Source organism: Candidatus Avelusimicrobium sp. (assembly GCF_056976295.1).
This window is the reverse complement of the sequence record NZ_DBMCTG010000007.1, coordinates 1-56,262: the sequence shown is the minus strand read 5'-3', so window position 1 is coordinate 56,262 and position 56,262 is coordinate 1. Positions and strand designations below refer to the sequence as shown.

53 protein-coding genes and 5 tRNA genes (1 of these 58 only partly in view) are annotated in these 56,262 nt (G+C 48.6%); 37 read left to right on the top strand and 21 right to left on the bottom strand.

Annotated features, from left to right (window positions below; translation table 11 throughout):
• Window positions 1-250 carry the final stretch of a hypothetical protein gene (locus ACZOTW_RS04315; protein ID WP_428041004.1) on the top strand. 494 nt of this gene lie to the left of the window's left edge, so the window shows 250 of its 744 coding nt (coding positions 495-744); its start codon lies beyond the left edge, outside the window; its stop codon occupies window positions 248-250.
• Window positions 251-332: 82 nt separating this feature from the next.
• Here ACZOTW_RS04315 and ACZOTW_RS04310 read toward each other — a convergent pair whose 3' ends face one another.
• Complete coding sequence (locus tag ACZOTW_RS04310; protein ID WP_483997583.1) at window positions 333-989, bottom strand: M48 family metallopeptidase; 657 nt, start codon at window positions 987-989, stop codon at window positions 333-335.
• A gap of 61 nt (window positions 990-1,050) precedes the next feature.
• Between ACZOTW_RS04310 and gcvT the strand changes: the two genes are divergently transcribed.
• The 10 genes from gcvT to ACZOTW_RS04260 all read left to right on the top strand — a co-directional run bounded on the left by gcvT (window position 1,051) and on the right by ACZOTW_RS04260 (window position 11,671).
• Window positions 1,051-2,130, top strand: coding sequence for a glycine cleavage system aminomethyltransferase GcvT (gcvT, locus tag ACZOTW_RS04305; protein ID WP_428037881.1), 1,080 nt, complete (start codon window positions 1,051-1,053; stop codon window positions 2,128-2,130).
• Between the two features lie 18 nt (window positions 2,131-2,148).
• Window positions 2,149-2,529, top strand: coding sequence for a glycine cleavage system protein GcvH (gene gcvH, locus ACZOTW_RS04300; protein WP_483997582.1), 381 nt, complete (start codon window positions 2,149-2,151; stop codon window positions 2,527-2,529).
• A gap of 61 nt (window positions 2,530-2,590) precedes the next feature.
• Window positions 2,591-3,916 (top strand): aminomethyl-transferring glycine dehydrogenase subunit GcvPA, encoded by a 1,326-nt coding sequence (gcvPA, locus tag ACZOTW_RS04295; protein WP_483997581.1) that lies wholly within the window; start codon window positions 2,591-2,593, stop codon window positions 3,914-3,916.
• A 1-nt stretch (window position 3,917) separates the two neighbouring features.
• Entirely contained in the window at window positions 3,918-5,366 is a 1,449-nt protein-coding gene (gene gcvPB, locus ACZOTW_RS04290; protein ID WP_483997580.1) for an aminomethyl-transferring glycine dehydrogenase subunit GcvPB, read from the top strand.
• Window positions 5,367-5,511: 145 nt separating this feature from the next.
• Complete coding sequence (locus tag ACZOTW_RS04285; protein ID WP_483997579.1) at window positions 5,512-6,210, top strand: lipoyl protein ligase domain-containing protein; 699 nt, start codon at window positions 5,512-5,514, stop codon at window positions 6,208-6,210.
• Window positions 6,210-6,902, top strand: coding sequence for a M50 family metallopeptidase (locus ACZOTW_RS04280; RefSeq protein ID WP_483997578.1), 693 nt, complete (start codon window positions 6,210-6,212; stop codon window positions 6,900-6,902). The genes ACZOTW_RS04285 and ACZOTW_RS04280 overlap by 1 nt, the downstream gene beginning before the upstream one ends.
• A 1-nt stretch (window position 6,903) precedes the next feature.
• On the top strand, window positions 6,904-9,201 hold the full coding sequence (locus tag ACZOTW_RS04275) for a DUF748 domain-containing protein (RefSeq protein WP_483997577.1): 2,298 nt from the start codon (window positions 6,904-6,906) through the stop codon (window positions 9,199-9,201).
• Window positions 9,188-9,769, top strand: coding sequence for a phosphoribosyltransferase family protein (locus ACZOTW_RS04270; RefSeq protein ID WP_428037875.1), 582 nt, complete (start codon window positions 9,188-9,190; stop codon window positions 9,767-9,769). The genes ACZOTW_RS04275 and ACZOTW_RS04270 overlap by 14 nt, the downstream gene beginning before the upstream one ends.
• Window position 9,770: 1 nt before the next feature.
• Window positions 9,771-10,943, top strand: coding sequence for a class I SAM-dependent rRNA methyltransferase (locus ACZOTW_RS04265; RefSeq protein ID WP_428049022.1), 1,173 nt, complete (start codon window positions 9,771-9,773; stop codon window positions 10,941-10,943).
• A gap of 266 nt (window positions 10,944-11,209) precedes the next feature.
• Window positions 11,210-11,671, top strand: coding sequence for a type IV pilin protein (locus ACZOTW_RS04260; protein WP_483997576.1), 462 nt, complete (start codon window positions 11,210-11,212; stop codon window positions 11,669-11,671).
• Between the two features lie 41 nt (window positions 11,672-11,712).
• On the opposite strand, the gene ACZOTW_RS04255 is transcribed toward ACZOTW_RS04260, so the two are convergent.
• Both ACZOTW_RS04255 and ACZOTW_RS04250 read right to left on the bottom strand, forming a co-directional pair.
• Window positions 11,713-11,784, bottom strand: a tRNA-Phe gene (locus ACZOTW_RS04255).
• A gap of 81 nt (window positions 11,785-11,865) precedes the next feature.
• Window positions 11,866-12,315, bottom strand: coding sequence for a GAF domain-containing protein (locus tag ACZOTW_RS04250; RefSeq protein ID WP_483997575.1), 450 nt, complete (start codon window positions 12,313-12,315; stop codon window positions 11,866-11,868).
• A gap of 109 nt (window positions 12,316-12,424) precedes the next feature.
• Here ACZOTW_RS04250 and ACZOTW_RS04245 point away from each other — a divergent pair, with 109 nt between their 5' ends.
• From ACZOTW_RS04245 to ACZOTW_RS04230, 4 genes are read left to right on the top strand one after another with little or no spacing between them, the layout of a single operon-like run.
• Window positions 12,425-12,631: a 4Fe-4S dicluster domain-containing protein gene (locus ACZOTW_RS04245; protein WP_177746131.1), complete on the top strand. Its 207-nt coding sequence runs from the start codon at window positions 12,425-12,427 to the stop codon at window positions 12,629-12,631.
• A gap of 21 nt (window positions 12,632-12,652) precedes the next feature.
• Entirely contained in the window at window positions 12,653-13,816 is a 1,164-nt protein-coding gene (gene vorB, locus ACZOTW_RS04240) for a 3-methyl-2-oxobutanoate dehydrogenase subunit VorB (RefSeq protein ID WP_483997574.1), read from the top strand.
• A gap of 4 nt (window positions 13,817-13,820) precedes the next feature.
• The gene (locus ACZOTW_RS04235) at window positions 13,821-14,564 is read left to right on the top strand and encodes a thiamine pyrophosphate-dependent enzyme (protein WP_428042082.1); all 744 of its coding nucleotides are present in this window, start codon (window positions 13,821-13,823) and stop codon (window positions 14,562-14,564) included.
• Window positions 14,564-15,100, top strand: a complete 537-nt coding sequence (locus ACZOTW_RS04230) for a 2-oxoacid:ferredoxin oxidoreductase subunit gamma family protein (RefSeq protein WP_428039931.1) — start codon at window positions 14,564-14,566, stop codon at window positions 15,098-15,100. The genes ACZOTW_RS04235 and ACZOTW_RS04230 overlap by 1 nt, the downstream gene beginning before the upstream one ends.
• 226 nt (window positions 15,101-15,326) lie before the next feature.
• Here the strand turns inward: ACZOTW_RS04230 and ACZOTW_RS04225 are convergent, their stop codons facing one another.
• Window positions 15,327-16,529, bottom strand: coding sequence for a spinster family MFS transporter (locus ACZOTW_RS04225; RefSeq protein ID WP_483997573.1), 1,203 nt, complete (start codon window positions 16,527-16,529; stop codon window positions 15,327-15,329).
• Between the two features lie 87 nt (window positions 16,530-16,616).
• Here ACZOTW_RS04225 and ACZOTW_RS04220 point away from each other — a divergent pair, with 87 nt between their 5' ends.
• Complete coding sequence (locus tag ACZOTW_RS04220; RefSeq protein WP_428046900.1) at window positions 16,617-17,060, top strand: type IV pilin protein; 444 nt, start codon at window positions 16,617-16,619, stop codon at window positions 17,058-17,060.
• 56 nt (window positions 17,061-17,116) lie between these two features.
• Here the strand turns inward: ACZOTW_RS04220 and ACZOTW_RS04215 are convergent, their stop codons facing one another.
• The 3 genes from ACZOTW_RS04215 to ACZOTW_RS04205 all read right to left on the bottom strand — a co-directional run bounded on the left by ACZOTW_RS04215 (window position 17,117) and on the right by ACZOTW_RS04205 (window position 21,392).
• Entirely contained in the window at window positions 17,117-17,575 is a 459-nt protein-coding gene (locus tag ACZOTW_RS04215; RefSeq protein ID WP_483997572.1) for a tRNA (cytidine(34)-2'-O)-methyltransferase, read from the bottom strand.
• Between the two features lie 91 nt (window positions 17,576-17,666).
• Window positions 17,667-20,222 (bottom strand): alpha-glucan family phosphorylase, encoded by a 2,556-nt coding sequence (gene glgP / locus ACZOTW_RS04210; RefSeq protein ID WP_428037866.1) that lies wholly within the window; start codon window positions 20,220-20,222, stop codon window positions 17,667-17,669.
• Window positions 20,223-20,327: 105 nt separating this feature from the next.
• Complete coding sequence (locus ACZOTW_RS04205) at window positions 20,328-21,392, bottom strand: DUF1646 family protein (RefSeq protein WP_483997571.1); 1,065 nt, start codon at window positions 21,390-21,392, stop codon at window positions 20,328-20,330.
• A 103-nt stretch (window positions 21,393-21,495) separates the two neighbouring features.
• Here ACZOTW_RS04205 and ACZOTW_RS04200 point away from each other — a divergent pair.
• The 5 genes from ACZOTW_RS04200 to ACZOTW_RS04180 all read left to right on the top strand — a co-directional run bounded on the left by ACZOTW_RS04200 (window position 21,496) and on the right by ACZOTW_RS04180 (window position 27,778).
• Window positions 21,496-21,569: transfer RNA gene (locus ACZOTW_RS04200), tRNA-Glu, on the top strand.
• 116 nt (window positions 21,570-21,685) lie between these two features.
• A complete protein-coding gene (gene ychF / locus ACZOTW_RS04195) occupies window positions 21,686-22,759 on the top strand; it encodes a redox-regulated ATPase YchF (RefSeq protein WP_177746151.1) in 1,074 nt (357 codons plus the stop codon).
• Window positions 22,731-23,972, top strand: a complete 1,242-nt coding sequence (gene rlmD / locus ACZOTW_RS04190) for a 23S rRNA (uracil(1939)-C(5))-methyltransferase RlmD (RefSeq protein ID WP_483997570.1) — start codon at window positions 22,731-22,733, stop codon at window positions 23,970-23,972. The genes ychF and rlmD overlap by 29 nt, the downstream gene beginning before the upstream one ends.
• A 15-nt stretch (window positions 23,973-23,987) precedes the next feature.
• Window positions 23,988-26,498 carry an ATP-dependent helicase gene (locus ACZOTW_RS04185; RefSeq protein WP_483997569.1) on the top strand — a complete coding sequence of 837 codons (2,511 nt, stop codon included), beginning with the start codon at window positions 23,988-23,990 and terminating at the stop codon, window positions 26,496-26,498.
• Between the two features lie 203 nt (window positions 26,499-26,701).
• The gene (locus ACZOTW_RS04180; protein ID WP_483997568.1) at window positions 26,702-27,778 is read left to right on the top strand and encodes a hypothetical protein; all 1,077 of its coding nucleotides are present in this window, start codon (window positions 26,702-26,704) and stop codon (window positions 27,776-27,778) included.
• A 110-nt stretch (window positions 27,779-27,888) separates the two neighbouring features.
• Here ACZOTW_RS04180 and ACZOTW_RS04175 read toward each other — a convergent pair whose 3' ends face one another.
• Window positions 27,889-29,064 carry a S8 family serine peptidase gene (locus ACZOTW_RS04175; RefSeq protein ID WP_483997567.1) on the bottom strand — a complete coding sequence of 392 codons (1,176 nt, stop codon included), beginning with the start codon at window positions 29,062-29,064 and terminating at the stop codon, window positions 27,889-27,891.
• A gap of 37 nt (window positions 29,065-29,101) precedes the next feature.
• A complete protein-coding gene (locus ACZOTW_RS04170) occupies window positions 29,102-29,470 on the bottom strand; it encodes a hypothetical protein (RefSeq protein WP_428049048.1) in 369 nt (122 codons plus the stop codon).
• A 90-nt stretch (window positions 29,471-29,560) separates the two neighbouring features.
• Here ACZOTW_RS04170 and gatC point away from each other — a divergent pair, with 90 nt between their 5' ends.
• From gatC to ACZOTW_RS04155, 3 genes are read left to right on the top strand one after another with little or no spacing between them, the layout of a single operon-like run.
• Window positions 29,561-29,842 (top strand): Asp-tRNA(Asn)/Glu-tRNA(Gln) amidotransferase subunit GatC, encoded by a 282-nt coding sequence (gene gatC / locus ACZOTW_RS04165; protein ID WP_177748437.1) that lies wholly within the window; start codon window positions 29,561-29,563, stop codon window positions 29,840-29,842.
• A gap of 4 nt (window positions 29,843-29,846) precedes the next feature.
• Window positions 29,847-31,259 carry an Asp-tRNA(Asn)/Glu-tRNA(Gln) amidotransferase subunit GatA gene (gatA, locus tag ACZOTW_RS04160; protein ID WP_483997594.1) on the top strand — a complete coding sequence of 471 codons (1,413 nt, stop codon included), beginning with the start codon at window positions 29,847-29,849 and terminating at the stop codon, window positions 31,257-31,259.
• Window positions 31,256-31,699, top strand: coding sequence for an NUDIX hydrolase (locus ACZOTW_RS04155; protein ID WP_177748439.1), 444 nt, complete (start codon window positions 31,256-31,258; stop codon window positions 31,697-31,699). Before gatA ends, ACZOTW_RS04155 begins: the two co-directional genes overlap by 4 nt.
• 119 nt (window positions 31,700-31,818) lie before the next feature.
• On the opposite strand, the gene ACZOTW_RS04150 is transcribed toward ACZOTW_RS04155, so the two are convergent.
• The 5 genes from ACZOTW_RS04150 to ACZOTW_RS04130 form a co-directional block, all read right to left on the bottom strand.
• A complete protein-coding gene (locus tag ACZOTW_RS04150) occupies window positions 31,819-33,204 on the bottom strand; it encodes a peptide MFS transporter (RefSeq protein ID WP_428038117.1) in 1,386 nt (461 codons plus the stop codon).
• A 72-nt stretch (window positions 33,205-33,276) separates the two neighbouring features.
• Window positions 33,277-33,600: a zinc-ribbon domain-containing protein gene (locus ACZOTW_RS04145; RefSeq protein ID WP_428077052.1), complete on the bottom strand. Its 324-nt coding sequence runs from the start codon at window positions 33,598-33,600 to the stop codon at window positions 33,277-33,279.
• On the bottom strand, window positions 33,597-35,051 hold the full coding sequence (locus tag ACZOTW_RS04140; RefSeq protein ID WP_428040550.1) for a RelA/SpoT family protein: 1,455 nt from the start codon (window positions 35,049-35,051) through the stop codon (window positions 33,597-33,599). Before ACZOTW_RS04140 ends, ACZOTW_RS04145 begins: the two co-directional genes overlap by 4 nt.
• A gap of 4 nt (window positions 35,052-35,055) precedes the next feature.
• Window positions 35,056-36,210 (bottom strand): lipid-A-disaccharide synthase, encoded by a 1,155-nt coding sequence (gene lpxB, locus ACZOTW_RS04135; protein ID WP_483997566.1) that lies wholly within the window; start codon window positions 36,208-36,210, stop codon window positions 35,056-35,058.
• Window positions 36,210-37,274, bottom strand: a complete 1,065-nt coding sequence (locus ACZOTW_RS04130; protein ID WP_177748449.1) for a Gfo/Idh/MocA family oxidoreductase — start codon at window positions 37,272-37,274, stop codon at window positions 36,210-36,212. The genes lpxB and ACZOTW_RS04130 overlap by 1 nt, the downstream gene beginning before the upstream one ends.
• A gap of 111 nt (window positions 37,275-37,385) precedes the next feature.
• On the opposite strand from ACZOTW_RS04130, the gene ACZOTW_RS04125 reads away from it, so the two are divergent.
• The 3 genes from ACZOTW_RS04125 to ACZOTW_RS04115 are packed head-to-tail and all read left to right on the top strand — an operon-like array spanning window position 37,386 to window position 39,657.
• Entirely contained in the window at window positions 37,386-37,844 is a 459-nt protein-coding gene (locus ACZOTW_RS04125; protein ID WP_087289197.1) for a nucleoside-diphosphate kinase, read from the top strand.
• Complete coding sequence (locus ACZOTW_RS04120; RefSeq protein ID WP_483997565.1) at window positions 37,845-38,696, top strand: alpha/beta hydrolase; 852 nt, start codon at window positions 37,845-37,847, stop codon at window positions 38,694-38,696.
• A gap of 13 nt (window positions 38,697-38,709) precedes the next feature.
• Window positions 38,710-39,657, top strand: coding sequence for a glycoside hydrolase family 3 N-terminal domain-containing protein (locus ACZOTW_RS04115; RefSeq protein WP_177748453.1), 948 nt, complete (start codon window positions 38,710-38,712; stop codon window positions 39,655-39,657).
• A gap of 67 nt (window positions 39,658-39,724) precedes the next feature.
• Here the strand turns inward: ACZOTW_RS04115 and ACZOTW_RS04110 are convergent, their stop codons facing one another.
• Window positions 39,725-40,075, bottom strand: coding sequence for a YtxH domain-containing protein (locus ACZOTW_RS04110; protein ID WP_177748455.1), 351 nt, complete (start codon window positions 40,073-40,075; stop codon window positions 39,725-39,727).
• 136 nt (window positions 40,076-40,211) lie between these two features.
• Between ACZOTW_RS04110 and gltA the strand changes: the two genes are divergently transcribed.
• Both gltA and ACZOTW_RS04100 read left to right on the top strand, forming a co-directional pair.
• Window positions 40,212-41,600, top strand: a complete 1,389-nt coding sequence (gene gltA / locus ACZOTW_RS04105) for an NADPH-dependent glutamate synthase (RefSeq protein WP_483997564.1) — start codon at window positions 40,212-40,214, stop codon at window positions 41,598-41,600.
• Between the two features lies 1 nt (window position 41,601).
• Window positions 41,602-42,456: a sulfide/dihydroorotate dehydrogenase-like FAD/NAD-binding protein gene (locus tag ACZOTW_RS04100; RefSeq protein ID WP_483997563.1), complete on the top strand. Its 855-nt coding sequence runs from the start codon at window positions 41,602-41,604 to the stop codon at window positions 42,454-42,456.
• Between the two features lie 112 nt (window positions 42,457-42,568).
• On the opposite strand, the gene ACZOTW_RS04095 is transcribed toward ACZOTW_RS04100, so the two are convergent.
• Window positions 42,569-43,894: a PhoH family protein gene (locus ACZOTW_RS04095; RefSeq protein ID WP_177748461.1), complete on the bottom strand. Its 1,326-nt coding sequence runs from the start codon at window positions 43,892-43,894 to the stop codon at window positions 42,569-42,571.
• A 124-nt stretch (window positions 43,895-44,018) separates the two neighbouring features.
• Here ACZOTW_RS04095 and ACZOTW_RS04090 point away from each other — a divergent pair, with 124 nt between their 5' ends.
• Window positions 44,019-46,388: a DUF3536 domain-containing protein gene (locus tag ACZOTW_RS04090; protein ID WP_483997562.1), complete on the top strand. Its 2,370-nt coding sequence runs from the start codon at window positions 44,019-44,021 to the stop codon at window positions 46,386-46,388.
• A gap of 64 nt (window positions 46,389-46,452) precedes the next feature.
• On the opposite strand, the gene ACZOTW_RS04085 is transcribed toward ACZOTW_RS04090, so the two are convergent.
• The 4 genes from ACZOTW_RS04085 to lysS form a co-directional block, all read right to left on the bottom strand.
• Window positions 46,453-47,073, bottom strand: coding sequence for a tetratricopeptide repeat protein (locus ACZOTW_RS04085; protein WP_428042603.1), 621 nt, complete (start codon window positions 47,071-47,073; stop codon window positions 46,453-46,455).
• 7 nt (window positions 47,074-47,080) lie between these two features.
• Entirely contained in the window at window positions 47,081-47,749 is a 669-nt protein-coding gene (locus tag ACZOTW_RS04080) for an ABC transporter ATP-binding protein (protein WP_483997561.1), read from the bottom strand.
• A 1-nt stretch (window position 47,750) separates the two neighbouring features.
• Window positions 47,751-48,968 carry an ABC transporter permease gene (locus ACZOTW_RS04075; protein WP_428037632.1) on the bottom strand — a complete coding sequence of 406 codons (1,218 nt, stop codon included), beginning with the start codon at window positions 48,966-48,968 and terminating at the stop codon, window positions 47,751-47,753.
• Window positions 48,969-49,197: 229 nt separating this feature from the next.
• Window positions 49,198-50,739 (bottom strand): lysine--tRNA ligase, encoded by a 1,542-nt coding sequence (lysS, locus tag ACZOTW_RS04070; protein ID WP_428037633.1) that lies wholly within the window; start codon window positions 50,737-50,739, stop codon window positions 49,198-49,200.
• A 95-nt stretch (window positions 50,740-50,834) separates the two neighbouring features.
• Between lysS and ACZOTW_RS04065 the strand changes: the two genes are divergently transcribed.
• On the top strand, window positions 50,835-51,455 hold the full coding sequence (locus ACZOTW_RS04065; protein ID WP_483997560.1) for an ankyrin repeat domain-containing protein: 621 nt from the start codon (window positions 50,835-50,837) through the stop codon (window positions 51,453-51,455).
• Window positions 51,456-51,497: 42 nt separating this feature from the next.
• Here the strand turns inward: ACZOTW_RS04065 and ACZOTW_RS04060 are convergent.
• Window positions 51,498-51,571: transfer RNA gene (locus ACZOTW_RS04060), tRNA-Ile, on the bottom strand.
• A gap of 96 nt (window positions 51,572-51,667) precedes the next feature.
• Between ACZOTW_RS04060 and ACZOTW_RS04055 the strand changes: the two genes are divergently transcribed.
• The 6 genes from ACZOTW_RS04055 to ACZOTW_RS04030 all read left to right on the top strand — a co-directional run.
• Window positions 51,668-51,741, top strand: a tRNA-Gln gene (locus ACZOTW_RS04055).
• 352 nt (window positions 51,742-52,093) lie between these two features.
• The gene (locus tag ACZOTW_RS04050; protein ID WP_483997559.1) at window positions 52,094-53,128 is read left to right on the top strand and encodes a hypothetical protein; all 1,035 of its coding nucleotides are present in this window, start codon (window positions 52,094-52,096) and stop codon (window positions 53,126-53,128) included.
• A gap of 45 nt (window positions 53,129-53,173) precedes the next feature.
• Window positions 53,174-53,246, top strand: a tRNA-Pro gene (locus ACZOTW_RS04045).
• Between the two features lie 13 nt (window positions 53,247-53,259).
• Window positions 53,260-54,210 carry a C39 family peptidase gene (locus tag ACZOTW_RS04040; protein ID WP_483997558.1) on the top strand — a complete coding sequence of 317 codons (951 nt, stop codon included), beginning with the start codon at window positions 53,260-53,262 and terminating at the stop codon, window positions 54,208-54,210.
• Window positions 54,207-55,937, top strand: a complete 1,731-nt coding sequence (locus ACZOTW_RS04035; protein ID WP_483997557.1) for an ABC transporter substrate-binding protein — start codon at window positions 54,207-54,209, stop codon at window positions 55,935-55,937. The genes ACZOTW_RS04040 and ACZOTW_RS04035 overlap by 4 nt, the downstream gene beginning before the upstream one ends.
• A gap of 17 nt (window positions 55,938-55,954) precedes the next feature.
• A partial coding sequence (locus tag ACZOTW_RS04030) for a hypothetical protein (protein ID WP_483997556.1) occupies window positions 55,955-56,262 on the top strand: 308 nt, incomplete at its 3' end.

The window sequence follows — 56,262 nt, the reverse complement described above, 5'->3', positions numbered from 1 at the left end:
TTCTAATGACGGTGCGGCGATGCTTGCGCAGTTCTTTACGAATCGGGGGGTAATTTCTCCGCGTGCCCGCCGGGCTATGGGTATGAAACCGTCTCTTAAAATCGGTACGCCTGTGTTCTTCCGCGGCAAACTGGTAGCGTTTGCAAACTCGGTTCCAAACAAATTCCCCGTGTCGCTCTTTGGCGGCGTAAGCGAGGATTCTTTGACGGTTGTCCGCCCCGATAACGGGTCTGCCATACTCTTTAAGTAACCATTACTTCCCAGCCCACAAGCCAGGGGCGGGAGGTCTCCTATAAAAACCGCCGGAAATTCGCACCGGCGGTTTTTACTGTCTAATTTTGCGGATTGTTTTCTTGTTGGTCGTCTGTCGGCGGCTCGCGGTAAGCCAGTTCTACCTCGGCAAAGATGGAGCCTTTGTTGTCGTTTAACCAACGGCGGTGGCTTTTGTAGTCGGGGCAAAATTGCGCCACTAATTGCCAGTATTCCTGCCCGTGGTTCATATGCACCAGGTGGCACAGTTCGTGTACGATTAGGTAGTCTTGTACCGCCAGGGGCATTTTGATAATACGGTAAGAATAGTTAATGTTTTTTTTGCCCGAACAACTGGCCCAGCAGGTGCGTTGGTCTTTAATAACGATATTGTTGTATTCCACTCCGATTTTTTCCGCCCACTCTTTTGTTTTATCTTTTAAGGTTTCGTTGGCTTTTTCGCGCAGCCAAACCGTAACCAACGCGGACGGGTCGGATTCTTTGGTGTGTAAATAGACGTGGAAAATTTCCCCATCAAACGCTACGCCTTCCTCTTGGTCGGGCGTTAGGTACATACGGGCCTCGTAAAAATTGCCGTTGTAAAGCACCTTGTTTTCGCCCGCGGGAGCGGTTTGCTCCGCGGCGGACGAATCCTGCTTGCCGAACACTTCGGGCAATTCTTTTTTCAGCCGTTCAATAAATAGTTTTACGTCGCTTACGACACTCTGCGTATCTGCCATATTTATATTGTATAAAAAACGATTAAATTTTATACAATGAACATATACTTTTGGAGGCGTAATGACTCATACCGATTTAAAGACTACTCCGCTCTGCGCCGCTTGCGAAGCCGCCGGCGGAAAAATGGTGGACTTTCACGGTTGGTTGCTACCGGTGCAGTTTAAGGGCATCTTGGCCGAGCATAAAGCCGTGCGCGAAGCCGCCGGGATGTTTGATGTTTCCCATATGGGGCAGTTTTTTGTAGAAGGCAAAGACGCTTGGCCCTTTTTGCAATACATTAACTGCAACAATATAAAAAATACCCCCGGGGTGGGTACTTATTCCCATATTTTAACGGAAAAAGGCACTATTATTGATGATGCCATTTCCTTTTGCTTAACACCCGAAAAATTTTTAGTGGTGGTAAATGCCGCCTGTATTGACGGCGATTTCGCTTGGTTTACTAAGCAGGCCAAAAACTTTAATGTTACGGTGCGCAACGAAAGCGCTGACTGGGCAATGATTGCTTTGCAAGGCCCCAAAGCCGTAGAAACGGCGGACAAAGTTGTGGCCGGAGCCTCCGATTTGCCGCGCTTTCACATTAAAGAAATTGAACTTTTTGGCGCACGCGGTTATATGACCCGCACCGGATACACCGGGGAAGACGGCGTGGAAATTATGCTTCCCAACAATAAAATTGTAGAACTGTGGGCCGCCTTGCTCGCGCACGGGGTTACTCCGTGCGGTTTGGGGGCGCGTGATGTGCTGCGCTTGGAAGCCGGGTACTTGCTTAACGGGGCAGATGCGGACCAAACCCGCACACCGTACGAAGCCAACTGCGGTTGGGTGGTAAAATTAGCCAAAGAAAATTTTGTAGGAAAAGAGGCTCTTGCCGCGCAGAAGGCGCAAGGGCTTAAAGAAAAACTGACGGCCTTTGTGTTAAAGTCTGCCGGAGTGCCCCGCGCCGGATGCAAAATATTTGTGGGAGCGGAGGAAAAAGGCACGCTGACCAGCGGGACATATTCGCCCTTATTTAAAGGCATTGCCGTCGGTTATGCGGCCCTGGACGTAACGGCCGGGACGGAAGTGGAAATTGAAATTCACGGTAAACGGGTAAAAGCCGATACCGTCAAAACACCCTTTTATAAAAACCGGGTTTAAATTAAGGAGAAATTAGTTATGCATACCGAAGAAAATTGCCGCTTTGCTAAAACGCACGAGTGGGCCTGTGCCGCAGACGGCGTAGCCACTGTGGGTATCAGCAACCATGCGCAGGAAGAAATCAGCGATATCGTATTTGTAGATTTGCCCAAGGTGGGCCAAAAGGTTACGGCCGGACAAAATTGCTGTGTGATTGAATCTGTTAAATCTGCCAGCGAAATTTATGCGCCTGTCAGCGGGGAAATTGTAGAAGTTAATTCTGCCTTGGAAGGCGACCCGGCTCTTGTAAACCGCGAACCGCACGGAAACGGCTGGCTGTTCAAAATTAAAATGAGCAATCCCTCCGAATACGACAACTTACTTGACGTAAACGCTTACAAAGCCACCCTCGCCAAATAACAGTTGCCCGGACTATTTATCCCCCGCAATAAGCGGGGGATTTTACCAAGAGGACTTATCAATGTTTATCCCAAATACTCCATTGGACCAAAAAGAAATGCTGGCTAAAATCGGCGTTTCGTCCGTAAAAGAGTTGCTGGCGCAAATTCCGCAAGATTTGCTGTACCCCGTCTTAAATTTGCCCCAAGCCCTTACGGAGCAAGAACTTACCGCGCATATACACGCGTTGGCGGAGAAAAATAAACCGCTCAAAAATTTTATTGGCGCCGGTATTTATGAACATTTTATTCCCGCCGCAGTTAATGCCCTTTCTTCGCGCGGGGAATTTTTAACCGCTTATACGCCTTATCAGGCCGAGGCCAGCCAAGGTACTTTGCAGACGATTTATGAATTTCAAAGTTGCCTTTGCGCCTTAATGGATATGGATGTAGCCACCGCGTCCCATTACGACGGCGCTACCGCCGCGGCAGAGGCCGTTTTGGCGTGCCTTCGTATTACGGGCCGTCAGGAAATTATTGTTTCTTCTGCGTTGCATCCGCACTATAAACAGGTGCTTGATACTTATGTGCGCCACTTGCCGGGTGTGCACATAACCGAAGCCCCCCTGGCGGAGAACGGCACGTTGGATTTGGCGGCTTTAAAGGCTAAACTAACGGATAAAACGGCCGTGTTTTTATTGCCTACGCCCAACTTTTTCGGCTGTTTGGAACGTGCCGGGGAAATTTCCAACTTGGTTCATAATGCGGGGGCGCTGTTGGTCGCGCTTGTAAACCCGGTATCGCTCGGTGTGGTGCAAACTCCCGGCTCTTATAATGCTGATTTTGCCGTAGCCGAGGGACAGCCTTTGGGCAACGCGGTTAATTTCGGCGGGCCGGGGCTGGGCATTATGACGGCAAAAAAAATATATATGCGCCAACTGCCGGGGCGCATTGTAGGTATTGCCAAAGATAAAGACGGCCGCCGCTCTTTCGTGCTGACCTTACAGGCGCGTGAACAGCATATCCGCCGCGAAAAGGCATCTTCTAATATTTGCTCCAACGAGGCTCTGTGCGCGTTAAACGCGGTCATTTATTTGACACTGCTTGGCCCCAAGGGCTTGCAGGAAGTGGCCGAACTGAACTTGGAGCGCGCACACGAATTAGCCGCCCTCATTAGCGAAGTGCCCGGCTTTAAACTGAAATATTCCGCCCCGTTCTTTAACGAGTTTGTGGTGGAGTGCCCGGTTCCTGCCCAAGATATTATTAACAACTTGGAGCAGAAGGGGTTTGGCGCGGGCTATGCGCTTGCCGGACTGAAAGGGATGGAAAATTGCCTTTTGGTGTGTGCTACGGAAACCAAAACTGAGGCAGATTTAAAAGCCTATCAAGCGGCTTTAAAGGGGATTTAATATGGAAGAAATTTTACAACATAGCCAGTTATCTATTGAAAAATCCCAGCCGGGCCGCCGCGGGGTGCGCTTTGCCGCTGTTACAAAGCGCGCGGCTGATTATTTGCCGGCGGAATATTTGCGTAAAAGTGCGCCCAAATTGCCCGAAATAAGCGAATTTGAAACTGTGCGCCACTTTACGCGCCTGTCGGAACTGAACTATTGCTTGGACGGCGAGTTTTATCCGCTTGGCTCCTGCACAATGAAATATAACCCCAAGGCTTACGATGTGCTTTCCGCCCTGCCGGCCTTTGCGTCGGCCCACCCGTTTGCGCCGGAAAGTGCGGTGCAGGGTACCTTGGAAATGATGTACAACTTGCAGGAACTTTTAAAGGAAATTACGGGGCTTGTCTCGTTCACCTTGCAGCCGGCGGCCGGCGCGCACGGGGAACTCACGGGCATTATGACGGCCCGCGCTTATCACGACGCCCGCAAAGATTTTAAACGCACCGAAGTCATCGTGCCCGATACCGCCCACGGCACGAATCCTGCTACGGCACATATGGCGGGATACACGGTGGTGAACATTAAATCCGGCCCCGACGGCTGTGTGGATAAAGAGGCCTTAAAGGCTGCCCTGTCCGACAAAACCGCCGCTGTAATGCTGACCGTTCCCAACACGGTGGGTCTCTTTGAAAAAGACGTGCGCGAAATTGCCGATATGGTACATAAGGCGGGTGCGCTTTTCTATATGGACGGGGCGAATTTTAACGCCTTAATCGGTTTAGCCAAGCCCGCTGATTTCGGCGTAGATATTATGCACTTAAACTTGCATAAAACCTTTGCCGCTCCGCACGGCGGCGGTGGCCCGGGTTCCGGCCCTGTGGGCGCGGCGGCGCATGTGGCGCCGTTCTTGCCTAAACCAATGGTGGAACTTAAAGACGGAAAATACACTTTATCCGGCAAAATGCCTCAAAGTTTGGGTAAAATGAAAGCCTTTTACGGGAACATTGCTGTATGTTTGCGCGGATATTGCTACTTGCGCCAGTTTGACGGCAAAACGCTTAAAGAAATTGCCGAAAATGCCGTATTGAACGCGAATTATATCCGCGTGGCATTAAAGGGCAAGTTCAATGCGTTTTTTGACAGTCCTTGTATGCACGAGTGTGTGCTGACGCAGAACCCGGCGGAAATGAACGGTGTCCATACTTCCGATATCGCCAAGCGTTTGTTGGATTACGGCTTTTACGCGCCGACTATCTACTTCCCGCTTATTGTGCCGGAAGCAATGATGATAGAGCCGACGGAAACCGAAAGTAAACAAATGTTGGATGCGTTTGTGGCTGCAATGGATAAAATATACGACGAGATTAAGACCGATCCGCAAGTCGTAAAAGATGCCCCGCACACTCAATGTGTGAAACGTATTGATGAGGTGTCTGCCGCGCGTGAACCCAACCTGCATTGGTAAGGTCGGTTGGCAAAGTATTAGCAAAGTAAATAGTTGTTTTTAGTAAACAGGCCGCTCTGGGTGAGCGGCCTGTTTGCTGTATGCGGCGGACTTATGTTTTTTTGTCCGCGCCAAAGGAAGCCTCGGAACTGGTAAAATATATCATATGAATTTACTTTTGTCCGCCCCGTCATTAAACGTGTATGAGCAAATGGCTTTGGACGAGTGCCTGGTGCGCACCCGCCCGGATGACATTACGCTGCGCTTTTACCGCTGGACGGACAGCCCCGCTGTTACTTTTGGTTATTCCCAATTCGCGCACGAAGTGAAAAAAACACTTGCGGCGCGTGCCTTTTGGGGTCCGTATGCCCGCCGCCCCACGGGGGGAGGAGTGGTTTTTCACCAAAGCGATTTGACCTTTTCCTTGGTGTTTGTATCAGCCGAACGTCCAAGCGATATTTATAAAAAGTTTCATCATTTTATTTTGGCGGAACTTGCCGCGCGCGGGATAAACAGTATGTCATTTAATAAGGTGTTGCCCGCTTCCGCCTATGCTCCCAGCGTAAACCATACGGCTAGTGCCTGCTTTATAAATCCGGTGGAAAATGATTTACTGTCGGCGGACGGACATAAGATTTTGGGCGGGGCTATCCGCCGTTTTGGCCAAACCGTGTTGTACCAAGGTTCCTTGCAAGTGCCGGACGGGAGAGATAATCCCCTGTATAAAAATGCCGTTATCGGTGCCGTGCGGAATTTTTTAGGTACAGATTTGCGCCCGTGCGGTGCAAGTGCCGCCTTGATTTCCTCGGCGCGCCGCTTGGCTGATGAGCAATACAAAACCCTTTCCTGGACGGAGAAATTTTAATGCTTTGGCGCCCGATAAAATTTTTATTTGCACTTATTTTGCTCCCTACGGCTTTTTTTACACTCTTGGAGACAGGTAAAATCTTGTGTGCGGTATTGGGCAATTTGGGTGCGGCACTCAGTTTTGTTTTAGGGGTTCTTATTTACTGCGGTATTCATTACGGATATTATAATTTTTCCCGCTTGTATGTTTTCGGGCACGAAATGACTCACGCGCTCGCCGCGCTTGTGTGCGGGTACCGTATTAAAGATGTATCCGTCGGCCAGGATAGCGGATATGTAAAAATGGATAATTGTAATGCGTTTGTGGTGCTGGCTCCGTATTTTGTGCCGCTGTATGTGATTGCGGCGGCCCTGCTGTATGCCGTAACCGATTTGTTTGTAGATTTAACTCCTTACCGGCAGGTGTTTTTATTTGTCATCGGTTTTTTGACCGCGTTTCACTTTGTGCAAACTTTTAAAACCTTGTTTGAAGCCGACCAGCCCGATTTAAAAATTGCAGGCGGGAAAATTTTTTCCGGTGTAATGATTACACTTGCCAATTTGGTAGTATTGGCGGTGGTATTAAAGGTCTTGTTCCCGGAAACGGTTTCTTTGGTATCGGCCGGGAAAAATATCTTGGCGGGAACCGTCAATATCTGGCGAATTATAGTAAACTATATAGTAGAGAGAATGGTCAACTCCGGCAAATAATATGGGTAAGCAACATAAAAAGAAAGGATTTTTTCGTTGGTTGTGGCGGTTTTTCAAATCGTGCTGCATTTTAAGTTTGCGCACGGTTTTGTTTACTGCTATGTTTTTTATGCTTATCTGTGCGGGGCTATGGCTATTGTTTTTAAAAACCTTTAATGCCCAGCATATTAGCGAAATTATTACAGACGAATTACAGCGCCGCTTGGACCGTCCTGTTGTTATTTCTTCGCTTGATTTAAAATTTATAAATACGCTTGAATTAAAGGGGTTTGCCGTGTTGGATACAGACGGTGAACCCGGCAAGGCTTTTGTTTCGGCCGAGTCCGTAACGCTTCGTTTTAATATGCTCCCGCTTTTAAACCAGCAATTAGTAATTGACGAGGTGTCCTTAAACGCGCCCCGTTTTAATGTGGTGCGTAAGGCGGACGGCACTTATAATATGCCGCAAATCCGCGTGCCGGAGGAACGCTCCGTCTATACCAGCGAACTGACAGGTAAAAAATTTACCGTCAGCGTAGAGGATTGGACAGTCAAAAACGGCGTGGTAAGTTACAAGGATTTGGGCGCCGGCCTTTCCCACGCAGTATATGGGCTTAATGTTCATTTTGAGCGGCTCCGGTTTAATGAACTGTCGCGCTTTTCGGCGGAAATGGTGCTCCGCAATAAGTGGGGGGATAACATTTCGGATATGGAAATTAAAGGCGCGGGGCACGTTAATTTTGCAGATTTTGAATGGCAGAATTTTGCCCTGCGCAGTTTGCGTACGCAGGTATATTTATTCCAAAAGCCTGTGGATATTTTATTAGATTTGGATAATTTGAGAACCCCCTATTTTAATATCAAAGCCTCCGTTCCGGCGTTTGAAGACAAGGACTTATCCCTTTTCCACGCCGAAAAGGGCCGTTTTTCTATTCCCAAGGCCACGCTTGCTGCCAAAGGCGTGCTGACAAACGGCTACCGTTTATTGAAATTAAACCAACTGACCGCCAATGCGGCAGACGTAAAATTGACGGCTTCCGGCGCGGTGGATTTGGAAAAAGCCCCCTTTGAGGCCGATTTGCAGGTATCCACCAATTTCTTTAATTTAGCCGGCAAGGAAAAATATTATCCGTTGATGTCTAAATATAAACTGACCGGGCAAGGCTCTTTGGCGGGCCGGATTACGCACACTTCCGGCAAGTATGCGCTTCCGCTCGTTACCGCACAGGTTAAAGATGCTTCGGCCTTGCTCTATGGTTTTAAGGCCGATAACATTACCGGTGAGTTCCAAGCCAAAAAAGATTTTACCGATTTGTATGCCGCTACAACGGACGGAAAGGTAACGGTGGACCGTTCGGTATTTGAAAAACTAAATTTAAGTGCCAGTTGGCGCAAGGGCAATTTGTATGCGAATATAGCCTCGTGTGAATTAAACGGTGTACCGTTTAAAATGAATTTGTCTGTTAGAAATTTAAAAAGTGCCCGGCGTAAAATTCGCACATCTATTTATTGGAAACACTTGGACCCGATGGCCTTTATTGAAACAGTGCGGGACTTTGTAACGGTAATTGTGCCGCTTACCAAGCACGGCGGCAAATTTAAAGCCCCAGTGGCCGGTCCGCTTGCCTGGCTGCGCAACTTTCGCGATCGCCTGCCCGGCTTTATGCCCAATTTTGCAGGAACGCTGACGGCAGATACTTTTTCCACCCAAGTATTATCGGGAAACCGTTTTAGTGCGGAATTTGATTTTACGGGCTTTAAGGCCGGGATGAAGCACCTGTCCGGGCCCTTGCACGCGCGGTTAGAGGGTGGAGTGATTCACCAAATGGAAAAATGGGCCGAAGAACAGCAGGCGCTTAACATTACCTTCCAGCCGTTTTTGATTATGCACCGTATGGAGCGGGCGGGAAGTTTTAAGGTGGGGCAGGTGCTTAAAGATGTGCCGTTTACCGATATGGCCGCCTCGGTAGAATTTAATAAAGGGCCGATGACGGTGAACAATGCCTACACGGTGGGTCCTACTCTTTCCGCCGCGGTCAGCGGTTGGACTAACTGGGTGGACGAAAATTTTGATATCATAATATGGACGATGTTTACCAACACGTCGCGTTCCGGCGCGTTGGCTGAAAACCTAACGGACGAGTCGGGAAATCCGGCATTGGCGTTTAGGGTGTCGTCGTCAATGTTAAAGCCGAAACTGGAAATGCTGCGCGCCAAAAAAACGGGCAAAACGATACGCGCCGCCCAGGAAAAAGGCGTACCGACAGATTTTAGTGCCGCAACTAAATTTATCCAAGGAGATTTTAATGCCAAGAAATAATATGGACGTACTGTGCCTGTTGCAAGAACACGGTGCCATTTTAGAAGGACATTTTGTAATGCCGTCGGGCTTTCACAGCCAGACGTATATTCAAACCTCGCTCTTAATGCAGCACCCTAATTTAGCGCAAAAAATTGCGGGGGCGCTGTCGGATAAATTTACCAAGCCGGCAGATGTGGTGATGGCGCTTACGCCGTCCGACTCCGTCTTGGCGCAGGAAGTGGCCCGCGCCCGCGGCGTGCGTGCTATTTTTGCCTCGCGCGACGACAACGGCGAAATGGTTTTAAAGCATAATTTTACTGTAAAAGAAGGCGAAAACGTACTTATTGTGGACGACGTAGCCGTTTCCGGACGCAAAATTAATAAGGCTATTGACCTGGTGGGTAAACTGGGCGGAAATGTGATTGGCGTGGGGGTGATTGTGGACCGTTCTATGGGTTATTTGCCCTTGTCTGTGCCGCTTCGCTCGCTTTTGTCTTACCCGATGCAGACTTTTACGGCAAAGGAATGCCCGTTATGTGCGGCTAAATTGCCAATTACTCCGTTAGAAGAGGTTTCCAAAAATTAATATGATTCAAATTACCTTAAAAGCAAAAGAAGAAAGGCGGCTCCTGGCGGGCCATTGGTGGGTTTTTTCAAATGAGATTGACGGTTTGGATACATCTATTGAGCCGGGTTCTCTTGTGCGTGTCGTCAGCCACGAAGGCAAACAGGTTGGTATTGGTTTTTTCAACCCGCACAGTTTAATTGCCGTGCGCTTGCTGATGAAGGGCGAGGGCGAACTGCCGGAAGATTTTGTATTTGAAAATATAGATAATGCCTATGCTTACCGCAAGGAAATCGGCGTGCGTAAGTACGGACGTATGTGCTATGGCGAAGCCGATAATATGCCGGGGTTGGTGATTGACCGCTACGGCGATATCTTGGTCATAGATGTATTGACGGCGGGTATGGAAAAATTAAAGCCTGAAATCACCAAGGCCGTGCAAAAGATTTTTAAGCCCAAAGGCATTTATTACAAGAACGACAGTGCCTTCCGCGCGTTGGAAGGGCTGACCAATACGCCCGAAATCATTGGCGAAGTGCCTGAAACGGTGGAGATTGAAGAAAACGGCGTAAAGTATATTGTTCCTATCCGCGGCGGACAAAAGACGGGCTTTTATTTTGACCAGCGCGAAAACCGCGAATTTTTGAAACCGTATTTTAAAGATAAACTGGTGTTGGATTTGTATTCCTACATCGGGTCCTTTGGTATTACGGCCGCCTTGGCCGGTGCCAACCAGGTGTGGGGGTGCGATTCCTCCGCGGCGGCGGTAGAATTTGCTAAAAATAATGCCGAATTAAACGGCGTATCCGACCGCGTGGTATTCCACCGCGACGACGCCGAACGCTTGCTCTCGGCAATGAAGAAAGGCGAACTGCCCGACCAGCCCGATATGGTGCTGTTGGACCCTCCCGCCTTTGTCAAAAGCCGCAAGGCATTGCCGCAAGCCGTGGGGCTTTATGTAAAACTCGTTAAAATGGCCTTAGAGGGTATTAAAACGGGTGGATATTTGGCATTTTCCACCTGTTCGCACCATATTTCGCGCGAACTGTTTGTGGATATTATCCGCCAAGGCGTGAGCAAATCGGGCCGCAAGGCGGTATTGGTGGAACTGCGCGGACAAGCCAAAGACCACCCGGTGCTTATCGGTATGCCGGAAACGGAATATCTGCATTTTGCGCTTATCCAGTTGCGCTAGGAGGACATTTTAAAGCAGTAAAAATTTAATCTGTTTTTGGAACCATAGCAGATATGGTGTGTAACCGCTTATGCGGTACGCAAACAGTCCAAAAGCAGTCGTTTTAGGTTCAAAGGCAAAAGGACTAATTACCCTTTTGCTTTTGGGCCGAGTGTTTGCCGTCCTTTGGGCGGCAAACCACGGCTGTTGTATGGGGCTACCTGTTTGCGGCTCCGTGCAATCAGCCGTTTTTTATGTGCGGAGCCTGATAAAAAAGGAGCGTTCGTATGAACAAGCAAACAGGCTTCACATTAATAGAATTGTTGGTAGTGGTGTTAATTATCGGTATTTTGGCGGGGGTGGCTTTGCCACAGTACGAAAAGGCCGTATTTAAGGCCAAGGCTACCAATGCTTTAACTTTTTTTAATGCTTTGCAAAAGGCTGAAACCGTTTATTACTTATCCAATGGGGAATATACCAACGATTTTGAATCATTAGATTTGCAACTGCCCGAGCAGGATTTCCATAAAGCGTGGGGCGTACGCTGCGATGAAGGCGGTTGTTCCTTAAAAATGGAAGAAAGACTGTTCTTGTTTTGGGCGGATAATGGGTGGCCCTGCAAAACGGTTTGCAACGCCCGCCCCGGCGATAGCGCGGGAAATTCTTTTTGTAATGGCTTTGGGGCCTTATTTGCAACCGGCGAAGAGGGCGTTCAGGGAAATTGGAACCGCTATTGTATGGATAAATAAAAAACCCCGCCAAAAGCGGGGTTTTTTAAACAAAAGGAAAATGCCGAGGGACAGGATCGAACTGTCGACACCTGGTTTTTCAGACCAGTGCTCTACCACTGAGCTACCTCGGCATTACCTAAATATAATACAAAATTTAGGACACTTCGGCAATATTTTCTGCGTTCTACGACGGAGAAAAATTTTTTATTTCATTAAAAATGGCAATTTTTTAGCAAAATTTCCGCTACTTTTTCAAAAAACACCTGGTCCTCTTGGCTAAAACGGCCCTTGTGCGGGGAATCAATGTCCAACACGCCTAACATCACTCCATTTTTGATAAGCGGCACCACTATTTCGCTTTGCGAGGCCGAATCGCACGCAATATGCCCCGGAAATTGGTGGACGTCCGGCACTAAAACAGTTTTACGCAGTTGAACGGAAGTTCCGCATACCCCGCGTCCTACGGAAATCCGCACGCAGGCTGGCTTCCCTTGAAATGGCCCCAGTACCAGCACGCCCTCTTTTAGCAAATAAAAACCCGCCCAATTTAATCCCGCCAGTCCGTTATACATAAGGGCTGCCGTGTTAGCCATATTGGCCACAGGGTCCGTTTCGGCGGATAATAAGGCCTCTAACTGAGTGAGTAAAGTGTTTTTATCCATAAAATTATTGTAGCAAAAAAGGGTGTTTATTATTGCGCTTGCGCTGGCAAAAGTCATATACTTTATATATGGGTTTTTCCGGTTCTACCCCCGGACCCACAGGAGAATTATGCCAAGAATTGAAGTGGACGCGAATAGATGTAAAGCCTGTTATCTGTGCGTCAGCGCTTGCCCTAAAAAATGCTTGGGCAAAGCCGAAACCATTAGCAAAAAAGGGTATTTCCCTGCCGTTATGGAACGTCCGCAGGACTGTATCGGCTGTAAGATGTGCTATATGATGTGCCCCGATATTGCCATTACGGTAATTAAAGAATAACGATTTGAGGATTTTATACCTATGACTGAAAAAACATTAAGAAAAGGCAACGAAGCCTTGGCCGAAGGCGCTATCCGCGCAGGCTGCCGCTTTTTTGCCGGTTACCCGATTACCCCTCAAAACGAAGTGCCGGAATTTATGTCTGCCAATATGGCTGATGCCGGCGGTTCGTTTGTCCAGGCCGAAAGTGAAATCGCCGCTATCAATATGGTGTATGGTGCGGCCGCTACCGGAACCCGCAGTATGACGTCATCTTCCTCTCCGGGAGTCAGTTTGAAGCAGGAAGGTATTACTTATTTAGCCAGCGCCGATTTGCCCTGCTTGATTGTAAACGTAATGCGTGGCGGCCCGGGGCTTGGCAGCATTGCCGGTGCGCAAGGAGATTATTTCCAGGCCACGCGCGGCGGCGGTAATGGGGATTATCATATTATCGTTTTGGCCCCGAACTCCGTAGAAGAGTTGGGCAATTTCCCGAAACTCGGCTTTGACTTGGCCGAAAAATACCGTATGCCTTGTATGATTTTAGCCGATGGCATTTTGGGGCAAATGATGGAAAGTATGTCCTTTCATTTTGACCCTGTGGACCCCAACCAATTAGGTAAGTTTGATTGGGCGGTAGATATCAATAAAAACGGAAAAAAGAAGAATAATGTTTTTTCCTACAAAGGCGATAATTTGATTGCCGACGTGGTAGATCGCGCTAAACGCTACGGCTTGATTGAACAGACCGAAACCCGCTGGGAAGAACGCAATACGGAAGATTGTGATGTGCTGTTGGTGGCGTATGGCTTGTCCTCCCGCGCGTGCTTGGAAGCCGTAAACAAAGCCAAAGAGGAAGGCTTAAAAGTTGGCCTCTTCCGCCCGATTACGCTGTGGCCGTTCCCGTCCAAGCGTTTGGCGGAACTGTCTTCCAAAACCAAAGCCATCGTGTGCGTGGAGCAGAGTTTGGGCCAGTTGGTGCAAGATGTAAAACTGGCTGTAAACGGCAAAACACCCGTTTATTTAAATGCCTATCCGGCCGGAGGGCAACCGGACGGTTCTACCATTTTAACTGCCGTGCGCTCCGCGCTTGCAGGCAAAAAGGACGGCTTGTTTGATTTGCAAGAACACGCCGCCGGGTTTACCTACAACTGCCAGCGTGATACCACCCTGGGTATGCAGGGCGACCTGAAAGGAGGCAAATAGATTTATGACCATTTTAGCCAAAAAACCCGCCAGTTTAACCGATGTGCCAATGCACTATTGTCCCGGCTGCGGACACGGCATTGTGCACCGCTTAATGGGCGAAGTGTTTGATGAACTTAACATTGCGGACCGTGTAATCGGCGTGGCCCCGGTGGGCTGTGCCGTGTTTGCGGATTCCTACTTTGCTTGCGATATGGTGCAGGGCGCGCACGGACGCGGCCCGGCGATTGCTACCGGTGTAAAACGCTCCAAACCGCAGGCAATAGTGTTTTCCTACCAGGGCGACGGCGACCTCGCTTCTATCGGTATGGCCGAAATTGTGCACGCCGCCGTGCGTAGCGAAAACATTACGGTTATTTTTATCAATAATGCCATTTACGGTATGACGGGCGGACAAATGGCCCCGACCACATTGGTCGGCCAGGTGGCTACTACCGCCCCCAAAGGCCGCGACCCCAAATTGCAGGGTTGGCCGATTAATATGTGCGAAATGCTCGCGCAGATTACGGGTTCCAAATACTTGGCCCGCGTGGCTGTGGACTGCCCGCAGAACGTAATGAAAGCCAAACAGGCAATCAAAAAAGCGTTTGAAAACCAGGTAAACGGAGTCGGTTTTTCTATGGTGGAAGTGCTTTCCCAATGCCCGACCAATTGGCACGCCAGCGTGCCGCAGGCATTGGAATTTGTGCGTACCAAAATGATGCCGCAATATCCGTTGGGTGTATTCAAAGACGAGGGGGCGAAATAATGTATCAAGGTATTAGAATCGCCGGATTTGGCGGACAAGGTGTTATTTCTGCCGGGATTTTGCTCGCACAGGCGGGTGTGGAAAACAAAAAGAACGCCAGTTGGTTGCCGTCTTACGGGCCGGAAATGCGCGGCGGTACGGCTAACTGTTCCGTAGTTGTGTCGGACGGAGAGGTTTATACGCCGATTGTGTCTGCACCGGATACGGTTATCATTATGAACGAGCCGTCCTTGCCCAAGTTTGAGCCTTTGCTTAAAAAAGGCGGACTAATGATTATTAACAGTTCGCTGATTAATTCCCGCCCTACCCGCACGGATATCAAAGTGGTGTGCGTGCCGTGCAATAAAATTGCCGAGGAGTTGGGGATGGACCGCATTGCCAACTTGGTGGCATTAGGTGCTTTTATTAAATTGACGGGTGCCGTTACGCTGGAAAGCGTGGCACACGCGATGAAAAAGGTTTATAAACGCGCCAAACCGGAAATGCTGGAACTGAATAAAAAAGCGTTGCAAGCCGGTTTTGATGCGGTAAATTAATCCGAAAAGTAAGTGATTTAATGAGAGGGACCAAACATTATGTTTGGTCCCTTTTTTGTACCAACTAAAAAGGGAAGACTTTTTTGTCTTCCCTTTGTGGCATTAGGTGATAAGTATGTACAACTCCGGGCGGCTGTAATGCCAAGGACAGCGGCCCTATCCCCCTGCTTTTCGGTTCCCCTGCTGTTATTGTAAGTATAAATGGATTTTTTGAATTTTCCTATGGTTAAAAAGGGTTAGTTTCCCGCCGTTCGTATGAGGAGGCAATCCAAGTAAATACTATCCCTGGGAGTGCCGCTAAACAGCACAAAAGCACCGCGGCTTTTAAGCCCCACACATCAGAAACTTGTCCGATAAGTACCGGGGATAACGCATCTCCCAAGGCGTGAATAATAAAAATATTAACGGCAAAAGCCATAGAACGTACCGGAGCGCGTGTGGCGGAAACAAGGGCTGCCGCCACAGGGCCGGTGGGCAGAAATAAACAAATAATGGCTAGCCCAAAGCAAATCAGGGCGCAAATAACGGAGCCTGTGTGTATGCCTATCCAGGCAGGGGGCAGTAATCCCGCTAATGCAAGCCCGATTACCCAAAAGTAGGACTTGGGAGAAAAGGGAAGTATTTTATCGGCCCATTTACCGCCTAAATAAGTTCCAGCCGCCCCGCACAAGACGACCAGTATCCCGAAAACGGCGCCCGCACGCGCTACGTCCATTTGCAAATAACGGTGCAAATAAGTGGGCATCCAGGCGGATAGCCCCCCAATGATAAACGTAATCATTGCGTGCGCCAAACAAATAAATAAAAAGGGTTTATTTTTAAGGAGGGCAGCATATTCTTTCAGGTGCGGAATTTCGGCTGGTTTTTGGGATAGCCGTTGTTTGTCCTGTAATTGGGTAAACGCTAAAAAACCTAAAAACAGACCCGGTATGCCTGCCAGCATAAAGGCTATCCTCCACCCCCAATGTTGGCCGATAAGCCCGCCCAGCAAATATCCAAGCGCACTCCCGGCGGGTAACGCCAGCCCGAAACAGGCCAAGGCGGTGGCTCGTTTTGTTTTAGGAAAATGTTCTGCCAAAAACGGCTGTGCAAGCGTGGTGAATCCGGCTTCCCCTACTCCGATAAGCCCTCGCGTAAAAAGCAGGGAGATATAGCCTTTGGCGGCGGAACAGGCCAAGGTAGCCGCGCTCCAAATAAGCGCGCTTGCGCCAATCCATTTTTGGCGCGGGGTTCTGTCGGCAAAGTACCCCACAAACGGAGCATAGAACATATACACCAGCATAAACGCGGAGGCCAAAGCCCCCAAGTGCATATCATTTAAACGGAGTTCGGCTTGCAGGAGGGGGAACACCGAATAAAGCACTTGCCTGTCTATATAATTAAACAGGTTGAGCAAAAAGAGAATCCAAAACAGTTTTTTCGCGTTCATAGTGCTTTAAGTATTTTATAAAATATATACTATTAAAAGCCGGAGCAAATTTATATAATAAACTATCTTTAAAGAAAGGGGAATTGTATGAAGAAAGGTTTTACGTTAATTGAATTGTTGATTGTAATGGTAATTGTAGGCGTGTTGGTAACGGTCAGTCTGCCCAAATACCGCGCATCTATGGAGCGCGGCCGCGCAACGGAAGGGATTAACAATGTCCGTGCAATTAGCGACGCGGTAAATGCCAAATATGTAATGAACGAAAATTCGTATTCCCTTGCGGGTTTGACGGATTCCAACGGAAATGTAACCGGGGTGGATATGACTAAGAGCGTTAATTTTTCAACACCTAAGATGACCCTCTCCTCCGGCACGGTAACTGTTACCACTACGCGTACGGGCAGTTATACGCTTACGGCGACTAACCAAAACGGTGAACTTATAAGCATTGAGTGCACGGGGGATGCGGAAACCTGCCAAAATATAGGTATGGAGAAAAATTCCTCCGGCAAATATGTATTGCCTTTGTAAGTGGCCCTTTTGTAAAAAAACTTGTAAAAAACCCGCCAGCCGGCGGGTTTTTTTGTCTAATTCAAGCGGTTTTGGCGCAAGGCTTCAAAAAGCACAATCGCCGCCGACGAGGAAAGATTGAGCGAACGGACGGGGCCTGTCATAGGTATTGTAAACAGACGGGTTTGGTAGCGTTCGTAAAATTCCTTGGGCAGTCCGCACGATTCAGCGCCAAAGATAAGGAACGCATCGGGGGGGAAAATGGCATCCCAGTAAGATTTTTGACCCTTCGTGGAAAGAAAAAACATTTTTTCCTCTGCTGGTTTTTCGGCTTCCAAAAAAGCATTCCACGTTTCGTAACGGCGGTAATCCAAATTGGGCCAATAGTCCAGGCCCGAGCGGCGGATTTCCTTAGAGGCAATTTTAAAGCCGAGTTTGCCCACTAAATGCAGCCGAGTATTGGTGGCTACGCACGAACGGCCGATGTTGCCCGTGTTAAAGGGAATTTCGGGGTTTACAAGCACGATATTTAGCATATTAATTTGTCATTACCCGCGTAAAGCGGTAAAGCACCTAACAAAAGCAAAAAACGGCCGGACTTTTCCGGCCGTTTTTATAAGAATAACCTTATTCTTCCCAACGAATAAAGAGCGGAGTCAGAACGCTGGGGATATTCGTGTTATAGGGTAATACACGCAAGGCATAGTCCTGGCGACCGCTGTTAAGCGGGGACATAGATACTTCATAAGTGTAAGCGTCTCCGTCTTTGCCGGTGCAGGTCATATCAATAGCATCTTCCTTGACAATGTCGCCCAGGGTTCCGCGTTGGCCCAAGTAAAGTTCTACTTGTATGTCTTCCGGAGCCAGTCCGCCCAAGACCACGCGGGCTTTAAAGTTTACCTTATCACCCATTAAAATAGCACTTTCGGGTTGCGGGGTGATATCGGTTACGCCCACGCGGTACCAGTTGTCCGCAATTTTACTGCGCCAGGCGGCTACGGCTTCGGCTTTGCCGGGCTCATTTAAAATAAGGCTGTAATTGTTGGCGGGCACATAGAAGCGTTCGTAATATTCCTTTACCATACGGTTTGTGTTGAAGAAGGGGGCAATGTGCTTGACCGATTCCTTCATCAGCGAAACCCACGGCAAGGAATAAGCGGAGCCGACTTCTTTGGCATAGTAAGCGGGGGCAATATCCTGCTCAATTAAATTATAGAGCGATTCGGATTCCACCGTGTCGCGTTCTTCGTCGGATTTGTACGTTTCCGGTCCGCCGATAGACCAGCCGAAATCGCACGGCCCCACTTCGTCCCACCAGCCGTCTAAAATAGACAGTGCAAGTGCGCCGTTTAAGGCGGCTTTCATACCGCTCGTGCCGCTGGCTTCCATCGGGCGAATCGGGTTGTTGAGCCATACGTCCACGCCCTGTACCATATAGCGGGCGACGTTCATATTGTAGTCCTCCACAAAAACGATTTTGCCTTTAAAGCGAGGGTCGTTTTGTGTTAGGCCGACAATCAATTTGATAAATTCTTTACCGGCCGTATCCGCCGGGTGCGCTTTCCCCGCAAAAACGAATTGGACGGGGCGCTGCGGATTGTTGATGATTTTATCCAAGCGGTTCAAATCTTTAAACAGCAAGGTCGCGCGTTTGTAGGTGGCAAAGCGGCGGGCGAAACCAATGGTCAGCACATCGGGGCGCAAAACGCTGGAAGCCTTTTTAACGGCCATCACGTCAAAGCCTTGGCGGGTAAGTTGGCGTTTTAGGCGGCCGCGCACCATATCAATCAGTTTGTTTTTGCGTGCGGTATGGACGTCCCACAACTCACCGTCGGGGATATTGGTTATATTTTCCCAGGCTTGCGTGTCGGAAGGATCTACTTCGCCGGTTTGGTTGTTGCCGAATAAATATTTGCGGTACAGTTCGTTGAGTTCGTGCGAAATCCAAGAAGAACTGTGAATACCGTTGGTAATGCTGGTTATCGGTACTTCGCTGATAGGTAGTTCGGGCCAGAGGTTGTGCCACATTTCGCGGCTTACTTTACCGTGCAGTTTGGCTACACCGTTGCAGAAGGCGGCCAAGCGCAGGGCAACTACCGTCATACAATAAGTAGCAGAGTTGGCCTTTTCTTTACCTAAGGCTAAAAATTCTTCCCAAGAAATACCCATTTCTTTGGCATAGAAGTCCATATATTTGCGCACAAGGGCGGGGTCAAAGTGTTCGTTCCCCGCAATAACCGGTGTGTGGGTGGTAAATACGGAGGAAGCCCATACAATTTCGCGCGCTTGGGCAAACGTCAGGTTCTTTTCGCGCATAATGTCAATAATGCGTTGGAAAAGCAGGAACGCGCTGTGCCCCTCGTTAATGTGATAAACGGTCGGTTTAATGCCCATAGCATCTAATGCTTTCACACCGCCGATACCAAGGACCACTTCTTGGCGGATACGGTTTTCGCGGTCGCCGCCGTAGAGTTTTTCGGTAATGGCGCGCTGTGCGGGGGTATTTTCCTGCAAGTTGGTATCTAACAAATAAAGAGAGGTGCGCCCCACAGGTACGCGCCAGATGCAGGCTTTAATGTTTTCGCTTCCCAATTGGATATCTACGGTAATGTCTTTGCCGTCTTTGGTTACGCGTTCTACCGGCATATGAGCCCAGTCGTTATCCGGATATTCTTCGTTCTGCCACCCTTCACGGTTTAGTACCTGCTGTACATAGCCTTGTTTGTAGAACAAACCCACACCGATAATTGGCATACCCAGGTCGCTGGCGGATTTCATATGGTCGCCCGCAAGCATACCGAGCCCGCCGGAGTAAATCGGTAAACCTTCGCCGATACCGTATTCCATAGAAAAATAGGCTGTTAAAAGGTTGCCGTTTTCGTGGCGGTGTTGCTGATACCAGGTGTTTGGATTATTTTTATAGTTGTAGTAAGAAGTTTTGACGGCATTTAAATTATCTAAAAACGCCTGGTCTTTGCTTAATTCTTCAAAGCGTTTCTGCGGTACGCAGCCCAAAAACCATTTCGGGTTGCGTTTGGCGGTAATCCACAGTTTTGCATCTACCTGTACAAAAAGTAAGATGGCGCGCCAATTCCAGGTAAACCACATATCATTGGCCAACTCTTCCAAAAACTTGATGTTTTCGGGCAAGTTGGGCTGTACGTTAAAAGAATGGATTTTCATTACGTTCTCCCCTTGTTATTTCAATATACAGAAATTATATAAAATTAAGGTACAAAAAGGCCGCCTTTCCAAACGGATTGGCGGCCCTGTTAAAACAAGTGATGTTTACAGCACTACATTTAAGATGATAAAGCAGGCAATCATCAAGGCTGCGCCCAAACCTACGGCGTGTTTGGCCCACTCTTTGCTCTTAATGCCCAACTTGGAAGCGCAGATAATGTTGGGAATATTGCCCGGGATGAGCATCCCGCCCGAGATAATCAAACTCATCAGCAAAAACGTAAGCGTGCGGGTGCTGATATCCGGTGTGACCTCAATAGCGGCCAAGGTGGCATTATCCAGTACGGCGGAAAGCGCATTAATCCAATAAAGCCAACTGGCAGATAGGTGTGAAATGGTCTGCATTGCAAGCGGTTTTAAACCGTCGCCCAAAAACACTAACGCCATTACGAACAAATATACTTTGGCCGCGCGGACCACAATGCTTTTAATGGTGTGGCCGTCGCCCTCATTGTTTTCGGCGGCTTTGGGCCCGGGAGCCTTTTGGATGACGTCAGCGCGGATAGAACTGGCCATACCGGCCATTAATACCACCCCGCCAAAAACATACCAGCCCAAGTGTTCCAGCAGGAACCAAAAATCGGCAAAATGCGGCGCGCCTTTTAATTTGGAAAGCACTACCGTTCCCAACGGCTCGCCAATGGAGGTAAGCACTGCACCCATACCGATAGCAAAGCACGAAAATACCACCAGGCGCGTGCGGCCCTTGCGTTCCAAGGGGAGCATTACGGTAACTTCCGCCAAGATAAGTGCCGCGATAATAGCGGTAATAATGCTGGACGTAAGCCCAAGTAAAAAGACGATTAAAAACAACGTCCAGCGCAGACCGATGGTTTTAACAGCCTTGTGTGTCAGTTTTTGCAAATGCACGTTGAATTTGCGGAAAAGTAAACCCGCAATTAAAACGGCTAATGTGATTTTGATTGGATCTTCCAGCGCAGTCAAAACCAGATGTCCGCTCCACATTTTGGAAACGGAAACCGCAATAATTCCGCACAGGAACAAAAATGCTTCCAAGTTTTCTTCCACTTTGTGTACGGTAAGCGGTAAAAAGAGAACGATTGCGATTAATAGCGACAGTAACGTCGTCTGCCATGCGGCTAATTCCATAACAGCCCCCTGTAAAGGTAAGATAAAATTATTATATAAAAAAAGCGGAATATTCGGGGAGTGCTTACGCACCGGGAAAAAATATGATAAAATTAATTTAAAGGTCCCGTTCGTCTAGCGGTCCAGGACGCCGCCCTCTCAAGGCGGAGATCACGAGTTCGAATCTCGTACGGGACGTTTTCTCCTTTTAAACCCCGCATCCGGCGGGGTTTTTTATGCCGTCCCTAGGCCTAGCCTAAAATGCTAAAATATAACTAATCGTCCGTTTTATTATATTCAAGGAGTCTTTTACTATGGAAATCGGTATCGTCGGTCTGCCTAACGTAGGCAAATCTACCCTTTTTAATGCGCTGACCTGCGCCGGAGCGGAAGCGAGCAACTATCCGTTCTGCACCATTGAGCCAAACGTGGGCATTGTGCCTATACCGGATAAACGGTTGGATAAGTTGTTTGAAATGTTTAATCCTCCTAAAAAAACCGCCGCTTTTATTAAATTTGTGGATATTGCCGGTATCGTAAAGGGCGCGAGCCAAGGCGAAGGGCTAGGCAATAAATTTTTAGCCAACATCCGCGAAGTGGACGCCATTATACACGTGGTGCGTTTGTTTGAAGATGAAAACGTAACCCACGTGATGAACTCGGTGGATCCGTTGCGCGACATTGAGGTAATTAATACGGAATTAATGCTTGCCGATTTGGAAACGGCCACCAAGGTATGCGACCGTCTGGGATCCAATGCCAAAAGCGGCAAAAAAGATGCCGTAGCCGCCTGGGAACGGATGAAGGAGATTAAAGCCGCTCTGGAAAACGGCAAACCCGTCAGTTCCCTGCATTTGGAGCCGGAAGAACTGAAAGACTATCAATTTTTAACCGCCAAACCTGTATTGTATGTGGGCAACAATTCGGAAAAGCGCAATGTGGAAAATGCCGAAAAGGTAGCCAAATACGCCAAAGAAAACGGAGCGGGCTTTTTGGAGTTGTCTGTTAAATTTGAGGCGGATATCGCTGAATTTAGCGAGGAGGAAAAACACGCCTTTTTGGCCGAAACGGGCAACGATTATACAGGCTTGGAAAAAGTGGTTCGCGAGGGGATGAAACTCTTGAACCTTTGCACCTATTTTACCGCCGGGAGCGAAGTGGAAGTGCGCAGTTGGCTAATTCCCGTAGGGTGTACGGCTCCGCAAGCGGCGGGAAAAATCCACAGCGATTTTGAAAAAGGCTTTATCCGCGCCGATGTTTACACTTTTGACGATTTAGCCAAGTTTGGCAGTGAAAAAGCCCTGCGCGAACACGGTTTAATCCGCTCCGAAGGGAAAGACTATATTGTAAAGGACGGCGATGTCTGCCTGTTTAAAATCAATGCCTAATATTTCGTGCAAACATTTCGGTAAATGTGGCGGATGCGCCCTTTTGAACTTGTCCTACGGGGAGCAAGTAGCCAAAAAACAGGCCAAACTGCAAGAAACCTTAAAAGAATTTTGGCAAGGGGAAATCCCGGTAACCGTAACGGACGAACCGGTTAATTTCCGCAACAAGGTGGAACTCGGTTTCTGCCACCAGGTTAAATGGCGCGACGATTACGATAAAAAGGACCCCGCCAATAAAACCCGCCCGCTGGAATTTGAAAGCGCGCTCGGTTTTAAATTAAAGGGCCGTTGGGACAGGGCGGTGGATATAGAGGAGTGTTATTTGTTTAACGACAAACTAATTCCTCTTTTGAACGCTATCCGCGCGTGGGCAAAAGCCGAAAATTTGGAATATTACGACCAACGCAAACATACGGGAATTTTGCGTCACTTAATGGTTCGCGAGGGGAAAAACACCGGGGAAGAAATAGTGGTGTTGTTTGTAACGGACGATTTCAACGAAAAAACTTTTGTGCAAACGGTGGAGTCCATTTTGCCCAATGCCAATATTATGGCCGCCGTCAATAACGGGCTGGCCGATACCGCCGCGCCCGAATCCCTGCGCGTATTAAAAGGAAAAGATTTTATTTTAGAGCGCATTTTTTTAACCAACGAGAACGGGCAAAAAGAGCGCGAAATAGTATTTAAACTTTCGCCCCAATCGTTCTTTCAAACCAATACCAAAACCGCGCAAAAGATGTATTCCCGCGTGCGTGGGGTGGTTAAAAAACTCGCGCCGAAACGCATTTACGATTTGTACGGCGGGGCGGGCAGTTTTTCGCTGTCTTGCGCTGATTTGTGCGAAAAAAGTATTTGCGTGGAAAGCGTAGCCCCTGCCGTATATAACGGGATTGAAAATGCCAAAATTAACGGGGTTTCCAATGTGCAATTCTTCTGCTCCAAGGTGGAAGATTTTGTCAAGGAACAGCCGCTTGAACGCAAAGAGGCTCTTATTATTTTGGACCCGCCCCGGGGCGGGATGCATCCCAAGGCTGCCAAGGCGGTGGCAGAATCGGGCGTGGAAAATGTACTCTACATTTCCTGTAATCCGGTTACGCTGGCAAGCGATTTGAAAATTCTTACCCAGCATTACGAAATTTTGCACGTCGAAGCCTTTGACTTTTTCCCGCACAGCGAGCATATTGAAACCTTCGTGCAAATGAAATTGAAATAATTTAGAAGGACCTGTATGACTTTGGAAGAATCATTAAAATCTTTAAACCCACAACAGTTGGAGGCCGTCAATTATGATGCCGGACCTTGCCTGATTGTGGCCGGTGCCGGGACGGGTAAGACCAAAACCCTAACCACCAAAATTGCGAAATTAATTGCGGACGGCTATCACCCGGCCCGTATTTTGGCGGTAACATTTACCAATAAGGCCGCGCAGGAAATGCGCGAGCGTGTGGATTCGTTGGTGCCTGGGGCGGGAAAAAAGGTTTGGATTCACACCTTCCACTCGTTTGGCGTGCGTATTTTGCGTCAGAACGCACAAGCACTCGGCCTGTCGCGCGATTTTGCCATTTACGACGATTCCGACCAAAAGAAAGTAGTCAGCCTGATTTTGGAGCAAATGGGTATCAAAGACCCTAAAAAGGAAATCAGCCAAATTGTCGGTTTGATTTCCCGCGCCAAAGACGATATGGTTTCGCCTGAAACAATGATGCAAAGCGCAACAGCCAGCGGGCTGGATTTTAAAATCCGCGCCGCCGAAGTCTATCGCCGCTACGAACAGAAACTTAAAGAAGCGGGCGCGTTAGATTTTGGCGATTTGCTTGTAAAGACAGTTGTTCTATTGCGCGACCACGAGGATATCCGCTCCTATTACCAAGAATTTTTTGAATATATTTTAGTGGACGAGTATCAGGATACAAACCATACCCAGTACCTAATTACCAAAATGCTGGCTGCCAAACGCCGTAAATTGTGCGTGGTGGGGGATCCCGACCAAAGCATTTATTCTTGGCGCGGAGCCAATATCCGCAACATCTTGGAATTTGAAAAAGATTTCCAAGATGTAAAAACTATTACCTTGGAGCAAAACTATCGCTCTACCAAAGTTATTTTGGAAGCCTCCAACCGTTTGATTACCAAAAATAAAAAACGCAAGGAAAAAAATCTTTTTACCGATAAATCACAAGGCGACCCAATTGAGGTGCGCGAACTTTTAACAGAGGGTGATGAAGCCCGTTGGGTCAGCCAAAATATTAAAGCCTTGGTGGACGAAGGCGCCAGTTTGAAGGAGGTGGCTGTTTTTTACCGCACCAATGCACAGAGCCGCAGTTTTGAAGACTCCTTCCGCCGTTATCAAATTCCGTACCGCTTGGTGGGGACGGTCCGCTTCTACGACCGTAAGGAAATTAAAGACATTATGTGCTATGCGCGCATTTTGATTAATCCCGCCGATAACGTAAGTCTTTTGCGCATTATCAATACGCCTGCCCGCGGGCTCGGCAAGGTAGCGCAGGACCGTTTTATGGCATACGCGGAAGAAAATCACCTTTCGTTGTATGATGCCTTAAAAAACGCGGCCTATGTGCCGGGCGTTAGTGCGATGGCTTTAAAAGCCGCGTTGCGTCTGGTCCAACTGTTTGAAAATTGGCGCGGGGATATGCTTTTGACGGACCCGGCGGATATCTTTCACAAAATTTTAGTGGAATCCGGCTATATGGATGCCGTAAAAGCCGAAATGGAAAAGGACCCCGAAGCCGAATCCCGCTTGCAAAACTTGGACGCGCTTATCAACGCCGTAAAAGAATACGAGGAGCGCTGCCACAAGGGCGAAAAAGAGCCGTCTGTATCGGACTTTTTGCAGGAAATTTCCCTCTTATCCGGCGAAGATGATTCCAACGCGGGTGAAGGCGGCGCCGTAACCCTGATGACCGTTCACTTGGCAAAGGGGCTGGAATTTAACAATGTGTTTGTAACCGGCTTGGAAGAAAACCTGTTTCCCATTTGCAAGGATAATGAGGACGAATTGGAAGAAGAACGCCGCTTGTGTTATGTGGCAATGACGCGTGCGCGCGAAAAACTCTTTTTAACGTATGCCCAATCGCGCCGCAAATTTGGACAACGGCAGGATAATTTGCCTTCGCGTTTTTTGTTTGAAAGCGGACTTTTAGATGAGAGTGAAGTGCGCGAAAGCACACAACCCCGCTATACGGATTATCACTCTAAATACGGTTTGTACGGCGCGGGTGCGGGCGGTTCCTATTCCGGCGGCAATTACGGCGGAGGATATTCCCGCGGGCGCAATAATTTTGGCGGCAATAACCGCTACCAAAATTTTGAAGGCTATGCCAGCAAGAGCCGTTTCCAAAAACGCTATGACGAGGACGGCTACGAAATAGAAGATAACGATTTGGATTACGAGTCATCTTCTTATAATTCTACACCCGGTTTGGGTTCGCTCTATTCCCGCCCGATGCCTGCTCCGGCCGCCGCGCCGCGGCAGTTTCCTAAGGGGCGTGCATATCCGTTTCCGACGGCCAGCCAACAGCCAGTTGCTAAACCGGCAGAACCGGCTCCTAAAAATGCGGACGGTGTGGCTGTGGGCGGACTTGTCAAACACGGGGTATTCGGGCAAGGCAAAATTGTCCAAGTGGCAGGCTCCGGCGAGAGCGCCAAAATTACTGTCCTTTTCGGCAATGGGGTACGGCGTACCTTTATGCTGAAATTTGCCCCGCTTGAATTATTGTAAAAGCGTAGTTTTAATAGAAAAAAGCCGCAAGGGTGTATTTCCCTTGCGGCTTTTTCGTTGTTTATGTTAAAAGGGTTGTTTTATTTTTTTTTTTTGTTAAAATTTTGAAAATTAAGGCCGGATATACCCGGATGTATCCGGTATATAAAAACGCGTATAAAAGGCCTTTTTGCCTAAATATAAAGACCTTAAAAAGGAGAAAAATGAAAGGAGTTACTTCTATGGTGTCATTCCCGAACTCAGCGGGCCGCCAATTTCTCGGGGATGACGGTTTAACAACAAGTGGCCGCACGGCAAGAGCCTTTGTCAAACGGTTGGTTGTTATGTTTCTGATTACTTTATTTGCGGCGGTAAATGCTCCGGCGGAAATCATTTCCGCGGTGTCGTATAATCCGTCGCGTATGGGAGATTATGTTTATTTAAAGGTAGCCGATAAGGCTAATTTAAAAGGCGGTATTGAAGCCAACACGATGACGGTCCGCTCCGGCGGTACTGTGAGTGCCAGTTCACCTAATTTAAATTATAATGTTCCCGCTGTGGTGGGGGAGTCCGGCTCTGCGCTTGATATGCCCAATACGGCTATCCACGGAGAGGCGGCCAATACTTATGATAACTATCAGGCAGTCAATACGGGTACGCCTAATGCACTTTTAAATAAAGTGTATGTAAACGGCGGAACGACAACGGTTAAAAACGATTCGTATATATCCACGTTGGACGCAGTAAACCGCTTAAAACAAAAGGCGGCCACTCTGCGCGCTAATAAATTATCTGTCAGCGGGTCCGAAAATGCAAGCCTTTATGATGATGCCACAACGGACGGGTTTACATTATCCGGGAACGATATTCCGCAGCCGACGAGTTCGCACGTGAACACGGGTGCGAGTTTAAGCAACTGCACGTTAAAATGGGAAGAGCGTACGACGAGCGACAATAAAAAAGTGAAATTATTGGCACTTGCAAATTGCGGAAGCGGCAGACCGACGATTCCAACTATTCCGACGGATGATTGTTCTGGTCTTATTTACAAATCCACTCATAAGGCCGAGTGTTGTCCTTGGGTCCCTAAGACGGCGGCAGACGGGATATGTTATAAATGGGATTGGGTTTTTGTAATAAGCGGAGATCAGGATGTTGATTGCAGTAATAGAAATTATGGCACTTCTTGCGGTACTTGTTCTGGTACGCATCAGTACTGTGACCTAGAATCTTGTATTAACGGCGGCACAACACTTCATAGAGATTCTTATAGTTGTGAATTGGTTAGAAATGGCTGGTAAAATTTTCCACACACCAAAACTGCCCCGGAGTGCTTCCAAAAGTATCCGGGGCGTTTTTTTATAAATACTTTTTAATGAAACTCCCCAGGCTTTTTAAACCCGGGGAATAGTTATTTTTGCAAAAATTTGATTAATTTTTGCGGATTAACAAGTTTGGATGTAAACGCTTGGCCCTGAAAAGTGCATTGGCGCGTGTCGTTTGTGGCGGCAACGGCTTGTAAAAATTCTGCTTTGGTAAGCCCCGGCCTTACTTGTACGCCTAGCGCATACAAACCCGCCACATAGGGCACCGCCCACGAGAGTCCGCCATTAGCATAATGTACATAATCTCCGTTACCATTGGGCGCGGCAACTACGCGGAAATCGGTCGGGGCGAATACGTCTTGGAAAGCCGCATAAGATGGCAATTTTTCTTTTTTCAACCAATATGCCGGGCGGCAATAGTCGGCTTTGTCCGGATTATCCCGTGAGTGTGTGCGGCTTAATGTAAAAACATCCTGAGTGGTAAACACGGCTATCCCGTCATCCTCTAATGCTTTTTTTGCAACGGCAAACTCTTTTGCATCTAAATCGTCTGGGGTGAAACCGCGCGAAATAGACACCACTCGGATTTTCTGTTCCGCAGGTAATTGCTTATTTACTTGGGCAATCCGGCGCAACGCACGGGCATTGGGTGCGGCGTCGTAGCGGTCTTCTGAACTCCGGCCGAATTCAGGTGCGAAATAAAACAAATTAGCCTGTGGGGCCACCCCAACGGTTTTCCCCACCAAAATAGAGGCTACTGCTGAGCCGTGCATACTGCTGTCCGCTGGTTTCCACCAAATGTTTTCCTCGTACCAAACTAAATTCTTCGCGTATTCTTGGTGCGTGGTCAACAGGTTTTGGTCCAAAATCGCCACAGAAACCCCTTTTCCCGTAATGCCTTGTTTATGCAATTTATGTAAATGTAAGCCGGGGTTTTTGCCATTTTTTAAAATCTTTTTAGCATTAAATCCCTTGGGCAGTTTGTTTTTGGACGGCAAAACGGTTTTACTGTCAAAGGTCAGTACATCAGCCAGTTCATCCTTGGTATATCCGCTGAAATCCCAGGCGGATATATCACACGAGCGGACATCCAGTTCTGCAGGAGGAACAACTTTTTCAGGTTGTCCTTTTGCCAGTATTTCGGGGCAAAAGCAAGAAAAGTTCGCCGGGGCCGGGGAGTTTTCAATATAAGGGAGTGTAACAGCCGACCAACCGGGTAAAGCCAAGCACAACATCCAGCATAGTATTATTTTATTTTTCATATTTGAAAGTCTCCTGTCTGTTAGCGTGTATAGTAAATTAAGCCGAGGCCAAAATGGCCGTCAGCAAAGCGAGCAAGGTCCCGCCGAAAAATAACACCAGTACAAGCGGTACGACGGCAATCCCTACCGTCAGCCACCCAAAGAGCCCCGCCCACCAAGCCACGCGCCGGGCTTCATCCGGCAGGTTCGTGCGGGCCAAATCCTGCGCGCGCAAGGATAAAATCATCCCGGCAATCGCCAGCGGAATCGTAAAAAATCCCGTAAAGCACGAGATGATGACCGCAATGACCGAAAGCGTAAAATGGCTGTTAATGCAGTTTGTGCCATTTAAATTGCATTTGCAGTCGTCCGCGTTGCGTTTATCCGGCGTGCAGACGGGTTTGTTTTCCTGCGTTTGGTTTTCCATAAATTTCCCCCTTGCCGCCAAGCGGGCATAATGCCTAGCCAAACGGCTAAATTATTATATAAAATATATTTTTAAAGGGAGCCCTATTTTATGGAAATAACTAAAAAAGATGTAGCCTTGGCCGCCAAACTTGCCAAAATGCAGGTAAGCGAACAAGAAGCCGCTATTTATCAAGAACAATTAGAAGCCCTGTTTAAATGGGTAAAGGAGCTTTCCGCCGTGAATACGGACTCGGTCAAATTGACCAACGTAAACCACTCGGCGCATATCCGCCGTGACGAACCCGTCAGCGACTTGGACCGCGCCGCTGCTTTGCGCCAAGAATTTGGCGCGTTGGAAGATGACTGCGCGAAAGTAAAGAAGGTGCTTTAATATGATGACCGCTTTGGAAATTGTAAACGCTATTGAAACAGGCGTGAAGACCGCCGAAGAAATTACCCGGGAATCTTTGGCAAAAATTGCCGAATTAAACCCCCAAATTAACGCTTTGGTAGAAGTATTTGAAACAGATGCCCTGGCCCAAGCCAAAGCCGTGGATGCCAAAAAAGCCCGCGGTGAAAAACTGGGGCCGCTGGCCGGTGTGCCGGTGGCAATTAAGGATAATATCCTTTACAAAGGGCACAAGGCTACCTGCTGTTCCAAAATGTTGGAAAATTATGTGGCCGCCTACACCTCTACGGTGGTGGAAAAATTAGTGGCCGCCGATGCCGTGATTATCGGACGTGCCAATATGGACGAATTTGCAATGGGCAGCAGCAACCAAACTTCCGTTTACGGGCCGGTTAAAAATCCGGTTAATTTGGAGTGCGTGCCGGGCGGTTCCTCCGGCGGAAGTGCGGCGGCTGTGGCGGCGGGGATGGTTCCCGTGGCTTTGGGCACCGATACGGGCGGCTCCGTACGCCAACCGGCAGGTTTTTGCGGGGTGGTGGGTATTAAGCCCGGTTATGGCCGTATTTCGCGCTATGGCGTTATCGCTTTTGCTTCCAGCGCCGACCAAGTGGGTGTACTGGCCCAAACGGTGGCTGATTCTGCGCGCGTGTTGGAAGTGTTGGCCGGTAAAGATGTGCACGATTCAACTTCCTTGGACGCAGAAGTTCCTGCTTATGAAAAACTTTTTACGGACGGTTTAAAAGGCCTAAAAGTAGGGCTTCCCAAGGGCTTTTTGGACGGTTTAAACGCGGATATTAAAGAAAAGGTGGACGCGGCTGCCAAGCGCTTGCAGAAGTTGGGTGCGGAACTGGTGGAAGTGGAAGTTCCTCACGCCAAATATGCAGCTCCGTGTTACTATATTATCACCAGTGCGGAAGCCAGTTCTAACCTGGGCCGCTTTGACGGTATCCGTTACGGGTATGCCGATAAACAAGCCCAAGATTTAAACGCCTATTACGAAGGCTCCCGCAAGCCTTTTGGATTGGAAGTAAAAAAGCGCATTATTATCGGTACGTACGCACTGACCTCCGGCCGTTACGAGGAGTGTTTTGTAAAGGCGATGAAGGTGCGCGAACTCATCCGCGACGATTTTAAAAAAGCGTTTGAAAAGGTGGATATTTTGCTGACGCCCACCTCGCCCACGACGGCCTTTAAACTGGGCGCGCACGACGAGGACCCGTTGGCCTTGTATCTGGCGGACCTTTATACCTGCCAGGGCAATATCGGTGGGCTTGCCGGTATCAGTGTGCCGTTTGGCAAGGATAAAAACGGTTTGCCTGTCGGCGTGCAGTTTTACGGGCCGATTTTGCAGGAAGAAAAAATTTTAAACGCGGCATATAATTTAGAGAAGGGCGTATGATTGTTTCCGAATTTTCGTGCGGCGGTGTGATATTGGACGGGCGCAAGGTTTTACTCGTCCAAGTCAAAAATATGAAAGGCAAAAAGATTTGGACGTTTCCCAAAGGACACATTGAACAAGGGGAAACGCCACGTCAGGCCGCGCTGCGCGAAGTATTGGAAGAAACAGGCTATAAAGCCGTTATTGTCCGGCCGATGATTCGGGTGAAGTATGCATTTACTTTTCAGGGAAATTACGTCAAAAAGATGGTCCAATGGTATTTGATGAAGAAACTGGGGCGCATTGGCAAGCACGATGCGTCCGAAATTATTTCAATCCGTTGGGTGTCTCTTTTAAAGGCGCGTGAATTGGTGCAATACCCGAGCGATATCCGCCTGGTGGATATGCTATTGGCCAGTTTGCATATTGAACCCTCCGAGGAGCCGGAAACCGAGGAATAGGGGCTGTTTTAGTTAGTAATGGGCGGGACGCAACCTGTGTTTGGGTTTTGCGTTCCGCTTTTTTGTGTCTAAAAAACCCCGCTCGTTTGAGCGGGGTTTTCACATTATCTAATCAAAGATTAGTGTACGCCGTGCATCCACTTTTTGATTTTGCCCGTCATAATCCACATGACTACGCCAAACAGCATAGACATAACGGCCGGAACGGAGAACAGCGTGGTCAGGCTCCAAGATTCATAGTAACTGGCCAACCAGCCGGCGAGCAAGTTACCAAAGAAACTGGCCGTCAACCATACGCCCATAAACAGGGACATAAATTTAAGCGGCGCGAGTTTGGTAACCATAGAAAGCCCTACCGGGGACAAGCACAGTTCACCCATCGTGCAGAACAGATAGACCAAAATCAGCCAAATTGCGCTGACCGGGCCGTTGGCTTGGTACAAGGCAGCACCTATTGCAACCGCGGCAAAACCAATACCTTGCAAGAACAAGCCCCAACCGAATTTGCTCGGGATAGAGGGGTCTTTCGTTCCCATTTTAAGCCACAGTTTGGCAAACAACGGGGCGAAGAGCACCACAAAAATAGGGTTCACTGCCTGGAAGTAAGACGCTTTAAGCGTAATTTGCCCAATAATCGGTAAAACCGGGGTCAAATTAGTGGCTTCTTTGGCAAAGAAGTTCAAAGACGTTCCGGCTTGTTCAAAGAACGCAAAGAAGAAAATAGCGAAGAATACGAAAGTGAAAATCGCTTTGATTTTATCCCATTCTTCTTCCGTCAGCGGCTTTTTGGCGGCTTCGGCTTTGGCTTTTTCTTCAGGGTCTTCGTCCTGGTCGTTTTTAGTTACGGGGTGTAAGCCAATGTGGCCCAAGTATTTGTTTTGGGAAACCAAATACCATACGAGGCCGATTAACATACCCGTACCGGCGGCCATAAAACCGTATTTCCATTTATAGGCTTCCAATACGTTCATCGGGTCGGTAGGTTCGCCTAAGAAACCGCAGATAAACGGCGCAAAAAACGCACCTACGTTAATGCCCATATAGAAAATGGTAAAACCGCCGTCTCTTCTGGGGTCGTTGGGTTCATAAAGTTCGCCCACGATGGTGGAGATGTTGGGTTTAAAGAAACCGTTTCCGATAATAATCAGCGTTAAACCCGTACCCAATGCGAGAATCGGGTTAATGAGTTCATAAGACGCCAGCGTGAATTGACCCATAGCCATTAAAATAGCACCAATGGTAATAGAGTGGCGTTTGCCGATATAACGATCCGCCAGGTATCCGCCCAAGACGGGGGTTAAATACACCAGGGCCGTGAACATACCGTAAATTTTGCTGGAAGTTGCTTTGGTAAATCCAATTACGGTACTAATCATAAAGAGCGACAGAAGAGCTCTCATTCCATAATAGTTAAAACGTTCCCACATTTCAACCATAAACAGCATATACAGCGCTTTCGGTTGACCGTGTTTGGTAACGTTATGCTTTACTTCGTTGTCTGTCATTTATTTCTCCTTGTTTAATTAAAAGGGTACTCTATATTGTACAAAAATATAGGCACACCAGAGAGGGAAAAATTAAAAGGCCGGCAGGCCGCCGTTCAGCATTAGCTGCGTGGCGTCTTGTATCAACAGAAATGCGTGATAAAATGCCACCACTAAATATGCGCCCAAAAGTATGAGAAGCAGGGTGTATATCCATTTGGCGGGAGTGGAAATGATTTTGGACAGCCATACCATTGGCAAGGCAAACGGCCCCAATACGAGGGCTAGCAAAATAATTCCGGAGTGGGAGTAAAAAAATCCGCGGCCCGGCTTTAAACTGCGTCCGCAAAAGCGGCAGTAATTGTCTGTTTCGTCCGCTTTGTTATGGCAATGCGGGCAAGTTTTTATTTCGGTCACAGTTCTACTCCTTTGCTGCGCAGGTAGCGTTTGATATGGCTGCGTGCCCCGGCGGTTTTGGCAAATTCCAACCAATCGCGTTTGGGCGCACCGTTTTTGCGCGTGATAATTTCGCACACGTCGCCTGTTTTAAACGCATAGTCCATACGCACCATACGGTTGTTTACCTTGGCTCCTACATAATGGTCCCCAATATCGGTATGAATCGCGTAAGCAAAATCAATGGGGGTGGACCCTTCCGGCAGGGATTTTACGTCCGCACGCGGTGTAAACACGAAGATTTGCTGTAAATTTACGTCAGTTTTAAAACCTTCCAAAAATTCACGCGGTGCGGTTAAGTCCTGCTGCCACTCAATCCAACGGCGAATCCAGTTAATTTTTTCATCAAAGTTTTTGTCGGGTTTTACATTGCCCATTTTATAGCGCCAATGCGCCGCGATACCGTATTCGCAGGTGCGGTGCATTTCCTCGGTGCGGATTTGCAGTTCAATAATATCGCCGGTGGGGGATAAAACCGTGGTGTGAATACTTTGGTACATATTGGCTTTTGGCGTAGCAATATAATCGGTAAATGTACCCGCAATCGGTTTAAATACGCTGTGTACGAGTCCCAGGGCACGGTAGCAATCCTGCAACGTTTTTGTAATAATGCGCACACCAAGGGAATCTTGTATTTCCGCAAAGGTACAATGGTGTTTTTGCATTTTACGGTAAATGGAATAATAGTTTTTAGCGCGGGCCAAAATGCGGAAGTCCAAATTGTCGGCTTTTAGGGCGGGTTCTAATTGCTTTTTAAAGGCTTCCAGTGCGGCCTGACGGTCGGCCGTGCGGGCCTCCACTTGGGCCTTGATGTCTGCATATTCCAGCGGGTGGAGGTATTTAAAGGACAAGTCCTCTAAATCTGTTTTAATGGTAAACATACCCAACCGCTGGGCTAACGGTGCATAGAGTGAAATGGTTTCGTACGCCTTAAACTGTTGGCGGTCCGGCGGCATAAAATCAAGTGTACGCATATTGTGGGTGCGGTCCGCGAGTTTGATTAAAATAACGCGCACATCTTCGGCCACGGCGATAAGCATTTTGCGCCAATTTTCTACGGTTTCCTCGTCGGTGGAGGAAAATTTTAAATCGCTGATTTTCGTTACCCCTTGTACCATATGGGCAATTTCCGGATTAAATTCCCGGCGCAGGTCGTCCAAGGTTACGGAAGTATCTTCTACCGTATCGTGAAGTAAACCGGCGCAAATGGTGTCCGCATCCAGGTTAAAATCCATTAGAATATTGGCAACGTGGCAACAATGCGTAAAATACGGCTCGCCGCTTTCACGCTTTTGCTTTTCGTGTGCTTTTTCGGCAAAGTGATAGGCCTTTTCAATCAAAGAGGTGTCCTGATTGGGGTTGTATTCTTTAAACTTGCGGAGCAAGGCCGGTAAATCGGGAGCGTTTTGCATAGGTTTACTCGTGTTTTAAATCATTTAAAATTTCCGCTGCGGCCCGCTTGGCTACACCCGGTTCACCCAAAGAAGCGCGCAATTTTAATAAATCTTCACGCATAGCGGTCAGTTTGTCCGGATTTTGGAACATAGCCATTGTTTCGGCGGCGAGGGCCTTTGCGTTGGCGTCCTGTTGGATAAGTTCCTTTACCAGTGCGCGGCGCGCAAGCAGGTTGACAAGAGAAATGTACGGCACTTTAATCACGCGTTTGGCAATTTCGTACGTCGGCCAAAAGAGTTTGTACGCTACCACCATCGGAACACCTAAAAGCGCGTTTTCCAAGGTGGCAGTGCCGGAACAGGCAAGTAAAAAGTCCATTTCCGCGCGTTTGGCGTAATGGTTGTCTTTTACGAAGTGAAAATTCTCGTGCGGTTTTTCGCCGATTAAATCCAAAAATACTTTTTCGTCCGCATCCGGTAATAAGAACATATACGCCTGTGTGTTTGGAAATTCCTTTAATACTTGCTTAAAGGTTTGGTAAAAAACAGGTGTTAAACGCTTGATTTCACCCATACGGCTGCCCGGAAGCATACCCAGTTTCCAAGCATAGTTTTTGTGATCGGCTACATTAAAATTCTTATCCTGCGGGGCCGGTAAATAGTCCAGGAGCGGATTTCCTAAAAAGACGGCATTTCCGCCGAACTGTTTGTGAAATTCCGGCTCAAAGGGATAAATGACGAACATTTTTTTTGTCAGCCCGGCCAGTTGTTTGGCGCGGTACTGGCGGCTGGCCCACACCTGCGGCGTTACATAATAGTAAGCCGGGATATTGCGGTGCTTTGCCATACCTAATACTTGGTGGTTAAATCCGTAAAAGTCCACCACAATAAGAGCCACCGGGTTTTGCGTTTCCATATAATCGCGGATTTGGTTTAACAGTTTAATCCAAAGCGGCATTTTTTTAAGCGGCTCAATAAACCCGCTTGCCCCTTGGCTGGCTAAATCATACATAAAAGTATCGCTGGCGGCGGCTAACTGTTTACCGCCGATAGCCGTAACGCGTACGTCGGGGTCAGCCGCCTTTAAGGCGCGCACCAAGGAAGCGGCGTGGATATCACCGGACACGTCCCCCGCCACGATGAGAATATTTTTAGAAATGGGGGTAATGGTGGACATTATTTTTCGTCTCCTTTAAATTGCCCCAAAGTTTCGTCCAATACGGCTTGTGCGGCGCGGGCAACCGTGCTGATAGCCTGCAACGGTTTGGGGGTGTGCAGGTGTCCCGTTTTGGGAATATCAAAACGGTTCATTTTTTCGCAAATTTGCAACGCCAGTTCCAGGGCTTTGGTTCCCTTCTCGCCGCTGGGGGCAGGTGTGCGGGCCGTTTTGATGCAGTCAATAAAGTGCAAAATTTCTGCGGTAATAGGCAGTTGCTTTTCTACCTTGGGATAATTGACCGTCAAATCGTTCATATTATTAATGACGGGTTTGTCCTTGCTGTATGTTTTCACGCGGGCGTTCATAAAGTCCACGGATACATATCCGTCCGGTTGGAAAAGATGCATAAAACGGGCGCGTTCAAAACTGGCGCGGCTGGCAGTTACGTCGGCTACGGCTCCGTTGGCAAAATGCAGGCGGACGTTGGCGATATCCTCGTGCGGAGAAAACACGCTGAGTCCTACGGCATCCACGTGAACAACCTCGCTGGGAACAATAGTATAGAGCAAATCAATATCGTGAATCATCAGGTCCAATACTACGCTGATGTTAGCCATACGTCCGTCGTACGGCCCTTGGCGGGTAATGGTAATAAAGCGCGGGTCTTTGATATATTTTACGGCTTCCACCACCGCCGGGTTAAAGCGTTCTACGTGCCCCACCTGTAAGACGAGGTTGTGGCGTTTGGCGGCTTGGATTAAATCACGCGCTTCTTCCATCGTTACCGCAATCGGTTTTTCCACCAGCGTATGCACGCCGTGTTCCAAAAAGTACATACCGATTTGGTGGTGCAACTGCGTGGGAGCCGCTACAATTACCGCATCTACTTGTCCGACGAGTTCTTCCGGCTTGGTATATGGGGTGCAGTTGTGCGCCCACGCGAGTTTTTGCGCGCGCATTACGTCCGGGTCGCACACGCCCACCAGCGTAACCCCTTTCATTTTGGCAAGGGTGCGGGTGTGGAAAGTTCCGATTTTGCCGGCGCCGATAACGCCGAATTTGATAGGTTTGTCTTGGACCATAAATCTTTTCTCCGTTATTATCTATTATACCTAATGTATCCTTGTATTGGGCAAAATCATTTGCGCGCGCAAAAAAGTTGACAGGCTTTTTAATCTTGGTATAATGTGAATATGAGATATATGGAAAGAACACTTGTTCTAATTAAACCGGATGCTATTGAAAAACGCATCAGCGGTCTTATTTTGGACCGCCTTGACCACCTCGGTCTGCAAATGACCGGGGCCAAAGTAGTTTCGCTTACGGAAGAATTGGCCCGCGCGCACTACAAGAATTTGGAAGGCAAACCCTTCTTGGAAGAAGTAATCCAGTATATGATGGGTGAATTTAACAATGTGCCGAACCATAAAATTTACGCTTTCGTTTTCCAAGGTGAAAATGCGATCGCCAAAGTTCGCCAGGAAATCGGCAGTACAAACCCCGAAAAAGCCGCTCCGTGGACGATTCGCGGCAGTTTCGGCCGCTTTATCGGTGATGTAATGCAAAACTGCGTACACGCCTCCGGCTCTCCGGAAGATGCGGAAAAAGAAATTGCGCTTTGGTTTAAACCCGAAGAGGTGTTGGACCGCTAAATGTTTGTCCGTTTATTAAAAACTGTCGCGCCGGCTGTCATGTTGGCGTGTGTTTTCACTCCGCTTTTAGGGGCGGAGACGGAAGAAAAAACGGTTTCTTTGTCCACGCAGGACGGTTGGGTGCTTGCCGCCGTGTACCGTCCTGCTTCTTCGCAGGATAAAACCGTTGTTTTGTTGCACGATTTAAATAAAAAGAAAGAAGATTTTTCCTCTTTTAAAACCGACCTGGCGCGTGAGGGGTTCGGTTATTTGGCATTGGATTTGCGCGGGCACGGGCAAAGTACGGGCGAAGGGGAGGCCAAGACCTTTTCAAGAGAAGGGGTGGATAACCAGTTTAATAAAATGACCCGCGACGTGGACGCTGCGATGAGGTTCTTGCAAAAAAAGGGCATTACCCCGACGGAAACCGTACTGTTGGGCACCGGCTTGGGAGCCAATGTCGCGTCCAAGAGCGCAAGTTTTTGGCCGGATATTTCCGCCTTGGCTCTTATCAGTCCGACTACCAATAACCGTGATGTTCTTTCCATCCCGGCTATGCGGTTATATAAAGGTGATGTGCTGATTGCCGCCGGCGCGGCCGACAAAAAAATGTTTTTGGAAGCCAGCGTGCTGCGCAATGTGTCTTTTTTAAGTGCGGGAGAAGGCAAAGTAACCTTTTTAACCGCGTACGATTTAACGTCTCACCAAATGTTGGATAAATATTTGCGCCCGGCGCTTATCCAGTGGCTCAAAACACCGCATAAGCCCGAGGTGCTGCCGGACCCAAAACTTACGCCGGACCCGATTCCGTCGGACGGCGCGTTAGTGGCCCCTTCCCGGAGCGAGGAGGCTCTGGTGCCGTCTGTGCTTTGATTAGGAGAGTCTTGTGAAACCTGCTCGTATTGTTTTTCCCGGATTTTGGTTTGGCGAAAGCGATTTGAAGCAAGCCGAAGAACTGGCCCGCCGCGGTGTCGGGGGTTTTTGCCTTTATGGGGCTACGGCCCGGGAAGCGTACGACTTTACGCGTCGTATGCGTGATGTGTCTCCATATGACCATTTGCTTTTTTGCGCTGATATTGACGAAGATTTAAACGAAATTATTACGGATGCCCCGTCCTTGCCGTCCAATGTTTCTTTGAGCCGCTTTCCCTCCCCGCAGGACGGTGCGTACCGTAAGGGAAATTTGTTGGCGCGTATGGCGCGCAGTTTGGGGATTGATTGGGTGTTGGCCCCGGTCGTGGACTTGGGGTATGCTTCCCCGGCTTTCTCCGATGTGCCGCTAGCAGTTACCCATTTGGCGGGAGATTTTATTGCGGGGCTTTCCAATGGCGGCGCATTGAACTGCGTAAAGTATTTTCCCGGTGTGTCCGGCGTTTTAAAGACTTTGGCGCAAATGGAAGATGCAGAATTTGTGCCTTATAAACATATTTTCCGTCGTGCCGATGCTATTATGCCCTCGGATATGACGTTTCCCAATATTGATAACGATAACCAAGCCATGCTGTCGGACAAAATGATTAAGGGGCTTCTTAAAAAACGGCTTAATTACAAAGGTTGCGTGGTCAGTTTTCCGCTGTTTAAGGGGCGGCTACGTTACGAGGATGCAAGCGTAATTAAAATGTTGCATTGTGGCATTGAGGATATTTTGGCCCCCAAAGATGCTTCCTCTGTTATTGATGCGATTGAACGGGAAGTGGACAGAGGATTCCTAATGGATGAAATAATCCACGCGGTTTCCAACCACGAAATGTTCATCAGCAAAGTTTTTATGGGGCCGGAACCGATGGACTATAAAGAGGCTTTTGATATGGCCCGCAGTACCTTTGAAAAATAAAAACTTGAAATAAATAAACCCCCGCTCCGGAGTTATTCCAGAGTGGGGGTATTTTATCGGTTCAAAATTACTCTTCGTCTTTTTTGAACTTGGCGGCAATTTCGTCTTTGCGGCGGTTAAATTCTTTGACCACTTTGTTTTTGCCGTCTTCCAGTTTTTCGCGCGCTTCTTCGGCGCGGTCGGCTAATTTGTGGCGGAAATCTTCGGCGCGGTCTTTGATTTTTTCTTTCAATTCTCCCGCGTGTTCCAGCACATATTCTTTTTGTTCTTCGTAGGTGTCATCCGCCCAGCGTTTTAGTTTGCGGCGGGTTACTTCGCCCTTGGCCGGAGCCAACAGCACCCCGGCGGCGGCGCCCACGAGCGCCCCCAATAAGAAAGCGGCAATTCCCGCTCCGGCACATTCACATTTATGGCACATAATGTCCCCCTCCTTTTGCTTTGCTATAATGTTATATATATTGTACAACAATTAATAGGAAGTTCAATTCCTTATACATAGTATAGTCGTAAATTTAGTTTTTGTCAGACCTATTTTTAATTAGTTGGAGGTAACTATGCCAAATCCGTCCGCTCCCCGTCAAAACGGGAAACAACTGGCCCCCGAAGTCCGCAAACGCAACTTTGAAGAAGTGGCCCAAATTTTTACCAAAGAAGAAGCCCAAGCCGAGGCAAACCGCTGTTTGCATTGTAAAAATGCCCGCTGTCAGGCCAACTGCCCGGTAGGGGTGCAAATCCCGGATTTTATCGCTCTGTTAAAGGACGGCAAAGTGGGCGAGGCCGCCAGCAAAATTATGGAAACGAGCCTTTTACCCGCTATTTGCGGACGTGTCTGCCCGCAAGAAAAACATTGTGAGGGAAATTGTGTTTTAAAGGAGCGGTTTGGCTCTGTCAATATCGGTATGTTGGAGCGTTATACCGCCGATACCGCCCGCAAAGAGGGTTTATTAAAAGCACCGCAAACGGCCAAGCCGACGGGCAAAAAAGTGGCTTGTATCGGTTCCGGGCCGTCCTCTATTGCGGCGGCGGCCGAACTGGCCCGCGCGGGACACGACGTAACTGTTTTTGAAGCCTTGCACGCCTTTGGCGGGGTTTTGCGCTATGGTATTCCGTCTTTCCGCTTGCCGCGCGAAGTAATTGACCACGAAATTGAAACCGTTAAATCTATGGGGGTTAAGTTTGTAACGGACGTATTGGTGGGCGCGACGGAAAAAATTGCCGATTTGCTGAAAGATTTTGATGCTGTTTATGTGGGCAGCGGTGCCGGATTGCCGACTTTGACAGGTATCCCCGGCGAAAATGCCGTCGGTGTATATAGCGCAAATGAATTTTTAACCCGCATTAACTTGATGCAGGCGTTTAAATTCCCGGAAACGGATACCCCTATCCAGGTAGGTAAACACGTTGTGGTGTTGGGCGGAGGAAACAGCGCAATGGATGCGGCCCGCTGTGCAATGCGCTTGGGGCCGGACACCGTTACGATTGCGTACCGCAGAAGCGCGGCGGAAATGCCTGCGCGCGCCGCAGAAGTGGAACACGCCAAGGAAGAGGGCGTCCAATTTGAATATTTGGTAACGCCAAAAGAAGTGTTGGCAGACGATAAGGGCCGTGTAACCGGGCTGAAATGCACCCGCAACCAATTGGGCGAACCTGATGCCAGGGGCCGCCGCCGTCCGGTGGAAATTCCCGGCTCAGAGTTTGTAATGCCTGTGGATACGATTATTGTGGCTATCGGTCAAAAGCCGAACCCGATTATTGCCAAAACTACGCCGGAACTCAAAACAACCGAACGCGGCGTGTTGGTACTGGACGAAGAAGGCAAAACCACTATGCCGGGTGTGTATGCCGGGGGCGATATTATCCGCGGCGGAGCCACGGTGCTTCTGGCAATGAAAGACGGTATTGAAGCCGCCAAACGCATAAATGCCTATTTGGAGGGGAAATAGTATGCAGGAAAATACCATTTTAGTAAAGGAAAATTTAAGCAGCGTAGTAGCAAAATTTGTCATTTATAAACCGTTGGTTGCCAAAGCCGCCCGTGCGGGGCAATTTGTCATTTTGCGCGGACGAGAGGGAGGGGAACGCGTGCCGGTTACGCTCGTGGATTGGGATAAAGAACAGGGAACCATTACCGTGATTATCCAAGCCATCGGCAAGACTACCAGTTTGTTTAACTCCTTGAACCAAGGTGATAAATTTTTGAACGTGGCCGGCCCGCTCGGAACACCCGTAGAAATCAAAAATTACGGTACCGTAGCCGTCGTAGGCGGGGGAGTCGGCATTGCTGAGGTGTACCCCATTGCCCGCGCGTTTAAAGAGGCAGGCAACCGCGTGATTGCCGTATTGGGGGCGCGCACCAAAGATTTGCTTATTTTGGAACCGGAAATGCGTGCGCTGTGTGATAAAACAGTCAGCACTACGGACGACGGGTCCTTTGGTATGAAAGGGATGGTTACGGATGCAATTCAAAAATTGCACGACGAGGGTGAAAAAATTAATGCCGGTTTTATTATTGGGCCGATTCCAATGATGAAATTTACGTCGCGTTTAATGGATAAATTAGATATGAATCCGCACGCCAGCCTCAACCCCATTATGTTGGACGGTACGGGGATGTGCGGCTGCTGCCGTGTAACGGTGGAGGGAAAAGTGCGCTTTGCGTGCGTGGAAGGACCTATGTTCCCGTCTAAAACCATTGATTTTGACGAACTCATCCGCCGCACCGCCGAGTACCGCCCGCAAGAAGCGCAAAGTTTGGAACTTTACCAAAAGGACCACGTTTGCAAGTGCGGTCTGCACTAATAAAAAGTTGGTTTAAAAATGCCCCGGGTAAAACAAAAGCCTAGGACGTTTTTCAAAGCATATAAAAAATCCCCCGGTTGTTGCGCCGGGGGATTTTTATATGCTGACAGCCTTAAAGCAACTTGGAAGCCAAATCTGCCAGGTGGCTGCGTTCCGTCTTGGTAAACGTAATATGTCCGTGGCTCTTTTGGCCTTTTAAGCGGTCCACCAAATAGGTAAGCCCGTTGGATTCCACATCCAAGTATGGCGTATCAATTTGATACGGATCGCCCGTAACCACAACTTTTGTACCTTCGCCCGCGCGGGTTAAAATCGTCTTCATTTCGTGCGGAGTCAGGTTTTGTGCGTCGTCCACAATCATATACTGCCCCGGGAGAGAGCGGCCGCGCATATGCGTAACGGAGGCAATTTCAATTTTACCGCTGTCCAGCAGGTAATGGGCTTTTTCTTCGCCTTCATCCGGGTTGCGGCGGTCCGCCAAGAACGCGAGGTTGTCGTAAATAGCCCCCATCCACGCTTCCAGTTTTTCTTCCTTAGTTCCGGGCAAAAAGCCGATATCTTTTCCGACCGGAACGATTGAGCGGCACACCACCAAGCGGCGGTAGGCGTTTTCGTCCATTGTGCGCTGTAAACCGGTAGCCAAGGTGATAAGCGTTTTCCCTGTGCCCGCCGTACCTACGAGGGTTACAATGTCCAAACTGTCATCTAACAGCAGTTCCATTGCAAAGCGCTGTTCTTTGTTTAGCGGCTTAATGCCCCAAGCCGTCGGTTCCTGGGTGGAAAGCGGACGCAGTACAAATTCCCCGCTGTTGGCCACGCGCCCGATAGCGGATTTTTTGCTTCCGTCGGACGACTTTAAAATAATAAACTCGTTGGGATAATAAACCGCCGGGTCCACCGGGAGTTTTTTGTCGCGGTAAAACGCGTCAATCTGCTCTGCCGAAACTTCCAATTCCGCTACGCCCGTATAAAGTTCGTCCACGTTGACCTTGTCGGACGTATAGTCTTGCGAGGCCAAACCGAGGGCTTCGGCTTTCAAGCGCATATTGATATCTTTGGTTACCACAATTACGGGCGCGGCGTTCTTGCGGTAGGAACCTTCCTTTTTGCTTAACGTATAGGCAATATTTAAAATAGAGTTATCTGCCTTGTTAAACGCCAAGGATTGGGGCAAAATGTTAGGTTTATCCAACTCAATTTTGAGGATTCCGCCCTTGTCCAGTTTTACACCTTCGTTCAACCGGCCGTGGGAACGCATTTCATCTAATGTGCGGGACACCATACGCGCATTTTTGCCACGGGTATCGCCCTCACTTTTAAAAGCGTCTAATTCTTCAATCACCGCCATCGGGATAATAATGTCATTATCCTCAAAGGCGTGCAGGCAGTTTACATCGTGCAAAAGCACATTGGTATCTAGTATGAATGTTTTTTTCATAAGCCCCTCTTGTAGTGGCCCGTTATAGGACGGGTTAATTATAGTATAGCCTTTCTTTCGCCGTAGTCAAGGGCTTTTATCGTCGGTTGGAGCAAAAAATGTATATTTTGGCTAAAATATATATATGAAATATCTTTGCATACACGGACACTTTTACCAACCGCCGCGCGAAAATGCGTGGCTGGAAGAAATAGAAATTCAGGACAGTGCCGCCCCGTACCACGATTGGAACAGCCGTATCTGCGCGGAGTGCTACGCGCCTAATGCCTTGGCGCGCGTGCTGGACGGTAATAAAGATTTAATAGATTTAACCAATAATTATTCCCGTATCAGTTTTAACTTTGGCCCTACCTTGCTCTCTTGGATGGAAAAAGAGGAACCGCAGGTTTACCAGGCAGTGCAAGAGGCCGACCGCATCAGCCGTAAACGCTTCGGCGGGCACGGCAGCGCGATTGCCCAAGTCTATAACCATATGATTTTGCCTCTTGCCAACGCGCACGATAAACAAACACAAGTGCGCTGGGGCATTGCAGATTTTGAAAAGCGTTTTGGACGAAAACCCGAAGCCATTTGGTTGGCAGAAACGGCCTGTAATACACCGACGCTGGAAGTGTTGGCTGATGAGGGGATGAAATTTGTCATTTTGGCTCCCGGACAATGTACCCGCGTGCGCAAGATAGGCGAAAATAAATGGCAGGAAGTCGGCTCCCGCGTGGATCCCAAGCGGGCTTACCGCTGCAATTTACCGAGCGGAAAAAGTATTGCGTTGTTCTTTTACGACGGGCCGGTATCGCAAGGCATTGCTTTTTCGGATACTTTATCCTCGGGCGAAAAGTTTGCTTCCCGCTTATTAGGCACCTATAACGCAGGGGACGAAGCGCAGTTAATGCATATTGCTACCGACGGTGAAACGTACGGACACCATCAAAAATTCGCCGAAATGGCCTTGGCTTACTGCCTTAAAAAAGTAGAGGAAACTTCCGGTGTGGAACTGACGGTTTACGGAGAATTTTTGGAAAAGTACCCGCCGCAATATGAAGCGCAAATTGTGGAAAACACCTCTTGGAGTTGTTTTCACGGGGTGGAGCGTTGGCGTGCCGACTGCGGATGTAATTCGGGTATGAAGCCCGGCTGGAACCAAAAATGGCGCGGGCCGCTTCGTGATGCGTTAGATTATGTGCGCGACGAAATGGTAAAAACCTTTGAAGGTGTGGGCGCTCAGTATTTTAAAGACCCGTGGGCGGCGCGAAATGATTATATTGATTTGATTTTGGACCGCTCATTAGATGCCCAACACCGCTTTTTCTTAAAGTATGCCACGGAAAAAGCGTGGCGGGACCGCCCGACGGCATTGATGCTGCTTGAAATGCAGCGTAACGCAATGCTGATGTACACCAGTTGCGGGTGGTTTTTTGACGAGATAAGCGGTATTGAGACGGTGCAGATTATGCAGTATGCCGCGCGCGCGATTGAACTAAACCGCGTGGTTACGGGTGTAGATTTAGAACCGGCTTTTATGGATAAATTGGCCCTGGCCCCCAGTAATTTAAAAGAACTTAAAAACGGGCGCGTAGTCTATGAGCGGTATGTAAAACCGCAGTCAATGCCTATTGAAAAAATTGCGTTGGAATTTGTAGTGTCTGCCTTGGCGGACGAAACAGCCAATCCCAAACGCGCCTATGAGTGCGATGTGTTAAATTACGCGCCTATCCGTTTGTCCGCGTCCGGGGTGCATTTGTCCTATGGGGATATTACGCTTAAATCCCGCACGACGCTGTTGGAACGTCAAATGCACTTTGCTGTATTTCAGCGGGGCTCGGCAACGTTCGTGTGTGCGGCAGGCGAAGCGGGCAAAATGGACCGCAACGCAGTTTTCGCCCAAATGGAACGGTTATTTAAAGACGGAAAGTACGACGAGTGCGCCGATTTTATCAGGCAATCGTTTGAAAAAAATTATCCGCTTATTTCTATGTTTCAAGATGTCCGGCGTAAGGTGGTGGACCTCGTTTTGCGCAAAATGGACGAACAAATGGATACCCAATTTACCGAGGTGTTTGAACGGCAATACCCGGTGGTGCGCGGCCTGCAACTCATCGGTGCGCCGATTCCCAAGCCGTTTTTGCGCGTGGCGGAGTTTGTGCTGTCGGCTGATTTAAAGGCCGAGTTTCGCGCCGCTAACGTAAATGTAAATGCGGTAGAGGAGTTAATGGAAGACGTGAAAACCCTGGGGTTGGACGTTTCTCACGGCCCGGTGCGGGATGCGGTAACGGAAAAATTGACCTTTCTGGCCTTTTCGTTTGCGCGCAATCCGGCAGATAAAGCCAGTGCACTTAAATTGGTGGAATTTTTAAACTATGCGGAAATTTTTGGCTTTGAGCCGGATACGGTCAAAGCGCAGGAATTTGTCTTTTTTGGCTTAAAAGCCCTTGGGGCTGAGGCCAAAACCAAGGATATTTTGCGTGCCTTGGCGCGTAAGTTAAAAATAGCCCTGTAAGTTTTACTATAAAAAAACGGCCCCGGGCGTTATTGGCGCGGGGCCGTTTTGCATTAAACAAAAATTACATCGGGTCGCGTTTTAAGGGAATTTTCTCCATAGCGGCCAGTTTCTTTTTCGCCAAGGGTTCCCCTTGTCCTACGGCCATTAAATAATAATGCAAGGCTTGGCTGTCGTCCTTGGTTACCCCCACTCCCCGTTCGTACAAATCGCCTACTAAGGTTTGGGCCAAGGGGCTTTTGTCTTCGGCGGCGGCCTTCATCAGTTCAAAACCTTTTTTTTCGTCTTTTTGTGTGCCGATACCGTGCAAATAGCAAATAGCCAAATTAACGCGTCCTTCAAAATCGCCCGCTTCCGCAGCGGTTTTATACCAATGAAAGGTTTTGCCGAAATTCTGCGGGCAGCCGTGTCCGGCGTTATACAACCCTGCCAGAGCCGTCATTGCGCGCGTATGGCCGTTTTTTGCGGCAGTATCCAGCCAATTAAAGGCTTGTCCGTAATCTTGGGGCACCTTTTTGCCTTGGTAATACATCAGCCCCATTTGGTATTGGGCTTCCGGGTCGCCCCGGGAAGCCTTTTGCAGCGTTTGTTTAAACGGGTTATGGGCGTACTGGCGCAGAAAAAATAACGCGAGTGCTAAAATAAAAATCACCGTTAGCCCGGTACGCGTTTCAATCAGTTCCATAATGCTCCTATTTGGTTTTTACTAGTTTCCGGTTGGTTAAGGTATAGACTTCGTCCGCATAGTCGGCGGCGCGGACGTCGTGCGTAACCATTAAGATAGTCAGGCCTTTATCCTTACTCATTTTGGCGAAATCTTGAAAAACCTGTTCCTTGCGGGCTGCATCCAGATTGCCCGTGGGCTCGTCTGCCAGTAAAAGGGCCGGTTCGTTGCGAATCGCGCGAGCAATACTGGCGCGCTGTTTTTCGCCGCCGGACAGGTCTGCCGGGAGTTTATGGCTAATGGGGCCAAGTCCTAAGTTTTCCAAGAGAATTTGCGCTTTTTGGCGGTCCGGATTTCCTTTCATTAGGGCGGGCATATCCACATTTTCTAAAAGTGAAAATTCAGGAAGAAGGCCGTCAAACTGGAAAACAAACCCCATTTTTTGAAGGCGCAGGGCCGAACGGACCGTTTCGCTTTTAAGTGCGGTAATTTCCTCCCCGTCCACAAAAATTTTGCCGGAGGTTGGTTTATCCAGCATAGCAATCAAATTTAAAAGAGTGCTTTTGCCCGAACCGCTGGGGCCGAGCAAAACGGTAAATTTGCCGCGTTTAATGGACAGCGAAACATCTTCTAATACACAGAGGTCTTCTTCGTCGCCTTGTCCGTAAATTTTGGTTAAATGTTCAAGTGTAATCATATCATCCATACCGTATAGCATCTGTGGGGTGTACGCGCGAAGCCTTTACCGCCGGGTACAGTCCCGCCACAAAGCAAATTAAATAACTGCCGCCCACCACGGACAGCATATCCCACAACTGCATCCGTACGGGAACTTTTGTTAGATAGTAAATGTCGCCGGGAAGTTCCACAATATTAAAAGTAGCAATAATCCAACACAATAAGCAAGCCAATAGTAAACCCAGCGTAATACCCAGGGTGGCAATAACCATTGCTTCCCACAAAAAAACTTTGCGGATGAGTTTGGGGCTGGCTCCCATGGCCCGCATAATACCGATATCGCGCAGTTTTTCGGTTCCCAATAAAATCAGGTTGCTTGCTATGTTAAGCGAAGCCACCCCGATAATTAAAAATAAAATAATAAACATCATTGCTTTTTCCAGTTTTAAAGCGGCATAAAGCGTACTGTTTAACTGCGCAAAGGTTTTGACGGAGTAGCCGTAACCCACTACCGGGCGGATTTGCTCGGCGGCTTTTTCGGCATCATTAAGATTGTGTAGCCGCACCGCCAGGCCGGTAGTGCCTTGTTTGAGGCCGAAGAAATCGCTGGCGTGATTCAAAGTGGTATAGGCTATCGTATTGTCAAACTCATAATAGCCCGTACGCAAAAGCCCGCTAATACGAAACTTTTTCATTTTGGGGAACATCCCCGCCGAAGTAGAAATAGATTGCGGAGAAATGAGTACCACCTCATCGCCGATATCGGCTCCCAAATTGGCGGCCAGTTCTGTGCCTAACACCAAGGGCGGCGGGGCATTTTCTCCCCAGTCGGGCGTAAAGGAGCCGTCCACTAACGAATCGGCCAGATTGTTTATCTTTTTTTCCTGTTGGGGATCCAACCCGCGGACAATGAGACCTAAACTTTGCCCGGCATAAGTAATAATTCCCTGCCCGTAAATATGCGGTGCGGCGGCTTCCACCAGCGGAAGTTTTTCCAGCGCGGCGATTTTCTTTTGATAAGTGTCTTTGCTCATCTTGCCGAAGATAAGGATATGGCTTTGCGCGCCGATAACTTTGTCTTTAATATCGGTTTGAAAGCCGTTCATAACGGATAAAGTGGTGATAAGGGCGGCCACCCCCACGCTTACACCGGCCACGCCGATAAGCGTGGTAATAAAGGCGAATAGGCCTTGACGGCGCGTTAAGTAGCGCACGGCGATAAAACGTTCAAATTTCATAGTTGTATTTTACCTTATTTAAAGGAGCCTTGGGGAAAATGGGGCGGAGGTGATGGGGTGTGGGTAAAGATGACGGACAATCTGCCCTGCGGCTGCGGCGAGGGCTTTTGTTTGGAGTTTTGGATTTATGCCCGCGAAATGTATGGCTTGTATGGCGGAACATAAGGCTTTCAACACAATAAAAACCCCGCACTCAATAAAAAGGTGCGGGGCTTTTATCAAAACAACTTTATTTCTTTTCTTCTTCTTTTTTCTCGTTCTCGCTTTCGTCTAATTTTTTAAGCGTGGGGAACAAGATGATTTCGCGGATTGAGTCTTGGCCGGTAAGCATCATAATAATACGGTCAATCCCAATACCCATACCGCCGGTGGGGGGCATACCGCTTTCCATTGCTTCAATGTAATCGGCATCCAAAATATCGGCATTATTTGCATCTTCGCCCTTGGCTTCGGCTTTGGCGACGGCTTGGTCTTTCAAGCGCTGCAACTGGTCTGCCGGGTCATTTAACTCGGTGTACGCATTGCCCAGTTCCTGTCCGTTTACGAACACTTCAAAGCGTTCCACCAGTTCCGGGTCGCCCGGTTTGGTTTTGGAGAACGGGCTTACTGCGGTGGGGTATTCCATCGCAATTACCGGGTTGTGGTATTCAGCCAGCAGTTTTCCTTCAAAAAGTTCGTCAAAAATAGAGGAATCGCTATCGTTGGGGCCGAATTTTACGCCTTGCTCGCGGGCGACTTCTTCCAATTTTGCCCGGTTAAAGTGGCGGCCGTTTAACACTTCGTGGATATCGTGCCCGAATTTTTCCTTCCAAGCCACCGGGATATAGAGGCGTTTAAAGGGCGGTCTTAAATCCACGTCATAACCGCGGAAATGAATCGTCTCTGCGCCAATGGCTTTGGCGGCATTACCCAAAATTTCGTCAAACAAATCAGCCATTGTGTTTACATCCCCATATGCCTGATAAAGTTCCATCATAGTAAATTCAGGGTTATGGGTTGTGTCAATGCCTTCGTTGCGGAACATATGGCCGATTTCGTAAATCTTATCCATCCCGCCGATAATTAAGCGTTTGTGGTACAGTTCCAACGCAATACGCATAAAGAGCGGCATTTTTAAGGCGTTGTGGTACGTTTCAAACGGACGGGCAATCGCGCCGCCGGAATCGGGGTTCAAAATCGGGGTATCTACTTCCAAAAAGCCTTTTTCGTCCAATGTTTTGCGGATGGACGAAATGATTTTGGCGCGTTTTACAAAAATTTCTTTTACATCTTCATTGGCGATTAAATCCAAGTGGCGTTTGCGGAAGCGGACCTCGGTATCTTGCAAGCCGTGGTATTTTTCCGGCATCGGGCGGATAGCCTTGGAGAGAAGCGTAAGTTGTGTTACTTTAATGGTTTTTTCGCCTGTTTTGGTAACGAATACGTGCCCGGTTACGGATACAAAATCCCCTACGGCAATATGCTTTTTAAAGAACGCATAGGGTTCGTCGCCCAAGTTGTCTTTGGCAATGTAGAGTTGCACGCGGCCCGAAAAATCGCGCAAGTGCGCAAAGGCCGCTTTGCCCATTAAGCGCAGTTGCATCAGTCTGCCGGCGGTAACGGCTTCGGCTCCTTCGGGGGAGTCTTTGGCCTGTTGGCAAGAAATTTGTTTATCACAATGGTTTGGATAAGGGGTTACACCCAATTGGCGGATTTCTTCTACTTCCGCATAGCGCCGGGCGATAATTTCGTCCAACGAATTGTTATGCTGTTGCGTATGTTCGGTTGACATCTGTAAAACCTCTGTATTTGATATTACTTATATTTTAGCAAATTGGGGCCGTTGCGGAAGGCGTAATAATGATACAATAATCAACGGAGGCTTTTATGAAAAGAAATACCATTTTATTTATTTTAGTCATCGGGGCCCTTATTAGCGGAGGGTTGTATTACCGGTACCACGGCGAAGAAACCGACGAACGCGGCGCCACCAAGTTAATGCAGGCATTGGAGCACGAAGAACAATTAACCAAGGAAACCGCACGCCTAATCAAACGGAGTGATGATGTAAACGAACGTGATTTAGCCGGGCAAACCGCGCTGTTTTATGCGGCGCGCCACGCCAAAGACCCGCAAGCCGTGCGTCATTTAATAGAGGCGGGGGCGGATGCGTACATTACGGATAATGAGGGGCGTACCGCGCTAATGAACGCGGCGCAATATAATGAATCTGTGGCGGTGGCAGAAGAACTTGTTAAAAACACATCACACGTTAATTTGCAGGATAAGGCGGGAGAAACGGCTCTTTTGCTGGCGGCTAAAAACAATACGGCTGATGTGATAAAGGTATTGCTTCGTGCCAAGGCTAACCCGGATATTGCCGGACCTGACGGCAAAACTCCCGCACAGGAACTGGCCGGAAATGATAAACTGACGGATGAGGAAAAAAACGATTACCGCCAGGCAATGTTAGTCCTTTCCATATTACAACCTCACCATTTGGAATAAGAAAAAAATTTAGGCCCCGCATATGCGAGGCCCAAATTTTACTGCGCCCACCAGGACTTGAACCTGGAACCCACCGATTATGAGTCGGTTGCTCTAACCGATTGAGCTATAGGCGCTAAATCTCTTTTTATTATAACAAATTAAGGAGTCGGGTGGGAGAATAAGAAAAAATTGCGTCCTTTTATCAAAATGTGCTAAAATACTTATGTTAATCCGGGATGGTGTAATGGTAACACGGATGCCTCTGGAGCATTAATTCTAGGTTCGAGTCCTAGTCCCGGAACCAGATTTGAAACCGCCTTTTTTGAGGCGGTTATTTTTTTGTTCCGGGAGAGCGGGCAAACTGCTTTGCCCGCGTTAGGACGAGAAAGCCGGAGTCTTATACGAGTTTGAGTGTGAGCCGTAGGCGCGAACACGAAAGGCGAGTATGGCGAGGCGGGGCCGCGAGCCGCGCACGTCAGTAAGCGGACTTGTGGCCGAGTAACTACCGGAACCAGATTTGAAACCGCCTTTTTTGAGGCGGTTATTTTTTTGTTCCGGGAGAGCGGGCAAACTGCTTTGCCCGCGTTAGGACGGAAAAACACCCACACCGCGTAGCGGGGGATGACTTTTTGCCTTTTTTCTGCTACTATACGAGTATGAACCTGTTTCTGCGCGCGATGTGTGTTTTATCGTTTTTCTTTTTTGCGTCAGGTCCGCTTGTGGCGCAAAGCGTGCGCGCGTTTGTGCCCCGTGCCTTTAAAACCCCTTTTAAAGTGCCTGTCCGGCCGGTGATTCAGGTCCCTTCTTTTGTTTCCGTTCCTCCTGCCAAGGTTATTTCTATGCACTTGGATGTGCAAAAGGCAATATCTTCCAGTGTGTTGAAACCGGGCATCATGACACGTTTATCTAATTGGCATATTAAGGATTTGCCCGGCGGGATCACGCAAATTTCTATTCCGCAGAAATATCTTTTATTGGCGGACTCCCACGCTGCTTCCCGCGCGGTGGCAATGGTCCAAAAACATAAAAAATTATCAAAACCACAAGCGCTCTCTTGGCTGGCAGAGCACCCCGAACAGGCCGCTCTTATTTATGGGCTTCCGCGCTTTACGGGGCAGGCGTATGTTATCCGCGATTTAAAAGCCGTCCAATGGCAGGAAAACCCGTGGGAGGAAAATGCCGCCCTGCGCAATACTCCGTATCCGGCTCCGCGCTACGCGTTTGATTTACTGCGTGGAATGCGGTTGCACGCTGACGGAGAAGATTTGCGTAATATCTTTAAAAACGGGCTTGACGTTAATAAGGCTTACGATTATCAAACCGCTTGGCCTGTGCTTCACTTTTCCCAAAATCCGGATTTTGCCATTCGTTTTGCTATGAGCGAGGAAAAGCCTATTGCTATTATGCTACATGTTGGCGGACTCCTGCCCCCGTATTACCGCACTCAAAGACTGCACATACAGGAATTTACCACGCCCAAAAGTATCCCTACCAAGCGGATTATGCAAATAAGTGCCTTTTTAAAGGTGGGGAAAACACCTTGCTGGGGACAGTTGGATTTGTTGCCTAGCGGAAACTTTTTATTCCGCCCGTATGACACTTCTCTTACCAAAAGTGAAACATTTGTAGAGCGGGATTCTCACTTGCACGAAGTCCTTTCCCCGGACCGCATTCCTCGCCGTTCCAAATAAATAGCGTTAGGGTTTTTAGCATAAAATTGGTACAATATACACATTCGGGGCATGGCTCAAGTGGTAGAGCGCCCGCTTTGGGAGCGGGAGGTTCCCGGTTCAAGTCCGGGTGCCCCGATAAAGGTTTTTATATGTCCAAGCAGCGTTCCTGTATTCTCAATCTTTTGCACTCTCCTGCCGATATAGCGGAAGAAAATTTTGCCGACGGTATCCAGACGGTTACATCACTTGTTTTTAAAACAGCTTTTCCCTTTTCTTCTCTTGTGTTGTCGGCGGGGTTTCGTTCCCCTGCGGACGGTTGGCTGTTATTGGAAGCGCAGGTATGCGTACAAGATAAATGGAGCGGGTTTTATAAGTTGGGGCTTCTGTCCGGCAAAATGAAGAGCAGTTTTCCAGCACAGCAGGATAATTTGGCCCGCGTGGAGACAGATGAACTGGTTTTATCAGTCCCGGCAGAGGCCTACCGGTTCCGTTTAAAATTATTCGGCGGTGCGGAGATAACCCTGCTTGCCGCAACGGCAGTGGGGGCTTCTTTCTCGTATGATGAAAAAAGTGCCTCGCGCCTGCCGGCGGGTGCATTTGCTCGCGGAATAGAACCGATTTCCCAAATGGAGCAAAATCACCCGGACCGCCGCCGTATTTGCAGTCCGACATCGCTTTGTATGGCATTAAATGCGTTGGGCTTTAAAACCGCTTTAAAAGATTTGTTGCCAGAAGTATTTGACCAAACGGCGGGCATTTTCGGTAACTGGGTATTTAACGTAGCCGCGGCTTCGTCGCGCGGAGCGGAAGCATATGTCCGGCGGTTTAGTGTGTTGGATGAATTGAAAGATTTTGTAACGGAAAAATCTTTGGTGGTGGCCAGTATCGGCTATAACCGCGGGGAACTCGCGGGTGCGGCCATAGAGCATACTCCGGGGCATTTAGTATTAATTAGAGGCTGGAAAGACGGTAAGGTTTTGGTGGCGGACCCGGCCGCTTTAAAACAAGATTTGGTTTTACGCGCCTATGATGCGCGGGAATTTGCAAAAGCGTGGCTGTTTAATAAAAAAGGCGCCGCGTATGTGGTGAGGAAAAAATGAAGAAATGTATATTGCTTTTGTTGGCCGTGTTGTTGGTTTCGGCCTGTGCCAAACAAGATATGAAAGATACCTTAGTAGTGGCACATAAAGGGGAAATGGAATCCCTGGACCCGGTGTATTCGTACGACGGGGTAACGCACGGTCTGCTAATTAACGTGTATGACACGCTGTTGAAATTTGACGGAGCCTCGCTGACCGATTTGCTCCCGTCCGTTTCTGCGGCGGTGCCCAGCAAAGACAACGGACTCATTTCCGCTGACGGACGCACTTATACTTTTCCCATCCGCAAAGGGATTAAATTCCAAGGCGGGGAAGACCTGACCCCCGAGGATGTGCGCTATTCTCTGTTGCGCTTTCTTCTGTCAGACGTATCCGGCGGGCCGTCCAGTTTGCTGTTGGAGCCGATTTTGGGTGTGTCCTCCACGCGTAATGACAAGGGCGAAATTATAGTTGATTTTAAAGAGGCGGCCAATGCCATCCGCGTGGAAGGCGATAATGTGGTGGTAACGCTCAAACGTCCGTTTGCGCCGTTTCTTTCTATTGTGGCACGGTGGGGGTACATTGTCAGCAAAGAGTGGGCGGTCTCCCACGGCGCGTGGGACGGTACGGAAGAAACGTGGAAAAAGTTTAATAACTTTGCCAAAGATTCCTCTCCTTTTTTTGCTGCGGCCAACGGCTCGGGGCCGTTCAGCGTGGCGCGCTGGGATATTGCCGCCAAGCGCCTGACATTGTCCGCCAACGAGAATTATTTTGCGGGCGCGCCTAAATTAAAATTTATCCATATGCTGACCGTGGACGAACCTTCCACCTTGCGCCTAATGCTGGAAACGGGCGACGCTGATGTGGCGGAAATTTCCACCAAATTTGCGGAGCAAATTAAGGGAAATCCGGAAGTAACTCTGTACGATAATTTGCCCCGTTTGCGCACGGACCCGGTCATCTTTTTTACGCTTGATATCAATATGCAGGCCAATCCGGATGTCGGTTCCGGCAAGTTGGACGGCCAGGGTATCCCGGCAGATTTTTTTGCCGATAAAAATTTGCGCCAAGCTTTTGAATATGCGTTTGACTATGAATCCTTTTTAAAGGAATCTATGGGTGGCCGCGGGGAGCGTGCTATCGGTCCGGCTCCGGCTGGACTTGTAAAATACGACAAGAATTTTAAACAGTATTCTTTTGATTTGAAAAAAGCCGAAGAACTGTTTAAAAAGGCTTGGGGCGGAGAAGTGTGGGAAAAAGGTTTTAAATTTACCATTACCTACAACACCAGCGGGGATATGCGCCAAATTGCAAGCGAAATTTTAAAACGCAATGTGGAAAGTTTAAACCCCAAATTTCAAATTGATTTGCGCGGCGTAACGTGGCCGTCGTTCTTGGAGAAAACTGCCAAACGCCAGATGCCGGTGTGGGCGCGCGGTTGGGTGGCCGATTATGCTGATGCGCACAATTTCTATTTTCCGTTCTTGCACAGCCAAGGGCGTTATGCCCTTTCGCAAGGGTACAAAAATCCGCAGGTAGATAAACTGATAGAGCAGGCCGTTTCGGAAACCAATTTTGCAAAACGCAGTGCATTGTATAAGCAAGTGCATAACTTGATGCACGAGGACGCTATGCAGATTTACACCGTCCACCCCACGGGCCTGTGGGCAATGCGCAAAAATGTAAAAGGTTTTACGGATAACCCGGTGTATATGGGCATTTATTTCTATCCGATGTTTAAAGAATAGTTGTTGGTGGGGAATTTGTGATTGCGCGCGGGGCGGGGATATATTTCCGTGCCCCGCTTACTTTTTTAGGTGCCATACTGAACAGCGGCCCGCTAGGGCGCGCCCCGCAGAGTGGTGTGCGCAGGGTGTCGTCATCCCGGAATGTTTTTATCCGGGATCTCGTTGTTATTGCTGTCGTTCTCGAGTGTTTGCCGGCGCGGAGCGTTTGGAAATCTGTTGTTATTGCAATAGGGGTCATCCTGAACTTGTTTCAGGATCTACCTTTTGGGGCTTTTGTTATTGTTTTTTGGCAGTTCTCTGTAAAGGGGTTGTTTCGTTTTTTTTT

Excerpts from the sequence above, each read along its gene's own strand:
- ACZOTW_RS04180 (WP_483997568.1), top strand. The coding sequence starts at position 26,702 with ATGAAAGGAGTTACTTCTATGGTGTCATTCCCGAACTCAGCGGGCCGC.
- ACZOTW_RS04140 (WP_428040550.1), bottom strand. The coding sequence starts at position 35,051 with ATGCAAAACGCTCCCGATTTACCGGCCTTGCTCCGCAAGTTTAAAGAA.
- ACZOTW_RS04150 (WP_428038117.1), bottom strand. The coding sequence starts at position 33,204 with ATGACAGACAACGAAGTAAAGCATAACGTTACCAAACACGGTCAACCG.
- glgP (WP_428037866.1), bottom strand. The coding sequence starts at position 20,222 with ATGAAAATCCATTCTTTTAACGTACAGCCCAACTTGCCCGAAAACATC.
- ACZOTW_RS04220 (WP_428046900.1), top strand. The coding sequence starts at position 16,617 with ATGAAGAAAGGTTTTACGTTAATTGAATTGTTGATTGTAATGGTAATT.
- ACZOTW_RS04230 (WP_428039931.1), top strand. The coding sequence starts at position 14,564 with ATGTATCAAGGTATTAGAATCGCCGGATTTGGCGGACAAGGTGTTATT.
- ACZOTW_RS04235 (WP_428042082.1), top strand. The coding sequence starts at position 13,821 with ATGACCATTTTAGCCAAAAAACCCGCCAGTTTAACCGATGTGCCAATG.
- gatC (WP_177748437.1), top strand. The coding sequence starts at position 29,561 with ATGGAAATAACTAAAAAAGATGTAGCCTTGGCCGCCAAACTTGCCAAA.
- ACZOTW_RS04065 (WP_483997560.1), top strand. The coding sequence starts at position 50,835 with ATGAAAAGAAATACCATTTTATTTATTTTAGTCATCGGGGCCCTTATT.
- ACZOTW_RS04130 (WP_177748449.1), bottom strand. The coding sequence starts at position 37,274 with ATGGTCCAAGACAAACCTATCAAATTCGGCGTTATCGGCGCCGGCAAA.
- ACZOTW_RS04090 (WP_483997562.1), top strand. The coding sequence starts at position 44,019 with ATGAAATATCTTTGCATACACGGACACTTTTACCAACCGCCGCGCGAA.
- ACZOTW_RS04075 (WP_428037632.1), bottom strand. The coding sequence starts at position 48,968 with ATGAAATTTGAACGTTTTATCGCCGTGCGCTACTTAACGCGCCGTCAA.
- ACZOTW_RS04245 (WP_177746131.1), top strand. The coding sequence starts at position 12,425 with ATGCCAAGAATTGAAGTGGACGCGAATAGATGTAAAGCCTGTTATCTG.
- gcvPA (WP_483997581.1), top strand. The coding sequence starts at position 2,591 with ATGTTTATCCCAAATACTCCATTGGACCAAAAAGAAATGCTGGCTAAA.
- ychF (WP_177746151.1), top strand. The coding sequence starts at position 21,686 with ATGGAAATCGGTATCGTCGGTCTGCCTAACGTAGGCAAATCTACCCTT.
- ACZOTW_RS04125 (WP_087289197.1), top strand. The coding sequence starts at position 37,386 with ATGAGATATATGGAAAGAACACTTGTTCTAATTAAACCGGATGCTATT.
- ACZOTW_RS04085 (WP_428042603.1), bottom strand. The coding sequence starts at position 47,073 with ATGGAACTGATTGAAACGCGTACCGGGCTAACGGTGATTTTTATTTTA.
- ACZOTW_RS04260 (WP_483997576.1), top strand. The coding sequence starts at position 11,210 with ATGAACAAGCAAACAGGCTTCACATTAATAGAATTGTTGGTAGTGGTG.
- ACZOTW_RS04170 (WP_428049048.1), bottom strand. The coding sequence starts at position 29,470 with ATGGAAAACCAAACGCAGGAAAACAAACCCGTCTGCACGCCGGATAAA.
- ACZOTW_RS04080 (WP_483997561.1), bottom strand. The coding sequence starts at position 47,749 with ATGATTACACTTGAACATTTAACCAAAATTTACGGACAAGGCGACGAA.
- lysS (WP_428037633.1), bottom strand. The coding sequence starts at position 50,739 with ATGTCAACCGAACATACGCAACAGCATAACAATTCGTTGGACGAAATT.
- ACZOTW_RS04175 (WP_483997567.1), bottom strand. The coding sequence starts at position 29,064 with ATGAAAAATAAAATAATACTATGCTGGATGTTGTGCTTGGCTTTACCC.
- gcvT (WP_428037881.1), top strand. The coding sequence starts at position 1,051 with ATGACTCATACCGATTTAAAGACTACTCCGCTCTGCGCCGCTTGCGAA.
- ACZOTW_RS04205 (WP_483997571.1), bottom strand. The coding sequence starts at position 21,392 with ATGGAATTAGCCGCATGGCAGACGACGTTACTGTCGCTATTAATCGCA.
- gcvH (WP_483997582.1), top strand. The coding sequence starts at position 2,149 with ATGCATACCGAAGAAAATTGCCGCTTTGCTAAAACGCACGAGTGGGCC.
- ACZOTW_RS04265 (WP_428049022.1), top strand. The coding sequence starts at position 9,771 with ATGATTCAAATTACCTTAAAAGCAAAAGAAGAAAGGCGGCTCCTGGCG.
- rlmD (WP_483997570.1), top strand. The coding sequence starts at position 22,731 with ATGTCTGCCTGTTTAAAATCAATGCCTAATATTTCGTGCAAACATTTC.
- ACZOTW_RS04185 (WP_483997569.1), top strand. The coding sequence starts at position 23,988 with ATGACTTTGGAAGAATCATTAAAATCTTTAAACCCACAACAGTTGGAG.
- ACZOTW_RS04100 (WP_483997563.1), top strand. The coding sequence starts at position 41,602 with ATGCAGGAAAATACCATTTTAGTAAAGGAAAATTTAAGCAGCGTAGTA.
- ACZOTW_RS04310 (WP_483997583.1), bottom strand. The coding sequence starts at position 989 with ATGGCAGATACGCAGAGTGTCGTAAGCGACGTAAAACTATTTATTGAA.
- ACZOTW_RS04250 (WP_483997575.1), bottom strand. The coding sequence starts at position 12,315 with ATGGATAAAAACACTTTACTCACTCAGTTAGAGGCCTTATTATCCGCC.
- ACZOTW_RS04280 (WP_483997578.1), top strand. The coding sequence starts at position 6,210 with ATGCTTTGGCGCCCGATAAAATTTTTATTTGCACTTATTTTGCTCCCT.
- ACZOTW_RS04120 (WP_483997565.1), top strand. The coding sequence starts at position 37,845 with ATGTTTGTCCGTTTATTAAAAACTGTCGCGCCGGCTGTCATGTTGGCG.
- ACZOTW_RS04095 (WP_177748461.1), bottom strand. The coding sequence starts at position 43,894 with ATGAAAAAAACATTCATACTAGATACCAATGTGCTTTTGCACGATGTA.
- ACZOTW_RS04155 (WP_177748439.1), top strand. The coding sequence starts at position 31,256 with ATGATTGTTTCCGAATTTTCGTGCGGCGGTGTGATATTGGACGGGCGC.
- gltA (WP_483997564.1), top strand. The coding sequence starts at position 40,212 with ATGCCAAATCCGTCCGCTCCCCGTCAAAACGGGAAACAACTGGCCCCC.
- ACZOTW_RS04035 (WP_483997557.1), top strand. The coding sequence starts at position 54,207 with ATGAAGAAATGTATATTGCTTTTGTTGGCCGTGTTGTTGGTTTCGGCC.
- ACZOTW_RS04110 (WP_177748455.1), bottom strand. The coding sequence starts at position 40,075 with ATGTGCCATAAATGTGAATGTGCCGGAGCGGGAATTGCCGCTTTCTTA.
- lpxB (WP_483997566.1), bottom strand. The coding sequence starts at position 36,210 with ATGTCCACCATTACCCCCATTTCTAAAAATATTCTCATCGTGGCGGGG.
- ACZOTW_RS04275 (WP_483997577.1), top strand. The coding sequence starts at position 6,904 with ATGGGTAAGCAACATAAAAAGAAAGGATTTTTTCGTTGGTTGTGGCGG.
- ACZOTW_RS04050 (WP_483997559.1), top strand. The coding sequence starts at position 52,094 with ATGAACCTGTTTCTGCGCGCGATGTGTGTTTTATCGTTTTTCTTTTTT.
- ACZOTW_RS04040 (WP_483997558.1), top strand. The coding sequence starts at position 53,260 with ATGTCCAAGCAGCGTTCCTGTATTCTCAATCTTTTGCACTCTCCTGCC.
- ACZOTW_RS04215 (WP_483997572.1), bottom strand. The coding sequence starts at position 17,575 with ATGCTAAATATCGTGCTTGTAAACCCCGAAATTCCCTTTAACACGGGC.
- vorB (WP_483997574.1), top strand. The coding sequence starts at position 12,653 with ATGACTGAAAAAACATTAAGAAAAGGCAACGAAGCCTTGGCCGAAGGC.
- ACZOTW_RS04270 (WP_428037875.1), top strand. The coding sequence starts at position 9,188 with ATGCCAAGAAATAATATGGACGTACTGTGCCTGTTGCAAGAACACGGT.
- gatA (WP_483997594.1), top strand. The coding sequence starts at position 29,847 with ATGACCGCTTTGGAAATTGTAAACGCTATTGAAACAGGCGTGAAGACC.
- gcvPB (WP_483997580.1), top strand. The coding sequence starts at position 3,918 with ATGGAAGAAATTTTACAACATAGCCAGTTATCTATTGAAAAATCCCAG.
- ACZOTW_RS04225 (WP_483997573.1), bottom strand. The coding sequence starts at position 16,529 with ATGAACGCGAAAAAACTGTTTTGGATTCTCTTTTTGCTCAACCTGTTT.
- ACZOTW_RS04285 (WP_483997579.1), top strand. The coding sequence starts at position 5,512 with ATGAATTTACTTTTGTCCGCCCCGTCATTAAACGTGTATGAGCAAATG.